General features: G+C 30.9%; 50 protein-coding genes and 1 pseudogene. 27 read left to right on the top strand and 24 right to left on the bottom strand.

The window, feature by feature from the left end; translation table 11 throughout:
- Window positions 1-282 precede the first annotated feature (282 nt).
- Entirely contained in the window at window positions 283-1,929 is a 1,647-nt protein-coding gene (locus B3M86_RS05070) for a dipeptidyl-peptidase 3 family protein (protein ID WP_291075753.1), read from the top strand.
- Between the two features lie 48 nt (window positions 1,930-1,977).
- Here B3M86_RS05070 and B3M86_RS05065 read toward each other — a convergent pair whose 3' ends face one another.
- Entirely contained in the window at window positions 1,978-2,613 is a 636-nt protein-coding gene (locus B3M86_RS05065; RefSeq protein WP_114999737.1) for an NAD(P)H-dependent oxidoreductase, read from the bottom strand.
- Window positions 2,614-2,689: 76 nt separating this feature from the next.
- A complete protein-coding gene (locus B3M86_RS05060) occupies window positions 2,690-3,154 on the bottom strand; it encodes a hypothetical protein (protein WP_147279970.1) in 465 nt (154 codons plus the stop codon).
- Between the two features lie 105 nt (window positions 3,155-3,259).
- Here B3M86_RS05060 and B3M86_RS05055 point away from each other — a divergent pair, with 105 nt between their 5' ends.
- Genes B3M86_RS05055 through B3M86_RS05045 form a run of 3 tightly spaced genes read left to right on the top strand, consistent with a single transcriptional unit; the run spans window position 3,260 to window position 5,406 of the window.
- Window positions 3,260-4,276 (top strand): aminoglycoside phosphotransferase family protein, encoded by a 1,017-nt coding sequence (locus B3M86_RS05055; protein WP_219034690.1) that lies wholly within the window; start codon window positions 3,260-3,262, stop codon window positions 4,274-4,276.
- Complete coding sequence (locus B3M86_RS05050; protein WP_219034689.1) at window positions 4,269-4,691, top strand: RapZ C-terminal domain-containing protein; 423 nt, start codon at window positions 4,269-4,271, stop codon at window positions 4,689-4,691. The genes B3M86_RS05055 and B3M86_RS05050 overlap by 8 nt, the downstream gene beginning before the upstream one ends.
- Before the next feature lies 1 nt (window position 4,692).
- Window positions 4,693-5,406 (top strand): nucleotidyltransferase family protein, encoded by a 714-nt coding sequence (locus tag B3M86_RS05045; protein ID WP_219034688.1) that lies wholly within the window; start codon window positions 4,693-4,695, stop codon window positions 5,404-5,406.
- Between the two features lie 377 nt (window positions 5,407-5,783).
- Here B3M86_RS05045 and B3M86_RS05040 read toward each other — a convergent pair whose 3' ends face one another.
- Together B3M86_RS05040 and B3M86_RS05035 are read right to left on the bottom strand one after the other, a co-directional pair.
- Entirely contained in the window at window positions 5,784-6,155 is a 372-nt protein-coding gene (locus B3M86_RS05040) for a YchJ family protein (RefSeq protein WP_219034687.1), read from the bottom strand.
- 30 nt (window positions 6,156-6,185) lie between these two features.
- Window positions 6,186-6,908: an RDD family protein gene (locus B3M86_RS05035; RefSeq protein ID WP_219034686.1), complete on the bottom strand. Its 723-nt coding sequence runs from the start codon at window positions 6,906-6,908 to the stop codon at window positions 6,186-6,188.
- A gap of 29 nt (window positions 6,909-6,937) precedes the next feature.
- Between B3M86_RS05035 and B3M86_RS05030 the strand changes: the two genes are divergently transcribed.
- From B3M86_RS05030 to B3M86_RS05005, 6 genes are all read left to right on the top strand, one after another.
- Window positions 6,938-7,933: a stage II sporulation protein M gene (locus B3M86_RS05030; protein WP_219034685.1), complete on the top strand. Its 996-nt coding sequence runs from the start codon at window positions 6,938-6,940 to the stop codon at window positions 7,931-7,933.
- A complete protein-coding gene (locus B3M86_RS05025) occupies window positions 7,920-8,582 on the top strand; it encodes a hypothetical protein (RefSeq protein WP_280036848.1) in 663 nt (220 codons plus the stop codon). The genes B3M86_RS05030 and B3M86_RS05025 overlap by 14 nt, the downstream gene beginning before the upstream one ends.
- Window positions 8,579-9,823, top strand: a complete 1,245-nt coding sequence (locus tag B3M86_RS05020) for a hypothetical protein (RefSeq protein ID WP_291075750.1) — start codon at window positions 8,579-8,581, stop codon at window positions 9,821-9,823. Before B3M86_RS05025 ends, B3M86_RS05020 begins: the two co-directional genes overlap by 4 nt.
- Complete coding sequence (locus B3M86_RS05015) at window positions 9,823-10,809, top strand: AAA family ATPase (RefSeq protein WP_286495856.1); 987 nt, start codon at window positions 9,823-9,825, stop codon at window positions 10,807-10,809. The genes B3M86_RS05020 and B3M86_RS05015 overlap by 1 nt, the downstream gene beginning before the upstream one ends.
- On the top strand, window positions 10,809-12,137 hold the full coding sequence (locus B3M86_RS05010; RefSeq protein ID WP_219034682.1) for a DUF58 domain-containing protein: 1,329 nt from the start codon (window positions 10,809-10,811) through the stop codon (window positions 12,135-12,137). Before B3M86_RS05015 ends, B3M86_RS05010 begins: the two co-directional genes overlap by 1 nt.
- Before the next feature lie 78 nt (window positions 12,138-12,215).
- Window positions 12,216-12,833, top strand: coding sequence for an N-acetylmuramoyl-L-alanine amidase (locus B3M86_RS05005; RefSeq protein WP_125349084.1), 618 nt, complete (start codon window positions 12,216-12,218; stop codon window positions 12,831-12,833).
- 49 nt (window positions 12,834-12,882) lie between these two features.
- On the opposite strand, the gene B3M86_RS05000 is transcribed toward B3M86_RS05005, so the two are convergent.
- Both B3M86_RS05000 and B3M86_RS04995 read right to left on the bottom strand, forming a co-directional pair.
- Window positions 12,883-13,236: a TonB-dependent receptor domain-containing protein gene (locus tag B3M86_RS05000; RefSeq protein WP_185144102.1), complete on the bottom strand. Its 354-nt coding sequence runs from the start codon at window positions 13,234-13,236 to the stop codon at window positions 12,883-12,885.
- A gap of 60 nt (window positions 13,237-13,296) precedes the next feature.
- Window positions 13,297-13,986, bottom strand: a complete 690-nt coding sequence (locus tag B3M86_RS04995) for a DsbA family oxidoreductase (RefSeq protein ID WP_286495857.1) — start codon at window positions 13,984-13,986, stop codon at window positions 13,297-13,299.
- Between the two features lie 230 nt (window positions 13,987-14,216).
- Between B3M86_RS04995 and B3M86_RS04990 the strand changes: the two genes are divergently transcribed.
- The 5 genes and pseudogenes from B3M86_RS04990 to B3M86_RS04970 all read left to right on the top strand — a co-directional run bounded on the left by B3M86_RS04990 (window position 14,217) and on the right by B3M86_RS04970 (window position 19,021).
- Window positions 14,217-15,506 (top strand): adenylosuccinate synthase, encoded by a 1,290-nt coding sequence (locus B3M86_RS04990; RefSeq protein ID WP_219034680.1) that lies wholly within the window; start codon window positions 14,217-14,219, stop codon window positions 15,504-15,506.
- A 56-nt stretch (window positions 15,507-15,562) separates the two neighbouring features.
- On the top strand, window positions 15,563-16,417 hold the full coding sequence (locus B3M86_RS04985; protein WP_291075748.1) for a fructosamine kinase family protein: 855 nt from the start codon (window positions 15,563-15,565) through the stop codon (window positions 16,415-16,417).
- 21 nt (window positions 16,418-16,438) lie between these two features.
- Window positions 16,439-17,866, top strand: a complete 1,428-nt coding sequence (gene purB / locus B3M86_RS04980) for an adenylosuccinate lyase (RefSeq protein WP_291075746.1) — start codon at window positions 16,439-16,441, stop codon at window positions 17,864-17,866.
- An 88-nt stretch (window positions 17,867-17,954) separates the two neighbouring features.
- Window positions 17,955-18,382: pseudogene (locus B3M86_RS04975) on the top strand (SGNH/GDSL hydrolase N-terminal domain-containing protein); the annotation flags it as partial.
- Window positions 18,383-19,021 (top strand): SGNH/GDSL hydrolase family protein, encoded by a 639-nt coding sequence (locus B3M86_RS04970; protein WP_286495860.1) that lies wholly within the window; start codon window positions 18,383-18,385, stop codon window positions 19,019-19,021.
- Window positions 19,022-19,121: 100 nt separating this feature from the next.
- Here the strand turns inward: B3M86_RS04970 and B3M86_RS04965 are convergent, their stop codons facing one another.
- Complete coding sequence (locus tag B3M86_RS04965) at window positions 19,122-19,496, bottom strand: DUF962 domain-containing protein (protein ID WP_286495861.1); 375 nt, start codon at window positions 19,494-19,496, stop codon at window positions 19,122-19,124.
- A 114-nt stretch (window positions 19,497-19,610) separates the two neighbouring features.
- Between B3M86_RS04965 and B3M86_RS04960 the strand changes: the two genes are divergently transcribed.
- From B3M86_RS04960 to B3M86_RS04950, 3 genes are all read left to right on the top strand, one after another.
- Complete coding sequence (locus B3M86_RS04960; RefSeq protein ID WP_286495862.1) at window positions 19,611-20,099, top strand: hypothetical protein; 489 nt, start codon at window positions 19,611-19,613, stop codon at window positions 20,097-20,099.
- A gap of 81 nt (window positions 20,100-20,180) precedes the next feature.
- Window positions 20,181-20,432, top strand: coding sequence for a type II toxin-antitoxin system ParD family antitoxin (locus tag B3M86_RS04955; RefSeq protein WP_291075744.1), 252 nt, complete (start codon window positions 20,181-20,183; stop codon window positions 20,430-20,432).
- A complete protein-coding gene (locus B3M86_RS04950; RefSeq protein WP_219034672.1) occupies window positions 20,425-20,724 on the top strand; it encodes a type II toxin-antitoxin system RelE/ParE family toxin in 300 nt (99 codons plus the stop codon). Before B3M86_RS04955 ends, B3M86_RS04950 begins: the two co-directional genes overlap by 8 nt.
- 145 nt (window positions 20,725-20,869) lie before the next feature.
- Here B3M86_RS04950 and B3M86_RS04945 read toward each other — a convergent pair whose 3' ends face one another.
- Genes B3M86_RS04945 through dnaA form a run of 3 tightly spaced genes read right to left on the bottom strand, consistent with a single transcriptional unit; the run spans window position 20,870 to window position 23,479 of the window.
- Window positions 20,870-21,577: an SAM-dependent methyltransferase gene (locus B3M86_RS04945; protein ID WP_286495863.1), complete on the bottom strand. Its 708-nt coding sequence runs from the start codon at window positions 21,575-21,577 to the stop codon at window positions 20,870-20,872.
- 9 nt (window positions 21,578-21,586) lie between these two features.
- Window positions 21,587-22,033, bottom strand: a complete 447-nt coding sequence (locus B3M86_RS04940; protein ID WP_219034670.1) for a low molecular weight protein-tyrosine-phosphatase — start codon at window positions 22,031-22,033, stop codon at window positions 21,587-21,589.
- An 18-nt stretch (window positions 22,034-22,051) separates the two neighbouring features.
- Window positions 22,052-23,479 carry a chromosomal replication initiator protein DnaA gene (dnaA, locus tag B3M86_RS04935; RefSeq protein ID WP_286495871.1) on the bottom strand — a complete coding sequence of 476 codons (1,428 nt, stop codon included), beginning with the start codon at window positions 23,477-23,479 and terminating at the stop codon, window positions 22,052-22,054.
- A gap of 255 nt (window positions 23,480-23,734) precedes the next feature.
- On the opposite strand from dnaA, the gene B3M86_RS04930 reads away from it, so the two are divergent.
- From B3M86_RS04930 to B3M86_RS04920, 3 genes are all read left to right on the top strand, one after another.
- Window positions 23,735-23,995 (top strand): hypothetical protein, encoded by a 261-nt coding sequence (locus tag B3M86_RS04930; RefSeq protein ID WP_038333588.1) that lies wholly within the window; start codon window positions 23,735-23,737, stop codon window positions 23,993-23,995.
- Window positions 23,996-24,079: 84 nt separating this feature from the next.
- Window positions 24,080-24,508, top strand: a complete 429-nt coding sequence (locus B3M86_RS04925; protein ID WP_125349076.1) for an acyl-CoA thioesterase — start codon at window positions 24,080-24,082, stop codon at window positions 24,506-24,508.
- 93 nt (window positions 24,509-24,601) lie between these two features.
- Complete coding sequence (locus tag B3M86_RS04920) at window positions 24,602-25,132, top strand: adenine phosphoribosyltransferase (RefSeq protein WP_219035195.1); 531 nt, start codon at window positions 24,602-24,604, stop codon at window positions 25,130-25,132.
- A gap of 38 nt (window positions 25,133-25,170) precedes the next feature.
- Here B3M86_RS04920 and B3M86_RS04915 read toward each other — a convergent pair whose 3' ends face one another.
- Entirely contained in the window at window positions 25,171-25,818 is a 648-nt protein-coding gene (locus B3M86_RS04915) for a SanA/YdcF family protein (RefSeq protein ID WP_286495865.1), read from the bottom strand.
- Window positions 25,819-25,927: 109 nt separating this feature from the next.
- On the opposite strand from B3M86_RS04915, the gene B3M86_RS04910 reads away from it, so the two are divergent.
- The 3 genes from B3M86_RS04910 (at window position 25,928) to B3M86_RS04900 (ending at window position 27,487) form a co-directional block, all read left to right on the top strand.
- The gene (locus B3M86_RS04910) at window positions 25,928-26,719 is read left to right on the top strand and encodes a HipA family kinase (protein ID WP_219035197.1); all 792 of its coding nucleotides are present in this window, start codon (window positions 25,928-25,930) and stop codon (window positions 26,717-26,719) included.
- Window positions 26,697-27,080, top strand: a complete 384-nt coding sequence (locus tag B3M86_RS04905; protein ID WP_125349073.1) for a DUF3037 domain-containing protein — start codon at window positions 26,697-26,699, stop codon at window positions 27,078-27,080. The genes B3M86_RS04910 and B3M86_RS04905 overlap by 23 nt, the downstream gene beginning before the upstream one ends.
- A gap of 80 nt (window positions 27,081-27,160) precedes the next feature.
- Window positions 27,161-27,487, top strand: a complete 327-nt coding sequence (locus B3M86_RS04900) for a single-stranded DNA-binding protein (protein ID WP_125349072.1) — start codon at window positions 27,161-27,163, stop codon at window positions 27,485-27,487.
- Between the two features lie 77 nt (window positions 27,488-27,564).
- Here the strand turns inward: B3M86_RS04900 and B3M86_RS04895 are convergent, their stop codons facing one another.
- The 9 genes from B3M86_RS04895 to B3M86_RS04855 form a co-directional block, all read right to left on the bottom strand.
- Entirely contained in the window at window positions 27,565-28,788 is a 1,224-nt protein-coding gene (locus B3M86_RS04895; RefSeq protein ID WP_257468255.1) for an aminotransferase class V-fold PLP-dependent enzyme, read from the bottom strand.
- Between the two features lie 136 nt (window positions 28,789-28,924).
- Entirely contained in the window at window positions 28,925-30,244 is a 1,320-nt protein-coding gene (sufD, locus tag B3M86_RS04890; protein ID WP_219035198.1) for a Fe-S cluster assembly protein SufD, read from the bottom strand.
- Between the two features lie 78 nt (window positions 30,245-30,322).
- On the bottom strand, window positions 30,323-31,078 hold the full coding sequence (sufC, locus tag B3M86_RS04885; RefSeq protein WP_219035199.1) for a Fe-S cluster assembly ATPase SufC: 756 nt from the start codon (window positions 31,076-31,078) through the stop codon (window positions 30,323-30,325).
- 39 nt (window positions 31,079-31,117) lie between these two features.
- Window positions 31,118-31,462: a four helix bundle protein gene (locus B3M86_RS04880; RefSeq protein ID WP_219035200.1), complete on the bottom strand. Its 345-nt coding sequence runs from the start codon at window positions 31,460-31,462 to the stop codon at window positions 31,118-31,120.
- A 44-nt stretch (window positions 31,463-31,506) separates the two neighbouring features.
- Window positions 31,507-32,964: a Fe-S cluster assembly protein SufB gene (sufB, locus tag B3M86_RS04875; RefSeq protein WP_114999857.1), complete on the bottom strand. Its 1,458-nt coding sequence runs from the start codon at window positions 32,962-32,964 to the stop codon at window positions 31,507-31,509.
- 4 nt (window positions 32,965-32,968) lie between these two features.
- Entirely contained in the window at window positions 32,969-33,823 is an 855-nt protein-coding gene (locus B3M86_RS04870; protein ID WP_291047515.1) for a hypothetical protein, read from the bottom strand.
- A 1-nt stretch (window position 33,824) separates the two neighbouring features.
- Entirely contained in the window at window positions 33,825-34,154 is a 330-nt protein-coding gene (locus B3M86_RS04865) for a HesB/IscA family protein (protein ID WP_291047513.1), read from the bottom strand.
- 119 nt (window positions 34,155-34,273) lie between these two features.
- Window positions 34,274-35,245: a tryptophan--tRNA ligase gene (trpS, locus tag B3M86_RS04860; RefSeq protein WP_286495867.1), complete on the bottom strand. Its 972-nt coding sequence runs from the start codon at window positions 35,243-35,245 to the stop codon at window positions 34,274-34,276.
- 111 nt (window positions 35,246-35,356) lie between these two features.
- Complete coding sequence (locus tag B3M86_RS04855; RefSeq protein WP_286495869.1) at window positions 35,357-36,013, bottom strand: hypothetical protein; 657 nt, start codon at window positions 36,011-36,013, stop codon at window positions 35,357-35,359.
- A gap of 121 nt (window positions 36,014-36,134) precedes the next feature.
- On the opposite strand from B3M86_RS04855, the gene B3M86_RS04850 reads away from it, so the two are divergent.
- The 3 genes from B3M86_RS04850 (at window position 36,135) to B3M86_RS04840 (ending at window position 38,373) form a co-directional block, all read left to right on the top strand.
- Window positions 36,135-37,076 carry an energy transducer TonB gene (locus tag B3M86_RS04850; RefSeq protein ID WP_219035203.1) on the top strand — a complete coding sequence of 314 codons (942 nt, stop codon included), beginning with the start codon at window positions 36,135-36,137 and terminating at the stop codon, window positions 37,074-37,076.
- 177 nt (window positions 37,077-37,253) lie between these two features.
- On the top strand, window positions 37,254-37,448 hold the full coding sequence (locus tag B3M86_RS04845) for a C4-dicarboxylate ABC transporter (RefSeq protein WP_135834486.1): 195 nt from the start codon (window positions 37,254-37,256) through the stop codon (window positions 37,446-37,448).
- A complete protein-coding gene (locus tag B3M86_RS04840) occupies window positions 37,432-38,373 on the top strand; it encodes a PstS family phosphate ABC transporter substrate-binding protein (protein WP_135834485.1) in 942 nt (313 codons plus the stop codon). Before B3M86_RS04845 ends, B3M86_RS04840 begins: the two co-directional genes overlap by 17 nt.
- A gap of 37 nt (window positions 38,374-38,410) precedes the next feature.
- Here B3M86_RS04840 and B3M86_RS04835 read toward each other — a convergent pair whose 3' ends face one another.
- From B3M86_RS04835 to B3M86_RS04820, 4 genes are all read right to left on the bottom strand, one after another.
- Window positions 38,411-39,055, bottom strand: coding sequence for a hypothetical protein (locus B3M86_RS04835; protein ID WP_219035206.1), 645 nt, complete (start codon window positions 39,053-39,055; stop codon window positions 38,411-38,413).
- 11 nt (window positions 39,056-39,066) lie between these two features.
- On the bottom strand, window positions 39,067-40,026 hold the full coding sequence (locus B3M86_RS04830) for a PorP/SprF family type IX secretion system membrane protein (protein WP_219035207.1): 960 nt from the start codon (window positions 40,024-40,026) through the stop codon (window positions 39,067-39,069).
- Window positions 40,027-40,043: 17 nt separating this feature from the next.
- Window positions 40,044-41,882, bottom strand: coding sequence for a T9SS type B sorting domain-containing protein (locus B3M86_RS04825; RefSeq protein ID WP_291069210.1), 1,839 nt, complete (start codon window positions 41,880-41,882; stop codon window positions 40,044-40,046).
- Window positions 41,875-43,167, bottom strand: a 1,293-nt coding sequence (locus tag B3M86_RS04820; protein WP_291047508.1) for a hypothetical protein, incomplete at its 5' end; no start/stop codon positions are given. The genes B3M86_RS04820 and B3M86_RS04825, both read right to left, overlap by 8 nt.

Here is a 43,167-nt window from a genome sequence, read left to right as displayed (position 1 = left end):
TTCGAGACCCATCATTCACCCATATTAAATCTCAATTTCAATAGAAGTTGAGATTTTTTTATTGAATTAATATCAAAACTTGGGAGCAATGCAAAAATTTGTGATAATCTGAATAAGAAAAAAGCTCTATCTCTAACTTCTTACAATTGCATTCTAAAGCTTTTTAATTTTTGGATTAGGAGTCAGGATTCTTGGTTATTTTAAATTATATTTTTATGGATAAAAAAAATAAGAATGATTTTTAGTTTGATTCTTCGTTGTAAATTTACCAAAACATTCAAAATGAAAAAATCATCAATATTCTTAGGAATGATTGCTTTTGCTGGAGTTTTAAGCTCTTGTTCAACTCAAAAAACAGCAGCAGAATCAACTCAAACCTCAATAGAAATGACAAAAGATTACGCTTTTCAATATTATGCTCAAGTTCCATTAACAACAGATATTTCGCATTTAACAAAAAACGAAAAAGAGATTTTACGTTTGATGTTCAAAACGGCAGATATTATGGACGATTTATTTTGGCAACAAGCTTATGGTGCTAAAATAGATTTGATGGACGAAACGAAAGGTGAAGCCAAAGAATATGCAAAAATAAACTACGGTCCTTGGGATAGATTGAATAACGAAACGCCTTTTATAAACGGTATTGGAGCAAAACCTGCTGGTGCAACTTTCTATCCAATTGATATGACGAAAGAGGAATTTGAACAAGCAAATATCAAAGATGGTAAATCTCTTTACTCAATTATTCGTCGTAATCGTGAAGGAAAATTATATTCGATTCCATACCACGAAAATTTCAAAAATCAATTATCAAAAGCCGCTGAATATTTAACAAAAGCATCAGAATTAGCAGAAGATGCTGGGCTTAAAAAATATTTAAAATTACGTGCTGCAGCTTTGATAAGCGATGATTTTTATGCAAGTGATTTGGCTTGGATGGATATGAAAAATGCAAATATTGATATGGTGGTTGGTCCGATTGAAAATTACGAAGATCAATTGTTTGGATATAAAACTTCATATTCTGCATATATTTTAGTAAAAGATATTGAATGGTCGAAAAAATTGGCAAAATTCGTTCAATATTTACCAGAATTACAGAAGAATTTACCTGTTTCTGCAAATTACAAAAAAGAAATTCCTGGAACTGATTCGGATCTTAATGCGTATGATGTGGTGTATTATGCGGGAGATTGTAACGCTGCTGGAAAAACAATTGCGATTAATTTACCAAATGATGAAAAAGTTCAACTAGAAAAAGGAACGCGCCGTTTGCAATTAAAAAATGCTATGAAAGCGAAATTTGATAAAATTCTTGCCCCAATTGCAACTGCTTTGATTGATGAAAGCCAACAGAAAAACATCAAATTTGATGCATTCTTTTCTAATGTGATGTTTCACGAAGTGGCGCATGGTTTAGGAATCAAAAATACAGTAAATGAAAAAGGTTCTGTCCGCGATGCTTTAAAAGAAGCTAATTCAGCTTTAGAAGAAGGAAAAGCTGATATTCTTGGTTTGTATATGGTGAATCAATTGTTGAAAAAAGGTGAATTGACAGGAACACAAGAAGATTATTTTGTGACTTTCTTGGCTGGAATCTTACGTTCAGTTCGTTTTGGAGCAAGTTCTGCACACGGACAAGCAAACATGATTGCGTTTAACTATTTTGCTGAAAATGGAGCTTTCGAAAAAACTACAAATGGACGTTACAGAGTAAATGTAGCTAAAATGGAAAAAGCAATGAATGGTTTATCAGAATTAATTTTGACACTTCAAGGAAATGGAGATTATGATGGTGTAAAAAAATTATATGCTGATAAAGGAATTATTCACGACGATTTACAAAAAGATTTAGATGTCTTGAAAACAAAAAACATTCCAGTTGATGTTGTTTTTGAACAAGGTCCAAAAATGTTGGGATTGTAAAAATAGATTCAATAAAAAAGCTTTCTCAAAATTGAGAAAGCTTTTTTGTTATTCATATAATTTCGTAGCAAAATCCTTCATCGGATTTCTAACTTTTTTCATTGGCGCTAGCCAATCTTCACTGTCTCTGTATCCCAAAGGAAGCATTAAAACGCTTCGCATTCCTTTTTCTTTCAAATCAAGCAAATCATCCAATTCAGCATTATCAAAACCTTCCATTGGCGTACTATCAATTTTCAATTCTGCTGCTTGAGCAAGAGCAAAACCTAATCCAATGTATGCTTGACGAGCTGTATGTGCAAAATTTTCTTCAGAAGTTTGAGGCAAATAAATTCCTTTCAATTTATCTGTATACGAACCAAAACGACCTCTTGGCAAATCTCTCTCATCCGTTGTATAATCGTAAATTGCATCAATACGATCTTCTGTATAACGATCCCAAGCTACAAAAACCAATAAATGCGAACAATCTACAATCGCTTGCTGATCATAGGCAATTGGAACAATTTTTTGTTGCAATTCTTTATTTTTAATAACTAAAATTCTGAACTGTTGCAAACCTGATGAAGTTGGTGCTAAACGAGCTGCTTCAACAATTTTTTTAACGTCTTCTTCTTCAACAATTAAAGACGGATCATATTTTTTTGTAGCGTAACGCCATTTCAAATCATCTATTAAAGACATAATTACTTATTTAAAATCTTTCTAAAAATACATCAAAAAAGTAATCGATCGACCAAAAAATATGCTAAAATTTATGTTATTTATCTTGTTTCCATTCCAAAAAATAACTTCCAGTTGCATTCGTAGAATTCCAACGAACTTGATAATCACCTTTTGCTAAATCAACTGTAAAATTTTCTTCTTTCGAATTTGTAAGTTGACGATTAAACACTACTTCATTATTTTGATCTACAATTTCAAAAATCATTTCGCCTTCTAATTTAATATTCGAATGAAAATTAGCAGTTAAACTTTTCGAAACATTTAGCTTGATATAACTCGTTCCAGAAGCATCTTCAAACTTCGCTTTTGTCCAATTATCACCATTCGAATTCGACCATTTCGAATCCCCCACTCCTTTGTCAAAAAAAGTTCCTTGCGATTTGATATTTGGATTATCCACTTTTCTATAAAAATTATTCGAATCAACATCTGCATTAACTTTTACTGTAATACATGATTGTAACGAAATCATTGCGATAATAAGTGCTATTTTTTTCATATTAGTTTCTCTTTTACTAAATAGATGCAGCATTTTGAAAAAAGTTACAGCAAACAAATATTTTTAAATCATTTTTGATATGCGTAACTTTCGCAAAATATTCTGATGAACGATACTACAGCTCAATTTTTGCAAGAAAACTTTACTCAAAAAGCAATTGAAAGTTTAACTCAACTTTCAGGAGGAGGTTCAGCTCGAGTATATTCGAGATTTTTTGATCAAAATCAGTCGTATATTTTGGCTGAAAGCTCTAATATTGAAGAAAATAAAGTATTTATTCAGTTCTCTTTAGATTTAAAAAAAGTCATCAATAATATTCCAGAAATTGTTTCAGTTTCAGAAGATTTTGCAACCTATGTTCAAACAGATTTAGGAGACGAAACACTGATGAATATTGTCTTGAATGATTTCGAAAAAGCAAAACCTTATTATTTTAAGACATTAGAAAAATTAGCAATTGCTCAAATTCAAGGTGCAACTAAAATCGATTTTAATCATACTTTTTCGTATCCAAAATTAGATAAAACATTAATTTTAAGAGATTTATTTCAGTTTAATTTTTACTTTTTAGATGTCTTAGGAATTGATTACAATGCAGGAAAATTAATCAAAGATTTTGATCGTTTTGCGTCTCAATTTGATAAACTTTCGCCACAAGGTTTTGTGTTCAGAGATTTCCAAACGCGCAACATTATGATTCATCAAAACGAACCTTATTTTATCGATTATCAAGGCGGTTTATATGGACCTGTTGTCTATGATTTGGTTTCGTTAATTTGGCAAGCAAAAGCCAATTTACCATTTGAATTTAAAAAAGAATTATACGAATTTTATTACCAAGAATTAACCAAACAAATTCCAACTTTAGTTCCAATAGATTTTCGTCAATCGTACGAATATTGTGTAGTTGCTCGACTTTTACAAGTTTTAGGAACCTATGGTTTGAGAGGAATTATTGAACGTAAAAAACACTTTTTAGAAAGTATTTCATTTGGGCTTAAAAACTTAGAATCAATAATCGATTATCCTATATTACAAAATTATCCAGAATTAAAACATATTATAAAAATCCTTGTTCTTCCAGAAACGTTAGAACGCATAAATCATAAAATAAATGGCTAAATTAAACATCAACGTTCGTAGTTTTTCGTATAAAAAAGGAATTCCAACCGATCCAACTGGAAATGGTGGTGGTTTCGTTTTTGATTGTCGTGGAATTCTAAATCCAGGTCGAATTCAGGCATATAAAACACAAACAGGGCGCGACGAAGAGGTTAAAAAATACTTGAAAACAGAAACTAAAATTGCAGTTTTTTTAGAAGGTGTTTTTCAAATTATTGACATTTCGATCGAAGATTATTTGCAACGAGGTTTCGAGAATTTAGAAATTAATTTTGGTTGCACAGGCGGACAACATCGATCAGTTTATTCTGCTGATGCGACTGCAAAACATATTCAAGAGAAATTTCCAGAAGCGCAAGTTACGTTACATCATATTGTGCAAGAAGAAAAAAATTGGATAAACGAGGCGTATTAATATGAAAGCAATGATTTTTGCAGCGGGTCTTGGGACTCGTTTAAAACCATTTACTGACAACCATCCCAAAGCTTTAGCAGTTGTAAATGGAAAACCTCTTTTGCAACGAAATATAGAATATTTGAAATCTTTCGGAATTAATGAAATCGTGATTAACGTGCATCATTTTGCAGATCAAATCATTGAGTTTTTAGAAGATAATAATTATTTCGGAATTGAAATTACTATTTCAGATGAAACAGATCAAGTTCTTGAAACTGGTGGTGGTTTGGTTAAAGCAAAAGCTAATTTCGAGGAAGATTTTTTGGTGATGAATGTGGACATTTTAACAGATCTAAATCTTGCTAAATTTATCAAAGCACATCAAGAAAACAAAGCGTTAGTAACGTTAGCAGTTTCTGATCGAAATTCATCTCGTAAACTATTTTTCAATGAACAAAATGAATTAAAAGGTTGGCGAAATCTGAAAACAGAAGAAGAAATAAAAGCTGTAGATTCTTTAGACAATTGCAAAGATTTAGCTTTTAGTGGAATTCATGTTATTTCTCCTACTCTATTTGATAAAATTACAGAGAAAGGTAAATTTTCTATCATGAAAGTTTATATGGACTTGATGAAAACTGAATCTATCATTGGTTTTGATCATTCTGGCGGAATTTTAATCGACGTAGGTCGACCAGAAAGCGTGTTAGAAGCAGAACAATATTTTAAATAGAAAACAAAAAACTCAATTCAATGGATTGAGTTTTTTTATGCAAAAAGTTTACATATCTTAGATAGAATGAAATACATTAATTATTTTATCTATTTAACTATTGTTGTAGTGATAATTCTCGCTTCAATACTTTACTTTTCTTTCAAAAATAAAGTTGGAAAGATTCTGCAAAAATAAATTACAATAAAAGCTTAGTTTTGATTAAGAAAGGATTCAAAGATACTTATCCTTATGACGAACGTTTTTTAGAAATTTATGATACAGAAATTCAGGATAAATTGAAGGAATTGTAAAAGTAATTGCTCAAAAAAAATATCCATTTTTTTTAATTTCTAGACTTCGCTTGAAATAATATTTTCTGAATTTATTTTTAAAAATCAATAAAACTCGCCATCTACATAAAACCATTTGCCATTCTCTTGCACAAACCTAGAAAGTTCATCATGTTCGTAGATTTCACCTTGTTTGTCTTGGTAATAAGCTCTAAATCGAACTTTATTATCTTTAGCAAAAACAATTTCTAACTTTAACCATTTATTCGATTTTGCCCAATCTTCGATATCACTAAAATCATTATCTTTTTGCGTAGAAGAATGTGTTGTATCAACTAAATATTCAGGCAAAACCATTGCAAAAGCAGCGTAACGAGAACGCATCAACTCTTCGGGAGTTTTTGGCAATTCAATATTCAAATGAAAAGGTTCGCAACAAGTTGCATATACTTTTCCAGAACAACAAGGACAATTCATTTTATTCTTTATTTTTTGCAAAGATACTGTTTACTTGTCTTTGTGGTAATGATAATGATCCTGAATCACCACTTGAATAAAATCAATATTTCCTAAACCATCACTTTTCACCTCCATTATTTCCTCCAGTTTTCGCGTTAATTTTAATAAAATATCATAATTATTATTGTTTAATGCAGACGTAAAATTTTCTTTTACAATATTAATATCACGATCAGACAGGCGATAAACTTCGGGAAAACGAATTTTATAGGTTTCAGAAACTTCAGCGAAAATAGTTTGTGATAAAGCTAATTTCGGATTCAAATCAATCAAACATGTATTCGCAACAATATCACCTAAACGTTGACCATTTTTATTTATAATCATCGTTATCAACGCGATAAGTCCAGTAAATAAAAACAATTCGACACTTCCAATTACCCAACGCAAGAAATAATCAAAATTATTGGCACGATTTCCGTCCATTCGTATTACACGAATTTTCATAATCCATTTTCCAATTGTTTGCCCTTTCATTAAAATCTCGAGAACCAACGGATAAAGTAAAAATATAAAACCTATTATACTATAAATTCCCATACGAAACCATTCGTCTCTATTCGGAATAAACTCAGAGAAATAATACATACCGTAGACTAATATGATTCGGATAATCATATCGATGATATACGCAAGCAAACGTTTTCCAAGTGGTGCAATATTATAAGCAATTTGCACGTTTTGAGGTGTATTGACTAAAAGTTTATTCATATATTTGGTTCACTAACAACTACTCTACAATGAGAGAAGCGCATTTTATTGATAAAAATAAGTCTAAATGGTCTGATATTGAACATAATTTGAAAAATAAAATTGATGTTCATCCAGATATTTTAGCAAAAAACTACATCGAAATTACAAATGATTTGGCGTTTGCTCAAACTTATTACCCAAAAAGTAAGACAAAAGATTATTTGAACGAGTTAGCTTTATTTGCGCATCAGTCAATTTACAAAGATCAACGAACTTCTGGGAATCAATTTGTGCAATTTTTCAAAGAAGATGTGCCAAATGTAGTCTACAAAAATCACAAAATGTTGTTGTATTCATTCTTAATTTTTGCCTTAGCGGTTTTAATTGGCGTTTTATCATCGCATTTCGATCCAGATTTTACACGATTAATTTTAGGAAATCAATATGTAGACGAAACGTTAATGAACATCAAAAAAGGTGATCCTGCAGCAATTTACAAATCAGGAAGTCAGACTGGCTCTACATTAGCTATAACCATCAACAATATTCGTGTTGCTTTTTTTGCTTTTACATTAGGATTATTTTTCAGTATTGGATCAGGATATATTCTATTTTCGAACGGAATTATGTTAGGTGCATTTCATTATATGTTTTTCAAAGAAGGCGTTTTGGGAAAGGCAATGTCAGCAATTTGGATGCATGGAACAATCGAAATTTCGGTGATTATTATTGCTGGAGCTTGCGGATTAATGCTTGGAAATGGCTTTATGTTTCCAAAAACTTTATCGCGAAAAAAATCACTCACAATCAAAGCAAAAGAAGCGGTAATGATTTTATTAAGCACTGTTCCAATGTTTATTATAGCTGGATTTATCGAAGGTTTTATTACGCGTTTATATGATGTTAATATTGTATTGAGTTTATTGGTAATAATCCTTTCATTAATCTTAATTATTTGGTATTACATCATTTATCCGATTCAAAAAAATAGACAAAAAACTTTTTCGTTCAATCAAACTTTAGAATCGAATGAAACAATTTAGACTATTTTTTACATTTACATTATTATTAATTCAATTCGTTGTTTTTGCACAAGAAAAAACAGCAGAATTTAAAGCATTCAAAGAAAAATATGCTGGAAAAGAATTTGATTATAATGATGTTCCAAAACCTAAAAAAGAATTCGAACCTGGCTTTTTCTCAAAAATAATCGAAGGTATTTTTAGATTTCTCTCTTATTTACCTTGGGAAATCATTTTCTATTTTGTAATTGGATTATTCTTAATTTTTCTTGCCACACGTATTTACAAAAATGGTGGAATTCTTAAACGAAATTCGAAAAAATTATATGACGAATCTGATTTTGATTTTATCGAAGAAAATTTAGCCGAAGTTAATTTGAATTCATTAATCAATAAAGCAGAAACAGAACAAAATTTTGCTTTAGCAATTCGTTATTTGCATTATCAAAATCTACAAAATTTAGATAAAAAAGGTTGGATTGAATGGGATCCGAAGAAAACAAATCAACAATTTATCAATCAAATAAAAGACGAAAAATCAAAGATTTTATTCAATCAAAATACTAAAATTTTCAATCAAGTTTGGTTTGGAGAATTTAAAATTGATGAAAATAAATACCACGAATTCAAGACAAATTTCAATCAGTTTAACCAATATTTAGCCTCATGAAAAAGAAATTAGGTATTCTATTAGGCGCTATTTTATTGATCGGAATTTTTATATTTTCTTTCTCAAAACTTCGTTATAAGCTTCCTAAATCATGGAATGTAAGCCTTTATCAAAATAGTAAAGATCCGTACGGATTATTTATTATGCACGAAGAACTTGGGAAGTTATCTAATGGGAAAATGAAAGATTTGGAAAAACTTTCTGAATTAAAAATTGATCCTAAAAAAGCAAAAGATTATGCAGTTGTTGTGCTCGGTTCTGAAATTTATTTTGATACAGTTTCTAAAAATTTATTGAGCAAAATTGCCGAAAATGGTGGAATTGTGATGATTGCAGATTATTATGACAATTTTGGTGATGACACAAATGGAAAAGAAGATATTAACGAAGAAACGTATTCTACAGATACGCCAACAACTGATTCTACGGAATCTGAAGAGAATATCTTGTACAATCAGACAATAAATATTAATGATAATTTTGAACTTAGAACAAATAAATTGTTCAAAATAAAGAAGAAAAAAGAAATCGAACATCACTATTTTAGCGATATCACAAATGATTCTGAAATTTTTGGAACAATTACTTATAAAGATAAGGCTTACCCAAATTATTTAAAAATCAAACCAAAAAATTATAAAGGTTATTATTTATATCACGCAGAACCGCTTTATTTTACCAATTATTATTTGTTAAATGAGGACAGTTATTTCTATGCTAAATCAGTTTTAGAACCACTGAAAGGGAAAACTATTTTTTGGTACAATACCTCGAAAACTTATGCAGGAAGTTCATCAATGATGCGTTTCATAATGAGCGAACCAGCTCTAAAAGTTGCTTGGATTACGTTATTGGTTTTACTTTTCTTCTTTTTAATTTTTAGAAGCAAACGCGAACAACGCATCATTCCAATTTATACCAAAGAAGAAAATCATACCGTCGAATTTGCTAAGACAATTTCCTCTTTATACCAAGAAAATGGCGAAGTAAAAGACATTGTTTCAAAGAAAATCGATTATTTTTTATACAAATTGAGAAAAACATTTTTAATCGAAACAGACGATATTACAAACAAACAATTCATTGAAATTGTTGCACAAAAAGCAAATTTGAGCCAAGAAGAATGTCTTGAAAAATTCACGATTCTGAAAAATATTTATCAAAAAAATCAACCAAATGAACACGATTTGGAAATTGTGTATCAAATCATCGAAAACTATAAACAAAAAGCAAATATCTAATGAGCGAAAATACATATCAACCATTCGAAAATAGAGTCGATTTTTCGGATGTACAACATAAAATGCAAACTGTAAAAAATGAATTGAAAAAGGTAATTGTCGGACAAGATGATATTATCGATCAATTAATTTTGGCTTTGCTTTCTAACGGACATTCTCTGATAGAAGGTTTGCCTGGAGTTGCCAAAACAATGATGGCAAAATTGTTGGCAAAAACGATAGATTCTGGTTTTAGTAGAATTCAGTTTACGCCAGATTTAATGCCTTCTGATGTGATTGGAACGTCTATTTTAAATTCTAAAATCAATGAATTTGAGTTCAAAAAAGGACCAATTTTTTCGAATATTATTTTAATTGATGAGATTAACCGTTCGCCTGCAAAAACTCAAGCGGCTTTATTCGAATCGATGTCAGAAAAACAAGTGACGGTTGATGGAACAACTTATCCTTTACAAGCTCCTTTTCTAGTTTTTGCAACTCAAAATCCAATCGAGCAAGAAGGAACGTATCGCTTACCAGAAGCACAATTGGATCGTTTTATGTTTAAGATTTATGTCAAATATCCTTCGTTAGAAAGTGAAATTGAATTATTGAAAGAACAACAAGAACGCAAAAATATTGACAAAGAAACGTTGGTAGAAAAAGTAATTTCAGGAAATGAAATTATTGAGTTCCAAGATCGCATAAAATCAGTTTTCGTACACGAAGCGTTGATTACGTATATTGCGACAATTGTTCATCAAACCAGAATCGATCAAACCTTGTATATGGGTGCATCGCCACGTGCTTCTATCGCGATTTTAGATGCTGCAAAATCAAATGCAGCGGTGAATGGACGCGATTTTGTGATTCCAGAAGATATCAAGCAAATTGCGCATACAATTTTGGGACACCGCGTTGTGATGGTTCCTGAAAAAGAGATGGAAGGTTTTACAACACAACATATTATTCAGCAAATTATTGATCGCGTAGAAATTCCTCGTTAATGAAATTTTTCAGAAGCTTATTTCTTACCAATCGCTTTTTTTATGCGGGATTATTCATTGCATTTTGTTATGTGATTGCATTTTTTCTATCTCCTATTTACATTATTGCAAAGATTTTGACACTTGTCTTTATCGTCAGTGTTATTGTCGAAATATTTTTGGTTTATATTCCTAAAACTTCCATTGAAGTTCTTCGAAATTATCCAGAACGACTTTCAAATGGTGATGAAAATGAATTGGAACTTTTCGTAACAAATCATTATCAATTCCCTCTAAATGTAAGGATTATAGAAGAGTTTCCTGTTCAATTACAATTAAGAGATTTTCAGTTTAGAAAACGATTTAAAAGTAGTCAAAATACTAAATTTGATTTCAAAATTCGACCAACAGAACGAGGTTCATATAAATTTGGATTAACAAATGTATTTATTTCTGTTTTTGGATTGATTGAGAAAAAGATCAAAATAAACGAACCAATTTCGATTGCTTGTTATCCTTCTTATTTGCAATTAAAACAGTTTCAATTATATTCTACCGCTCAGTTACAGAATCAATTTGGAATGAAAAGGATTCGAAAAATTGGAACAAATACAGAATTTGAAAATATAAAAAATTATACGATTGGTGACGAATATCGTTTAATCAATTGGAAAGCAACGGCAAAAGCAAATCGACTGATGGTCAATCAATTTCAGGAAGAAAAATCGCAGCCTGTTTATTCGTTAATTGACTTAGGGAGAACGATGCGAATGCCTTTTGATGGTTTAAAATTGTTGGATTATTCAATCAATTCTAGCTTAGTTGTCGCAAATATTTCACTTCAAAAAAATGAAAAAGCAGGTTTAATAACATTTAATAAAAGAATTCAAGATCACGTTGTTGCGGATAGAAAAAATCATCAAATGCAATTGATTTTGGAGAAATTATACAATGTACAAACTGATTTTTTGGAAAGTGATTTTGGACAATTGTATGCCTATATCAAACGAAAATTAACGCAACGATCGCTTTTATTTATTTATACCAATTTTGAAACAATTGATGGTTTGGAACGTCAATTACCATATCTGAAATTGATTAAAAAATCGCATGTTGTCGTTTTGATTCTATTTAAAAATTCGGAATTGAAAAAACTTAATCATCAGAAAGCAAAGACTACTACTGATATTTACGATCAAACAATTGCCGAAAAGTTTAATTACGACAAAGAATTAATCATAAATCGTTTGCATCAATTCGGGATTTTAACGATTTACTGCGAACCACAAGAATTGTCTATTAACTTAATCAATAAATATTTAGAGATAAAAGCGCGAGGTTTGTTTTAAAAAAAGTTTTTTTAACCATTTTTTTAGAAAAATAAGCACAATTATTGCTTAAAGTTGGTCAATTTAATCTGAACAACCATGAAAAAACTATTACAGATCTTTTGTTTAATTTTAACAACAAGTCTTTTTGCACAAACAAATTTTATCGAAAATAAAACACTTTCTACAAAGCGCGTAATCCTTTTGGACGCTGGACATGGAGGAACAGATACTGGCGTAAAAAAAGATGAATTTCAGGAAAAAGATATTGCGCTGAAAATTGCAGAAATTATTCAAGAAAAAAATCCTTTTACAGATATTGATTTTGTATTATTGAGAAAAGGTGACGAACAAATTATCAATACAAGTCGTGCGAAAATGATTAATGAAATAAAACCTGATTTGGTTTTATCAATTCACGCAAATTATAATGTAAAAGATTCGAAAAAAGGAACAGAAATTCACCTTTCTCCATTGAATCCTACTTTCGAAGAATGTAAAATACTTGGCGAAAAAATTGGAACAAGTATAAGTTCTTTAGGTTTTGAAAACTTAGGAATTGTTGAAACAAATTCGAAAATATTACGAGATTCACAAGTTCCAATTATTATGATTGAAATCGGTTATTTGACAAATGACGATGACCGAAAAATATTAACAAACGAAAGTAATTACCCTAAAATAGCAGATAAAATTTTTGAAGCATTGAAGAATTAGACATAAAAAAATCTCAGAGTATTTTGCTCTGAGATTTTTTGTTTTTTCTCTATTTTCCATCCAATTCTTGTTCTTGATGAAAGGCAATTTGACCAAAATCATCTTGTATATTTTGATAATAAACTTTTGCTTGTAAATAATCTTTGAATCCATAACTTAACTCGAAATTATACACAAAAGCTGGTTGCATAAAAGGATTTCCTTCTGTGTAAGAAATAGGATTACTATACCATTTATTTGGATTTAATTCCCAAAAAGCTGGTCGTTGAATTCTTCGCCCAAAATTAAAATTGAACGAATGATCTTCTGTTGACTGATATTGAATATAAAACTTTGAAAAGCTCTTTTCATAAAAATCAATTAGCAGAAAAAATTGTACAATTTTTAGAAAATTATCAATCAATATAAAACGAAAAAAAGGACTTCAATTGAAGTCCTTTTCTATATTTATTTGCAAATTGTATTAATCACAATTTCCGTCTACATCACAAGAAGCACCATTTTGTGGTTGGTCCAAATGATCTTTTTCGTAAGCTTGTGTCAAAGCAGAAACGAAATACTCGACTGGTTGAGCACCAGAAAGTGCATATTTACGGTCAATTACGAAAAACGGAACGCCAGAAACACCAATATTACGCGCATCTAAAATATCCGAAGCAACTTCAAAAACATTTGCATCAGAATTTAGCATTTCAAGAACTTCGGTTTTGTTCAAACCAATTTCTTCTCCCAATTCAGCCAAAACTTCATAATCAGCTACATTTTTACCTTCTGTAAAATACGCTTTAAAAAGTCTTTCTTCTGCTTCCGAACCTTTTCCATTCGCTTGCGCAAAATGAATCAATCGGTGAGCATCACCCGTATTGACAACTTTAGAATTTTGTTGTTGAAAATCAATTCCAACAACTTTTCCCATTTCAGCCAATTGATTATTCATTGCCGAAACTTGTTCTTCCGAAATTCCTTTTGTTTTGATTAAATAATCATTGACAGAAGTAATTTCAGTTTTTGATAAATCAGGATTTAACTGAAAACTTTTCCATTCAACCTGTATTTTATCTTGATAAGGAATTTGCGTTAAAGCTTGTTCAAAATGTTTTTTTCCGATATAACAGAACGGACACATTACATCCGACCAGATTTCAATTTTCATTATAGAAATTTTTGGTGTAAAAGTTTGTAAAAATACGCTTTTTATTTGAATGGATTCGGTTATTTTTCGGTTAATTTTATCTTGAAAAATTATTAACAAAATCTTGAAAAATAATCGTGCTAAATTGAGTTTTAAATTTGTTTAAGACAAGGTTTAAATTACCTTTGCAGTGAACCAAGAAAAGATGATTAGTTTCATTTTTATTCCAAATCAAATAACGAACAAACAATATGTCAACACACGTAGTAGTCGGTCTTCAATGGGGTGACGAGGGAAAAGGAAAAATTACAGATGTATTAGCCGAAAAATCGGATTATGTTGTACGCTACCAAGGTGGTAACAACGCTGGTCATACGGTATATGTAGGCGATGATAAATTTGTCTTACACTTATTACCTTCTGGAGTTTTACAATGCAAAGGAAAATGTATTATTGCGAATGGTGTCGTAGTAAATCCTGAAGCTTTTTTTGCAGAAACTGAACAATTAGAAGCAAAAGGTTTATCTACAGATCACGTTTTTATCTCGAGAAGAGCGCATATCATCATGCCTTATCACATTTTGTTAGACGAATATCGTGAAGAATTTGCAGGAAAAGATAGTCAAATTGGTACAACAAAACGCGGAATTGGTCCTTGTTATGAGGATAAAGTAGCGCGCGTTGGTATTCGTGCAATTGATTTATTAAATCCTGAAGTTTTAGCAGAAAAAATCAAAGAAAATTTAGTGGTTAAAAATGCTTTATTCGAAAAATTATTCAATAAAGAACCATTAAAATTCGAAGACATTTACGAAAAATATTTAGCTTATGGTGAGCGTTTGAAAGAACGTATCTTAGATTCTGAGTTAGAAATTAACCACGCAATTGACGAAGGTAAAAATGTATTATTCGAAGGTGCTCAAGCATTAATGTTAGACATCGATTTTGGTACATATCCATTCGTTACATCATCTTCTCCAACAACAGGTGGAGTTTGTGTTGGTGCTGGAGTTCCTCCTACAAAATTGAAAAATTTGATTGGAGTTTCGAAAGCATATTGTACACGCGTTGGTAACGGTCCTTTCCCAACAGAATTGGACAACGAATTAGGAGAACAAATTCGTCAAGTTGGTCACGAATTCGGAGCGTCGACAGGTCGTCCACGCCGCACAGGTTGGTTAGATTTAGTTGCATTGAAACACGCTTGTATGATTAATGGAATTACACATTTAGTAATTACTAAATTAGATGTAATGTCGAATATTGATACAGTAAAAGTTTGTACAGGTTACAAAACAGAAGACGGAAAAATCATTGATTATTTCACTTCTTCTACAACTAAATTAGCTGATTACGAAGCGCAATACGACGAATTACCAGGATGGAAAGAAGATATTACAAACGTAAAATCTTTTGATGAGTTACCGCAAACAGCGCAAGATTACATTCACTACATTGAGAAATACTTAGGAATCGAAGTTTATTTAGTTTCGGTTGGACCAGAGCGTTCTCAAAACATTATTAGAACAACTTTATTTTAATAAATTAAATAGTATAGCCTGACTTTTGTTGGGCTATAACTTTATGAGATATTTTTATGAACGAAATTTTAGAACGATTAAAACAATTGAATTTAGGTATAGATTCTATCGTCCCGATGAAAGGTGGTGATATTAACGATGCTTTTCGATTAGAATCGTTTGATAAAAAATATTTTTTAAAGGTAAATTCCGCAAACAACTTTCCTCATCTTTTCAAGAAAGAAGCACGTGCTTTAGAAGCCATCAAAAAGACCAAAACATTTTCGGTTCCGAAAGTGGTAAATGTTGGCGAAGCTGGAAAAGATTTTCAATATTTATTATTAGAATGGATGGAAACCTCTACTCCAACTGTTGTAAATTGGGAAAACTTAGGAAAAAATTTAGCAAAACTTCATCAAAATACAAGTAAACAATTTGGTTGGTCAGAAGATAATTACATTGCAATTGTCGTTCAGCCGAATAGTTTAACAGATTCTTGGAGCGAATTTTATGCAAAAAATCGCATCATGCCAATGATGAAACTATTGCAAAACAAACAATTAATCAATTCAAAACAAATAAAATCTGCAGAGAGTTTATGTAAACAATTGAATTCGATATTTCCAGAAGAAAAACCTGCTTTATTGCATGGAGATTTTTGGAATGGAAATATTTTAGCCAACAAAAAAGGCGAATTCTCGGTTATAGATCCTGCAATTTATTATGGTCATCGCGAAATGGATTTGGCTATTGCAAAGCTTTTTGGAGGATTTGATGATGTATTTTTTGATGCCTATCACGAAAATAATCCTTTAGGACCAAATTTCGAAGAGCGTTTACCAATTGCACAATTATTTCCATTGCTGATACACGCTTACCTTTTCGAAGGTTATTATGTGAAAGATGTGCAAACCATTTTGAAAAAATTTTAAAAAACAAAACAAACAAATACAATGAACAAGTATCAAAATCCTTTAGAATCGAGATATTGTAGCGACGAAATGCTATATATCTTTTCTCCTGAGAAAAAATTTACATCATGGAGACAGCTTTGGATTGCTTTGGCAGAAATTGAAAAGGAACTTGGATTAGATATTACAGACGAACAAATTCAAGAATTAAAAAATAATGCAACTAATATTGATTATGATGTTGCTGCGGCTTACGAAAAGAAATTTCGTCACGATGTAATGGCTCACGTGCATACGTACGGAGATGTTGCACCAAGCGCAAAAGCAATTATTCATTTAGGCGCTACTTCGGCTTTTGTTGGCGATAACACAGATTTGATTCAGATTCGTGATGGATTTCAACATGTAAAAGGACAATTAATCAATGTGATTGATGGTTTAGCAAAATTTGCGCGTCAATACAAAGATTTACCAACTTTAGGATTTACGCATTTCCAACCAGCACAATTAACAACCGTTGGAAAACGTGCAACACTTTGGTTACAATCTGTTTTATTAGATTTAGAAGAATTAGAATTCAGAATAGATACGTTACGTTTTCGCGGTGTAAAAGGAACAACTGGAACAGCGGCTTCTTTCAAAGAATTATTTGATGGAGATTACCAAAAAGTAAAAACATTAGACAAAAAATTATCTGAACGTTTCGGATTCAAAAATGTTTTTGCAGTTTCAGGACAAACTTACGATCGTAAAATTGATGCTCAAGCATTAGAATTATTATCAAACATTGCACAATCTGCACATAAATTTACAAACGACTTGCGTTTATTACAAAATTTAAAAGAGATTGAAGAACCTTTCGAAAAAAATCAAATTGGATCTTCTGCAATGGCATACAAACGCAATCCTATGCGTTCAGAGCGTATCGCCTCTTTAGCGAAATACGTGATGTCCTTAGCAACTTCTCCTGCAATGGTTGCTTCAACTCAATGGTTCGAAAGAACGTTGGACGATTCGGCTAACAAACGCTTAGCAGTACCTCAAGCATTTTTAGCGATTGATGCAATTTTAATCATTTGGAACAATATTTTAGATGGTTTAGTCGTTTATCCTAAAATCATCGAGAAGCATATCGCGGAAGAATTACCATTTATGGCAACCGAATATATCATTATGGAAGGTGTTAAAAATGGTGGAGATCGTCAAGAATTACACGAAATTATCCGTACACATTCTATGGAAGCTGCAAAACAAGTGAAAATGGAAGGAAAATCTAACGATTTAATTGAACGTATCATTGCCGATGAAAATGTAAAAATTGACAAAGAGAAATTAGTCGAATTATTAGATCCGAAAAACTTTACAGGATTTGCTTCTGAACAAACAGAAGAATTCTTAAAAGATTTGGTTGATCCAATTATCGAAGAAAATAAAACACTTTTAGGCGCTCATACAGACCTTAAAGTGTAAACACGCTTAAGACAAACACATGAAACAAAAAAAAGACTTCCAAATTGGAAGTCTTTTTTTAATTTTAACCTTTAATCAATTATAACCAATGAGAAAATTCTTTCTGTTTTTTGCACTTATTTGTTCTTTTCACGTAGTTGGACAAATCAAATATATCACGAACAAAGAATTTACTGTACAAGGAAAAGCCTTTGATAATACACCTTTTTACCATAGAATCGATACCAACAAATACGCAAATCTTCCTGAAAAAGTAAAAGGTTTATTTACTGCTCCCGCTGGATTATATGTTACATTCAAATCGAATACTTCACAAATAAAACTGGATTGGACAACTCGTTCTACTTATTTGGGCGCGAATACAACTGGAATTATGGCGCGTGGGTTGGATTTGTATATCAAAGAAAACGGAAAGTGGATTTTTGCAGGTGCGGCTTTACCAAATCAGCAAAATATCAAAAGTGAATTGATATCGTCAAGAATTTATCAAAGACAGAAAAGGAATTCATACTTTATTTGCCACTTTGGAACGAAATTACAGATTTAAAAATAGGAATTGATGCTTCCGCTAATTTTATCAATCAACCGATTGCGTATAAAAAGAAAATCGTGGTTTATGGTTCAAGCATTGTGCAAGGTGCTTCGGCAAGTCGTCCTGGAATGAATTATCCTTCTATTTTAACACGAAAAACAGGCTATGAATTCATTAATCTTGATTTGAGTGGAAGTGCAAAAATTGAAATTGAATTGGCTGAAATGATCAAAGATATTCAAGGGGTTGATTTGTTTATCTTGGATTGTGTTCCAAATAGTTCACCCGAAGAGATCAAAAGTAGAACAATTCCGTTCGTCAAATTACTCCGAAAATATCATCCAAAAACACCAATCTTGATGGTAGAAAGCTTGATTCGACCAATGAGTAAATTTGATTTAATCGCTCACGAAGATATGACAAGACAAAATCAAACCTATCGAGCCCAATACGATGCGTTGATAAAAGAAGGCATAAAAGATTTGTATTTATTGAAAGGTGATAATTTAATTGGTTCGGATAACGAAGGTTCTACAGACGGAATTCATCCAAATGATTTAGGTTTTAGCAGATTATCAGAGGCCATTGAGAAAAAAGTAAATGAAATTTTGAGTAAGAAATAGATTAATACTTTATACCAACTTTTCTCAAAATAAAACCTAACAACCAAATAGGACCAACCAACAAAAATTGTAAATCTTTGAGAAAACTTGGCTTCTTCCCTTATATTTTGTGTCCAACGAATTGTAAAATCCACGTGATAATAAATACTACCAAATAAACTAACCAAGATTTTGTACCGAATTGCACATTGCACAACGAAATAAAATATTCCATAATCAACATTAGAAAAATCATAATGAAACCAACGACAACCGATAATCTAAAATAAAATATTGAAACAATAACCAATGCAATGATTGAAGCTATACTGATATAACCAAAGTTCTGAACATACAAATGCGGCGCTGGAATGTAGGATATAAAACCAAGAATCGTCCAAAAGATTAAAGGAACACAAATCCAATGAATAGTTTTGTTTGTTCCATTTTGATGACTTTCTCCATATTCACTAAAAAGTTGTTCTATTTTTCTCATATTGGATGATTTTAACTTAAATATAGGTTGAATTTGTTTGATTATTAAACTTTAAAACCAAAATTATAGTTGTAAATTTGAATATAACTTGAAATATCTTACAAAATCCAATTAATGTTTACAAAAATTATAAATGTATTTGCAATACTATTTGGTATCACACTCTTTACCCTACTAACTTATATTTTTTATAATCAAGCTTCTAAAGATTTATCTAAATATTCGCAAGTTGAAGGTATAATAACAAATAAAGGTATTATAAATTCAAACAAAAATTCTAAAATATTCTTTTTAAAACTTTCTAATTATCCTCAAAATCTCGCAGTATACAAAATGACTAAAAATTATTCAGAGCTTGATAATAATATTAGTCACGGTGACAAAGTAAAAGTATATTTTTCACCTTCAAATTCTAATAAAAATAACTTGGATATAGTTCAAATAGAGAAAGAAAATAAAATTTTATTAAGTTATAATACGCACAAAACCACCTACTATTTTTTAACCGGAATAACTACAATCGCTACATTATGTATCATTTTAATGACAGTTTATTATATAAAAAGAAATAAAATTGAGAATCCTATACCACCTATTTTCTAAATAAAACAAATTCAATATTAAAACATTAGCAATAGTTACCAAAATTTGGTAACTTTATTTTATTAAACTAAATAAGACGTTATGGGACGAAATACATCTGTTTCTTTGGGAAATTATTTTGAAGAATTTGTTGATACAAAAGTCTCTCAAGGAAGATACAAAAATGCAAGTGAGGTTATTAGAGCTGGTTTGAGACTTTTGGAAGAAGAAGAAGATAAAATTCAGTTATTGAAAAATTCGATACAAGAAGGTATAGATAGTGGAATTGCAGAGGATTTTGAAGCAAAAAAACACCTCGAAACTTTGAAAGCCAAAATAAAAAATAATGGCTAAGTATTTCTTGACAAATAAAGCTGTTGAAGATCTTTCGAAAATATATGAATATACGTTTGAATTGTGGTCACAGAATCAAGCGGATAAATATTATGAAGAACTAATCAATTTTTGTCAGTTATTAGCCGAAAACCCCATGATTGGAAGAAATTATAGTGAGATTAATTCTGAACTTTACGGATTTTTAGCCAATCAACACATTATCTTTTATAGAATTCTAACTAAAGATGAAATTGAAATAACAAGAATTCTCGGTGCGGAAATGGATTTGAAGAATCGTATAAAAGAATAAACTTTTTAATTTTCTCACTTCAACTATTTTCACCGCAAAAAACGATTATACGAGAAAGCCAACTTTTTCAAGTTGGCTATTTTATTTACTTTGGATAAACGACTCGTGAAAAGCAACACGAAGTGTTGATCTATATTATAAAATTTTAAGCTTGCATCACAAAAATAGCAGGACGTTTATGAAAATCATACTTTTCATTTTTCCACTCTTTGATCGATAACGTGCGGATATCTTCGTCCTCTAATGTAATGTGGCACGCGACACAAATCTTGGTTTCGGCACGAAGAATCTTCGTTAAATCGTCTACCATTTGATTGTTACGATAAGGCGTTTCCATAAAAATTTGAGCAATTCCCGTTTTCGCGCTTTCAGCTTCCAAATGCGCTAATTTCTTTTTACGTTCTGTTTTATCGATTGGTAAATAACCGTGAAAAGCAAAGTTTTGACCATTCATTCCAGAAGCCATTAACGCCAACAAAATCGACGATGGACCAACCAAAGGAACTACCTGGATGCGTTTCTGTTGCGCAACTTTTACCAACTGCGCACCCGGATCTGCAACCGCAGGCAAACCAGCTTCGGAAATAATTCCGATCGTTTTGTTTTGATCAAATAATTTGATCAAATCTAACATTTCTTCTGGCTCTGTATCTTTGTTTAGAATGTAAATATCTAAATCGGCTTGAACTTTTTCGGGGCAAACTTGTTTGATAAATTTACGTGCAGATTTTTCGTTTTCTACCACAAACGTATCAATTGCTCGAATAATGTCAAGATTGTATAAAGGCAATACTCTACTGTGTTCGCTTTCACCTAAAAGTGAAGGAATCAAATAAACTTTAGCCGTTTTCATTGTATAATTTTAAAGATTATATTTTTTGATGATTCCGTCTGTGGCTTCATCTAATAATTGATAAACATGCTCGAAAGCATCTTCTCCATCGTAGTAAGGATCAGGAACATTTTGCGTTTGCCCTATTCCATCTTTCAAGATCAATTTGATTTTACTTTGCTCCTCTTCGCTTCGAGCTAATTGTTGCAAATTAATTAAATTTTGTTTATCCATTGCAAAGATTAAATCAAACTCATCGAAAAAAATTGGATTGAAATGCATTGCACGTTGATCAGAAATATCAACACCATATTTTTTAGCAACCGCAACCGAGCGTCTATCTGGTTGTTCACCAACATGCCAATCACCCGTACCAGCAGAATCTACCAAATGATTGTCGCCAACCTTTGATTGTAAAATTCCTTCTGCCAACGGAGAACGACAAATATTACCTAAACAAACCATCAAAATTTTCATTGAAAAAATATTTATAGATTAATCTGAAATTTTACGTGAAATATCTTCAATATAACCACGAAATTGCTTGTCCGTTTCTTGTAAATTTTTCACTGTTTTACAAGCGTGTAAAACTGTTGCGTGATCACGTTTACCGATTTGTGTTCCAATACTTGCCAAAGACGCTTTTGTATATTGTTTTGCAAAATACATTGCTAATTGACGCGCTTGTACGACATCACGTTTACGTGTTTTTGACTGAATATCTTCAATCTTCACTTTAAAGTATTCACAAACTGTTTTCTGAATGTAATCAATCGAGATTTCTTTGCGAGCTGTTTGTACTAATTTAGATAACGTACGTGATGTTAAATCTAAGGTAATTTCACGTTTATTCAACGTTGCTTGCGCAATGATTGAGTTTAATGAACCTTCTAATTCACGCACATTTGTATCAATATTTTGTGCGATATAATCCATTACTTCATCAGGAAATTCGATACCATCGTTTTCTAATTTTTGTTTCAAAATTGAAAGACGTGTATTGTAATCAGGGTTTTGCAAATCGGCTGATAATCCCCATTTGAAACGAGAAATTAATCGATCTTCCATATCTTGAATATCTGCTGGAGATTTATCCGAAGTCAAAATAATCTGATTTCCTCTTTGATGTAAATGGTTAAATATATGGAAAAAAACTTCTTGCGTTTTTGCTTTTCCAGATAAAAACTGAATATCATCCATAATCAAAACATCAATCATTTGATAAAAGTGAATGAAATCATTTTGATTATTATTTTTTACAGCTTCAATAAATTGTTGTGTAAATTTCTCAGTTGAAACATACAAAACAGTTTTCTCTGGGTGTAAATCTTTTACTTCTAAACCTATCGCATGCACCAAATGAGTTTTTCCTAACCCTACTCCACCATAGATGAATAGTGGATTGAACGAAGTTCCTCCTGGGCGTTTGGCAATCGCACGACCAGCCGCACGTGCTAATCGGTTTGATTCTCCTTCGATAAAATTATTGAATGTATAATTATGATTTAATTGCGAATCAATTTTTAATTTTTGCAATCCTGGAATAACGAAAGGATTCATCATTTTACCAGCTTGCAAATTAATTGGCGCTTCTACCTCTTGTGGGCGAGGTTTTTCTTTGTTCGAACTTGGAATACGTACCGTGAATGGCTCACGTCCTTGCGACTTTTGATCCATCAAAATACTGTATACCAATTTTGCATCAGAACCTAATTCTTTTTGTAAGGCACTTTTTAAAATTTTGATATAATGCTCCTCTAACCATTCGTAAAAAAATTTACTTGGTACTTGTATTGTTAAAACATTATTATTTAGTTTGCCCGGACGTATCGGTACAAACCAAGTATTGAAGGCATCTTCTGCAATGTTGTCTTTTATAAAAGACAAGCATTTTTCCCACACAGAATTTGCAGTTATCGTCATAATATTGTCCAAAAGTGCTTAAGTTTTAATGTAAAATACTGAAAGTCAATGTTAAATTTTCATCAACCCTTCTCTACAAAATTGTGAACAAATTTTGAATAAAAAAAATGATTTAGGTATTGATATATTAAAAAATACTTTGTATAATTAAAAATAATCAATAAGTAGTTTTAGATAAAATAAAAATACTGCAAAGATAATCTTTTCGGACATATTTTGGCTTATAAAACTATTAATTCTTATTTTTGTATCACTATGGAAATTACACAAGAAAAAATTGACTTCGCAATTATCAAAGTAGAAAATCATTTAAATGATTTGGGCATCAAAAATAATTTTTCTCTTTTACGAATTGAACAAGGTGAAGAAAAAAATGTAAGGACTTTTTATTATGAAATAGCAAATCCTACTTTCAAAACAATTATTCAAATTCAATATGATTTCTTAAAAGAAGAGCAAAAAGATTCTTCGCAAACTTCTTTTAGTTGGATGGATTACAAAAAAATTACTGAATAGACTTTTTCATTTTTTATATAATTAATGATAAAGTCTTTTTTTTGTTCTCTACTTTTGAAGATTAAAATGATGTTTTAGAAAATTATGGAGAAGATAGAAGAAACCGAACAATTAAATGTTTTTCGCACCAAAACTCGTATTCTATATAAACACACCGATCAAATGAAAGTGGTTTATTATGGAAATTATCCTGAGTTTTATGAAATTGGTCGTGTAGAATTGATGCGCAAACGTGGTTTTCCTTATGCTGAATTGGAAGCAATGGGAATTCAGATGCCAATTATTGAAATGCATACAAAATATATTGGTAGCGCTTTGTACGATGAATTAATCGAAATTGAAACAACAGTTCATGAGCGTGACAAAGGTGTTCGCATTCGATTTGATTACAATATATATAATGAAGTGGGAAAAATAATTAATCAAGGATACACTATTTTATGTTGTATTGATGCCGAAACTCGTCGTCCTGTTCGTATTCCAGAACGTATTTGGACAAGTTTAGGTTTATAATATTATTTAGAATCATTAATTATTCGTTAAAACAAATTCTTGCAAATGATTTCTCATTAAATTTGTTCCTTAACAAAACATGATTAAAAACGAATGTCAACACTTCAAGAAAAAATCAATCAAACGATTGTAGACGTTATCGATTTTCCAAAAGAAGGAATTGTCTACAAAGACATTACTCCATTGTTCTTAAATTCTGAACTTTCGAATGAAATTGTAGACGCTTTTGTAGAAAAAGCAAAAGGTAAAGTGGATATTGTTTGTGGAATTGAAAGCCGTGGATTTTTGTACGGAATTCAGATTGCACAAAAATTAAAAGTTCCTTTTGTATTAATTCGTAAAGCTGGTAAATTACCTCCTCCAACAATTAGTCAATCTTATGATTTGGAATATGGACAAGCAACTATCGAAGTAAATTCGAATTACATCAAAGATGGTGCGCGAGTTCTAATTCACGACGATGTTTTAGCAACTGGTGGAACTGCCGAAGCTTGTGCTAAATTGGTAGAAAAATGTGGTGGAAAAACAACACAGTTTTCTTTTATTGTTGATTTAACTTTCCTACATGGTAAAGATAAATTAACATCTTTTACAACTGATATTGTTACTTTAACAGAATATTAAACTAAAAACTCCGCTCAAAATTTTGAGCGGAGTTTTTTTTATTTTTTAGGCGCTATAATCACTTCTGGCGCTCTTTCATTACCAATATCCAACAAAGCTTTTATATTCGCTAAAATTTCTCTAAAACTCTGTTTACCTTCCGTTTTATAAGGTCCGCTATCCGCATTATATCCAATACAATCCAATCCGAAAACTTTTCCTAAGAAAAGCGCTCTTTTGAGATGATAAGATTGAGAAATTAAAATCACTTTATCAAATTGATAAATATTTTTGGTTCTGTAGATTGTGCTATATGTATCCAAACCTGCTCCATCTAGATAAGTATCTTCAATTTTGACACCTCTATCCAACAAGTATTTTTCCATCACATCAATTTCATTAAAATTCTCGTGAAGTTTTTCTCCAGAAAGTAAAATTACATCCACTTGATCCTCTTTGTAAAGTCGAATTGCAGCATCCAAACGATCTTTCAAAAAACGAGTTGGTTGTCCATTAGCTTGCACTTTTGCACCAAAAACAACTGCCACACGATAATCTGACGGAATATTTCCTTGATAATTGTAAATGTAATACGAAGTAAAAACTTGAATAATCAATGCAACGATCAAAGTAAAAACCGCTATTAATCCAGCGATAAACATACTTTTACGCATTACAAATCTTCCTATTTTTACAAGTTTACTCAACTATCTTTTGTTTTAAAAAATTTTAACATTCAACAGTCTATAAGTTTAGTGATATTTAAAAATTATAAATGTGAAAATTATTTTAAATTTTTCATCGTAATTTTAGAGAATGAATGAGATTGAGTTAAGAACAGTTACCGTTGAACGCTATTTGCAACCTTTGCGCGAAGGTGGTTCTTTGCCTGCACTAGCTGATGCAGATGACGGTTTTAAATATGTTTTAAAATTTAAAGGTGCTGGTCATGGTCCTCGCATGCTGATTTCTGAATTATTAGGAGGAGAAATTGCACGTGTTTTAGGATTTAAAGTTCCTGAATTAGTTTTTGCAAATTTGGACGAATATTTTGGTCAATCCGAAGCTGATGAAGAAATTCAGGATTTGTTAAAATTTAGCGAAGGAACTAATTTGGCTTTGCATTATTTATCTGGTGCAATCAATTATGATCCTGCTGTAATGAAAATTGATGATAAATTATCTTCTCAAATTGTTTGGTTAGATGCTTTTTTGACGAATGTTGATCGTACTTTTCGCAATACAAATATGTTAATGTGGCACAAAGAATTGTGGTTGATTGATCATGGTGCTTCCTATTATTTTCATCATTCGTGGGACAATTGGGAAAAAGCAGCTCTTGCACCCTTTACGCCAATTAAAGACCATGTTCTATTGAAAAATGCTACAAAACTTGAAGAAGTTGATACAGAATTTAAAGCGATTTTGAATGATGAAATCATTGATAAAATTGTCGATTTGATTCCTGATGAATGGTTAGAAACAGAAGTTACACATGCTACTCACGAAGAAATGAGAACGGTTTACAAAACATTTATCAAAACACGATTACAACATTCCGAACTTTTTATAAACGAAGCGAATAATGCCAGAAAAAATCTTATATGAGTATGCAATTCTTCGTTTGGTTCCTAAAGTTGAACGCGAAGAGTTTATCAATGTTGGAGTAATTTTATTTTCGAAAAAAGAAGATTATTTGAAAGTAAAATATTTTATTAATGATAGTAGAATCAATGCTTTTTGCCACGAATTAGATCTTGATTTTATTGACAGTAATTTGAATGCTTTGTCTAAAATTGCCGAAGGAATTCATCCCGAATCTGCTGTATCTAATTTCGAAACCCCTGAACGTTTTCGTTGGTTAACAGCTGTCAGAAGTTCGTCTATCCAAAGTTCTCGTCCGCATCCTGGTAAAACAACAAACCTTGATAAAACCTTGGATCAATTATATAAAGAACATGTTTTATAAAAGTTAAACGCTTAAAAACGAATGTTTTAAAAATATTTTCTTAAATTTGGTCATACATTAATTTTAAATTATTTATCGCCATGAGTACATTAAGAAACAAAGTTCAGCTAATTGGGAATGTTGGTAGCAATCCTGATGTTAAAACATTAGAAAACGAAAAGAAGTTTACAAAATTTAGTCTAGCAACGAACGAAAGCTACACAAATAGCAAAGGTGAGAAAGTTCAGCAAACGACGTGGCACAATTTAGTTGCTTACGGACCAATTGTAAATGTGATCGAAAAACATGTAGAAAAAGGGAAGCAACTTGCTATAGAAGGCAAATTGACTTACCGAGATTATCAAGATAAAGATGGTCAACAAAAAACGATTACAGAAATTATAATTGATGAAATTGTACTTCTTTAGCGTTTAAAATAAAAGGGAAACAGTGATGTTTCCCTTTTATTATTTTATAAGATTCCAAAATAAATTTGGAATATGAATTATCCTAACATTCGAATCGCGGTTTTTAGACCTTCAATAAATGTATCTATTTCTTCTTTTGTATTATAAACAGCGAATGAAGCTCGTACCGTTCCCGGAATATTGAAATGCTGCATAATTGGTTGTGCACAATGATGACCAGTACGAACAGCAATTCCTTTTTTATCCAAAATCATTCCGACATCAGATGAATGAACGCCGTCAAATTTTAAGTTGAAAGAAACTGCGCCAGAATGTTCTGCATCTTTTGCATAAATCTCCACTTCATCAAATTCTGATAGACGTTGAATTGTATAATCTACCAATTCTTTTTCGTAATCGTGAATCGTTTGCATTCCAATAGAATTGATAAAATCTACCGCAGCTCCAAGTCCGATAATTCCTGCAATATCTGGTGTACCAGCTTCGAATTTGAAAGGTAAACAAGCGTATGTTGAAACCTCCATTGTTACATCTTTTATCATCTCTCCTCCTCCGTGGAAAGGTGGTAATTCATTCAAAATATCTTCTTTTCCATACAAAATACCGATTCCAGTTGGACCGTACATTTTATGACCAGAAAAAACCAAGAAATCACAATCCATTGCTTGAACATCAATTGCAGTATGTGGAGCAGATTGTGCCGCATCAATCAAAACCCAAGCACCTTTTGCATGCGCTTTTTCGATAATTGTTTTGATCGGATTTACAACACCTAATGCATTTGAAACTTGATTAACACAAACTAATTTGGTTTTATCTGTCAATAAATCATCCAACTTCTCAATATCCAAAATACCTTCTGCAGTTAACGGAATATATTTTAGTTTAGCACCAGTTCGCTGACACAACAATTGCCAAGGAACGATATTAGAATGATGCTCGATTTCGGTAATAATAATTTCATCATCGGCTGATAAAACATTACGAAGTGAATTAGAAACTAAATTAATTCCTTCCGTCGTTCCACGCGTAAAAATAATTTCGTAATCGTGTTTCGCATTGATAAATTTCTGAATCTTACGACGCGATTCTTCCATCAAATCTGTTGCTTCTTGACTTAATGTATGAATTCCACGATGTACATTTGCATTGTACTTTTCGTAATATTCGTCCAAAACATCTAAAACAACTTTCGGTTTTTGAGAAGTTGCACCATTATCTAAATAAACCAATGGTTTTCCGTTGACTTCTCTATTTAAAATTGGAAATTGACTTCTTATTTGTTGAATATCTATTGACATTTTTTTAAGTTTTGAGTAATGAGTTATGAGTGATGTGTAATAAAAAAGTAAGTATTCAAAATAGTTTCAAATACTTACTTTATATTTCAAAATAAGTTCAACTTAAAACTTATTACTTATAACTCAGAACTATATTTTATAATTCGAAATCTAAACTAACTCCTAATTTTTTTGCAATTATAGAGTTAACTCGATTTGAGATTTGTGGAATTTGTACATGTCGCAAAGCGTCTGCAGCAAAGGCATACAATAACATTGCTTTCGCTTCTTTCTTTGGAATACCACGTTGTTGCATATAGAACAAAGATTCTTCTTCTAATTGTCCAACTGTACATCCGTGCGAACATTTTACATCATCAGCAAAAATCTCTAATTGAGGTTTTGTATTAATTGAAGCTCCATCAGATAATAAAACATTATTATTTTGTTGGAATGCATTCAATTTTTGCGCTTCTTTGTGAACATAGATTTTACCATTGAAAACTCCTTGCGCTTTCTCATCATAAATTCCTTTGTACAATTCGTGCGACTCACAATTCGGGAAATTATGCTCCACAAATGTATGATGATCGATATGTTGTTTTCCATCAATCACCGTAATTCCGTCCATTACAGAGTTACAATTTTCTCCATTTTGGAAGAAATTCAAATTGTTACGTACAATTTTTCCTCCAAAAGCAAACGTAAATACATTGGCACGAGAATCTCTTTCTTGATTGATGTATGTATTATCAACTAAAGAAGCATCGTTAGAATCATTTTGGAATTTGTACCAATGAATCTCAGAATTACGTCCAACATTCACCTCCGAAACAACATTTGTTAAGTTTGCTTTTTCGTCTAATGTTTGATGTCTTTCGATAATTTGAACTTGCGCATTATCTCCAACTACAACCAAATTACGTGGTTGATACATCGCTTCTTGAGAAGCTCCTGTTGAGAAATAAACAATCTGAATTGGCTTAGATAAAATTACATTATTTGGAACATAAATGTAAGCTCCATCTTTTGCAAAAGCTGTATTTAAAGCAACTAAACTTTCACCTTTTTTCGCAATTTTTCCGTAATAATTCTCAATTACAGCTTGATGAGTTGTTTTATGCATTGCGCTTGACAAGACACAAATATCAGCTTCATCATGTGTTGTATTTGACAAAAACGAAGAATATTTTCCATTAATGAATACGATTGTGTACGTATCGATATCATTAATCAAATATTTCTTGATGTCTTTGTACTCAATTGCAACTTCGTCTTCTGGGAACAATTTGTAATCCACCTTCAACAAAGGAGCAAGATTTGTATATTTCCATTCTTCGTCTTTACGTGTCGGAAAACCTTTTTGATTAAAGATTTCGATGGCTTCTTGACGTAAACCTTCGATTTCTTTATTCACTTTGTTTTTTTCGTTGAACACTAAATGACGAGAAACTAAATTTTCTTTTAAATCAATCATTTTAGATATTGTATTAATGTATTATGTAAGAAGTAAAAAGTACTTTGGACTTAATACATTTTACATTTTACAAAATGTTTAGATTCCTGCTTCTTCTTTTACCCAGTCGTAACCTTTTGCTTCTAATTCTAAAGCTAATTCTTTACCACCAGATTTAATGATTTTTCCGTCTGCTAAAACGTGTACAAAATCAGGAACGATATAGTCTAATAAACGTTGGTAGTGTGTAATTACTAACACTCCATTGTTTTCATTTTTGAATTCGTTTACACCATCCGCAACAATACGTAAAGCATCAATATCTAAACCAGAATCAGTTTCATCTAAGATGGCTAATTTTGGGTTTAACATTAACATTTGGAAAATTTCGTTACGTTTTTTCTCACCTCCAGAGAAACCTTCGTTAAGCGAACGAGATAAGAAATCTTTTTTGATTCCTAATAATTCAGCTTTTGCACGAATTTCTTTCAACATTTCAGAAGCTCCCATTTCTTCTAAACCTTGCGCTTTACGCGTTTCGTTGATAGAAGTTTTGATGAAGTTTGTTACAGAAACTCCAGGAATTTCGATTGGATATTGGAAAGACATAAAAATTCCTTTTTGTGCTCTTTCTTCTGGTGCTAATTCTAAGATTGATTCATTATCAAACTCGATATCACCATCGGTTACTTCGTAATCTTCTTTACCTGTAATAACGTTAGATAAAGTTGATTTTCCTGCACCATTAGGTCCCATAATCGCGTGAACTTCACCTGGATTAATTTGAAGGTTTAAACCTTTTAAAATTTCGCGCTCTTCGATACGAGCATGTAAGTCTTTTATATTTAATAACATAATCTAATTTGTAAATTAGTTAATGTGATAATTCTTTAATTATCTTGATTTTGATGTACTTATAATTTTATTCACAATTTTAGAAATGTTTACCAATTTATCAGATAAACTTTCTGTATTTGGATAATTTTTAGATAATTGACATAATTCTAACCAATACTTGGTTTCATCAATTTCTTTTGCTGCAATCTTAAACTTGTGAATAAAATCATTCAAGCTTTCAGCGTTTTGAGCTTCTCTAATATTTGCTCCTATTGAAGTTCCTGATTTTAATAATTGATTTGAAATAACAAATTTCTTATCCAATTCAAGTTCTTCACAATATTCTATAATTAATAGTGAAAATTCTAAAGTTAATTTTAAAATGATATTATCTTTTTCCATCATTAACTCATTAACAAATTATCACATCAACTCATTATTAATAACTATCCTACAGAACCTTCTAATGAGATTTCTAATAATTTTTTCGCTTCAACGGCAAACTCCATTGGTAATTTGTCTAATACTTCGCGGCTAAATCCGTTTACGATTAATGCAATCGCTTTTTCAGTATCGATACCACGTTGATTACAATAGAACAATTGATCTTCACCAATTTTAGAAGTTGTTGCTTCGTGTTCTAATTGAGCCGATTTATTTTCGATTTCGATGTAAGGGAAAGTATGCGCACCACACTCGTTACCCATCAACAATGAATCACATTGAGAGAAGTTACGTGCTCCTTCAGCGTTTTTCATCACTTTCACCAAACCACGGTAAGAGTTTTGAGATTTACCAGCAGAAATACCTTTCGAAATAATTGTCGATTTCGTATTCTTACCGATGTGAATCATTTTTGTTCCTGTATCCGCTTGTTGATAATTATTTGTTACCGCAATTGAGTAAAACTCACCTACCGAATTATCTCCTTTTAAGATACAAGATGGATATTTCCATGTTACCGCAGAACCTGTTTCAACTTGCGTCCACGATACTTTTGCATTTTTCTCGCAAACTGCACGTTTTGTTACAAAGTTGAAAACTCCACCTTTTCCTTTATCATCACCAGGATACCAGTTTTGTACAGTAGAATATTTGATCTCAGCATCATCCATAATGATTAACTCAACCACAGCAGCGTGTAATTGGTTTTCATCACGCATTGGCGCTGTACAACCTTCTAAATACGAAACATAAGCACCTTCGTCCGCAATTAATAAAGTACGCTCAAACTGTCCTGTTCCTGCAGAGTTGATACGGAAATACGTTGATAATTCCATTGGACAACGAACACCTTTTGGAATATAACAGAATGATCCGTCCGAGAAAACTGCCGAGTTTAAAGCTGCATAAAAGTTATCTGTTGGCGGAACTACTTTACCAATGTATTTTTTCACCAATTCTGGATGTTCTTTAATTGCTTCCGAAATTGACATAAAAATAATTCCTTTTTCTGCTAATGTTTCGCGGAAAGTTGTTTTTACTGAAACTGAATCAAAAACCACATCAATCGCAACTCCAGACAAACGTTTTTGTTCATCTAAAGAAATTCCTAATTTCTCGAAAGTTTTTAATAATTCAGGATCAACTTCGTCTAAACTTGCTAATTCTTTCTTTGGTTTTGGAGCTGCATAATACTGAATAGCCTGAAAATCTGGCTTTTCGTAAGTTACGTTTGCCCATTCTGGTTCTTCCATTTTAACCCAAGCGCGGTAAGCTTCCAAACGCCATTCCGTCATCCACTCAGGCTCCTCTTTTTTGGCTGAAATAGCACGCACGATATCTTCATTCAATCCAACTGGGAATTCTTCATATTCCATTTCAGTCGTCCAACCAAACTCATATTGCTTTTGGCTAGCAAGATCTTCACGTAGATCGTCTTCTGTATATTTTGTGTTACTCATCTTATTATTTATAAAATGTATAGGTAAAATTAAACTGTAAAGGTTGCTGTTTATTAGCTTTATTTCCTAAAAATTTGAATTCTTTTAATCGTTGATTTTGATCTAAAATCACCTCAAATTGTGGTTGATTATTTTTCGAAATCTGATATTTATTTTGAGCAATTAATTTAATTTCTGACAAAGGTCCTTCTACCAAATTAATTCTTTCTGTTTTTGGTGCAACATCTGGCGTATATTCTTTTATTTTGAATGGCACCTTAAATGTCGAATTGCTATAACAAATCTTATTTATGTCTTGACCTAATGATTTTGTAATTCTACAATCGTGCATTAATCGGTCTTCAAAACCAATTTTCTGCTCCATATAGGTTTTCTTCAACATCACATCTCCTTCTAACCAAATGATATCAAAAAGTTTATTTCCGTTTTTGACATACATATTTTCTTGGTTGTAAAAGAATTGATTTGTTTTTACTTCACTTCCTTTTCTTGCAATCGTTTCGGCAGAAATTACACCATCTTTATACGTATAATTTACTTTAGTTGGCGTTGCAACCTCATCTGTCAATTCAAAATCAAGAAGATTTCCTGTCGCATCATAATTTGCTTTGTACGCAACTTTTTTGTTTGATGCATTGGTAATGGTAATTGTTTTGATTTTTGATTCGTCTAAGTCTAACGCTTTTATAAAAGGTTTTACATTAAACAAACCGAAAAACATATGTTCTGAATAAGCTTTATTCAACTTTTTTGAAGATTCTGTTGGTTGAAAAACCATCAAATCTTTTTCTACAATTGTATTTTGTCCAAAAGCGACAAAACCAATCAAAAACGTAACGAATAAAGCTATTTTTTTCATCTTAAACTGCAAAACTTTCTCCACAACCACACGTGCGAGATGCATTTGGATTATTGAACACGAAACCTTTTCCATTCAACCCTCCTGAATATTCTAATGTCATTCCAACAAGGTATAAGAATGATTTTTTGTCAACCAAAATTCTTACACCATTGTCGTCAAACAATTTGTCTTCTGCACTTTGTTCTTTCGTAAACTCTAAATTATAGTTTAAACCTGAACATCCTCCACTCGTAACTCCTACGCGAACAAAAGATTCTTCTATAGAAGTTCCTTCTTCTTGTAAAAGTGATATTATTTTATTTTTTGCTGATTCTGAAACCTTAATCATTTGATTCTAATTTTATATTGCAAAGATACTTATTTAAAATGACTTCAAATAATGAACGATATAAATATTAACAATCGCTTAAGTTATATTATTTATCGCCAACTTACAATTTGATCAAATTACTTCAATCCCAATTTGTTTCGCGTACGTTTCAATACTTTTTGTGCAACATCTCTTGCTTTCAATGCACCATTTTCTAAAAATGCATCCAAAGTCACTTTATCATTCATCAACTCATCAAATTTAGTACGCGCATCAGCATATTTCTCTAAAATTAATTCGTATAAAGTCTGTTTTGCATGACCATATCCGTAACCTCCATTCAAATAATTTTGACGCATTTCCTCTACTTGTTCTGGCGTTGCCAATAATTTGTATAAAGCAAAAACATTGTCTGTATCTGGATTTTTAGGATCTTCTAATGGAGTTGAATCCGTTTCAATCGACATTACTTGCTTGCGCAATTGTTTCTCTGGTAAGAAAATATTGATAAAATTATTTCTTGATTTAGACATTTTGTTTCCATCAGTTCCTGGAATCAACATAATATTTTCATCAATTGCAGCTTGTGGTAAAACAAAAGTTTCTCCCATTTGGTGATTGAATTTTTCGGCAACACTACGTGTAATTTCTAAATGTTGCAATTGATCTTTCCCAACAGGTACAACTTCAGCATCATACAATAAAATATCCGCAGCCATCAAAATTGGATACGTAAATAATCCTGCATTTACATCTGCTAAATAATCTGCTTTATCTTTGAAAGAATGCGCTAAAGTAAGACGTTGAAATGGAAAGAAGTTCAATAAATACCATGTTAATTCTGTTGTTTCAGTCACATCAGATTGACGGTAAAAAACTACTTTCGAAGGATCTAAACCTAATGCCAGCCAAGTTGCAGCCACTTCGTACGTATTTTGTTTTAACACTTCCGCATCTTTAATTTGCGTTAAAGCGTGTAAATCAGCAATAAAAATGAAAGAGTCATTTCCTTCTTTCTCCGTTAATTCGATTGCTGGAGAAATTGCTCCTAAAATATTTCCTAAGTGCGGAGTTCCAGTAGCTTGAACTCCTGTAAGTATTCTTGGCATTTGTTTTAAAATTTAAGAAGCAAAGATAAACTTAATCAACGAAATGCACCAATTGTAACGAGAAGTTTATTTGAATTAATTGACAAGAATGACGAAAAACATATGGATGCACTAAAAAAGCTTTCCAATTTGTCGAAATGGCCAAGAAATTGTGCGACTTAATTTTCTTAAAATAGTTGGAGATTTATAATAACTTACAACTGCAGCACCTAAAACAATATCTCCTGTTTCAGTTTTTATATTCTGACATATAGAAGAATTTGTAAAAGTGAATTCTTTAATTCCATAGCTATCATATTCTAAAGTATAAAAATCTTGATTAATCGGAACCTTTATTTTAAACTCACCATTTTCATTTGTATATACAATATTTTTCGAATTTTTAAGATTTACTGGAATATCATATTCTGGAAAACCATTACCATCATTAATAATTCCTTGCACTACAATCGAATCATTTTCTGTTTGTGCTTTTGTGATAGTTGAAAAGCTTAAAAATCCAACTAAAGAAGAAAGTTGTAACCATCTTTTGGATTGATTAGAAATAGATTTTGAAGCTTCGTATGAATTAAATTGTTCTAAATTTCTGGTTTTAATTTTTACACAAGCGGTAGGATTATCATTCAGAAAAGTTTTTAATTCTTTGAACGAATAATGGTCCAAATTGTGAACACATTTAGAACAAACATCACAAAACTTTTGTTGTGACTCCGCATCCTTCATTTCGTTCCAATTCTGATTGCATTTTTTATCAATTTGTAGCTGCATAAAAATCTACTTTTCAATAAAATTAAACTTTTTTCGAAAATTTTTCAAACCTCAACCAACCTTTTTGCAAAAAGATGAATCTATAAAGAAAAAAGATTCATTAACCTTAAATTATATTGATATGAGTAACAAAGCTTTTTTAGACATTCTTTTCGAAAACCGAAACAAAGAATATGGTGCGTACCAACTAAGACAAGTTGCAAACCACGATTTGATGAAATCTCTTTTTGTTGGGATTGGTATTGTTGCATTAATTACTGGTGGAACTATTTATGCAAATAATAAAACAATGAATAATGAAATAACAAAAAAAGATGATGGTGTAATTGTTATTTTAGATAATGTGACTCCTCCTGATAAAAAAATAGAAGAAGTAACTCCTCCAAAAGAAGATCCACCGATGGAAGAAAAAACAATTCAATTAAAAACAGATCAGGCGAAACATATTATTCCAACTCCAACAGAAAGTCCAAAAGTTGAAGAAACTATAAAATCTGTTGACGAACTAAAAGGAAAAGATTTAGGCGTTTTTAATAGAAATGGTGATAAATCTAATGGACAAGTTGGTGGTGGAGAAGTAAGTGACGAAGGAAATAAAGTAGGTAAACAAAATACGGACATTCCAGAAGGTCCAAAAACTCCAGAACCTAAAAAACCTGATGTTGCAATTTCAGCGAAAAATGCTGCAGTAATGGCAATTTATCCTGGTTGTGAAAGTGAGAGCAAAAAAGGAAATGCAGCTTTAACAAAATGTATGAGTGATAAAATCTCGAAAGAGTTAGGTGGAGAATTAAGTGATTTTGCCGAAACTGCTTCTCGAAATAATATTGGTTCAGCGGTTGCAAAAATGCAATTTATTGTAAACAAAAATGGAGAAATTTCACAAGTAAAACCGTTAAGTGGAAGTAATCAAGATTTAGGCAAAGAAGCTAAATCTGCGTTGGAGCGTATCAATAAACAAATTCTAAGAAAAGGTAAAAAAATAACGCCTGCAAAATTAGAAGATGGTTCGGATGCAAATTTAATCTTTTCAATTCCTGTTAGATTTCAAACAAACGAATAATTAATAATACTTTTCTTTCTGAAACCATTGCATTCATTTTTTTGAGTGTGATGGTTTCTATTGTTTAAGAAATTGAATATCTATTCAGAAAAAGTTCTTTTAAATGTATATTTGTCGCATAAAATTTAAGTTTTAAGTCAATCTTAACACAATAAAATTGTAACTTCGTTGCGAATTATGAATAAGAATATTGTTTACGGATTGATTGGTTTCGGTTATTTTTTGATCGGAATTTTTACTTGGAAATATCAGTTTTTCATCATCAAATTAGATGAAATAAAAGCGATGTTATTGGGTATTTTATTTATTGTTTATGGCGCTTTTCGTGTTTATCGCGGTATAAAATCTTATAAAAATGATCAAAAAAATTAGTTTACTTTCACTTTCGGCCTTTCTTATTTTTTCCACTTTTAGTTGTAAAGACAAAGAAAAACAGACAAAAGCTGAACAAAAAACTGCTGTAAAACGCGCTTTACACGAATACGGAGATTTGGCAATGACGGTAGATCCAAGCTTTAAGAATTTGGCGCAATCGTTAGCAAATATGTATATGGTTGATTATCCAGATGTAAAAATTACGATTAACGAAGAGATTGAAGAAAAAGCTATCAAAGATTTTTATGAAGGGAAGATTCCTATTTTGATGGTAAGTAAGCCTTTAACAAAAGCTCAACAACAACATTTATTCAATAAAACAACAACAAAATATATTTCTTCTGTAATTGCATTAGACGCAACAGTTTTTATTACCTCTGTTGATAATTCAATCAACTCTATCTCGATGAATGATATTAAGGATAATTTGTATAAAAATGATCCGAAAATAACATTTGTTTACGATCATCCAAACTCTGCCAATTACAATACAATAAATGATAAATTAAAATTATCTGTAGAAAATGGCGCAAAAGTAACAGCTATGGGCGATGCAGAAAAAGTGATTGATTTTGTACAAAAAGATAAAACTGCAATCGGAATTATTGGATTGAATATTTTAAGTGATAAAGGAAATCCGAAAGTTGAAGAATATCTTAAAAAGGTAAAAATATTATCAATTGCAGATGATAAAGGAAATTTAGCATTGCCAACTATTCCGAATTTGAAATATGGTGTTTATCCTTTTTATCGTCAAATTTATATTTTGAAAAATGAAGTTGGTTTCGGAATTGGAGCTGGTTTCACAAGGTTTGCAGGTTCGCAACGTGGACAAAAAATTGTAACACGCGAAAGTCTTCAACCTTATTATATTTATAAACGTGAAGTTCAAATTAATAATCTAGAACAACCCTTACAATAAAAACAGAAAACCTTCCGAAATGGAAGGTTTTTTTTGGTTATTTTCTATTATCTATCTCTTTTCTTAATTCTATTATATGTTTGAAATTAGACAGATCTTCTTCATTCAAACTATACCATTCAATCCAATCTATACGCATTGTTGTGTCATATTCTCCTAACAAAGCATCAAGTAAAATATAAATTGTATTTTGCATTTGTCCACTACCATCAAAATTCTTGATGTATAAATCTATTCCATATAAACCTTCATTTATAGACGATTTATAATACAAATCATCATAAGATATTTCATAATCATTGTAACGAATCCCTAAATTATCATTACCAATTCTTTGGCGAAAAGCAATAATATTCCAATTTTTGAATTTCGGAGATTGTTTAACTAGTTTTTCAACTGATACAAAACTCTCTTTTAAACCATCAGCCGAAATCGTAAATTCTCTTTTCCCATTTTCTAATATTGGACTTGAATTAAAAGCTAAATTTGAATCAACCTTTACTAATTCATTTCTAATCTTATCATACAATTCTAATTGTAATTCTTTGCTATCTATATTATCATAAATGTATTTTTCATTTTTTTTAAACCAATTCCAAAAATTAGTTTCTGGACTTGACTTACAAAAACTAAAAGATGAACAACCAACAATAAATAGGACTAAAAGTAAAATTTTATTCATTATTCATAATATTAATCAAATCTTGCTCCCCAAGGGTTTTGCAAATCGAAACCTAAACTAAATAACATTCCGTTCTTGCGACCATCAACTTGATAATCTGATAAACCAATATCGTAGGAAATTCCAGCTTTTAAAGAACCAACTTTAAACTTTAGGATTGGTGAAACAAACAACGGATTGCTATTTTTAGAATCCATTCCTTGCTTGTACCCTACTCCAATATCAACGCCTTGATTATTGTCTCCAAAACCAATATGCGACATCAAGTTTATATCCAAATGACGCTCCGAATTCGAGTTCAAATTATACACCAAAGAAGGTTCTAACGCAATTCCTTCGGAAACGTTCCATTTATATCCAACATTGAAATAATACCACGTTGGCAAAGGCTCTACATTGTTCACATAATACACATTTTGGCTTAACGGAATATCCAAAACCGACACTCCAGCGGAGAAACCAGCATATTTGAAAGATAATCCCAAATTCGCAAAATATGTAGAATATTTATCTTCTTGTAAAGCAGGGTCATTCGGATCTTCTGCGATAATTTTTGAATAATCAAAACGTTGCGAAACATTAGAAGCACCAACACCGAAAGAGAAAACATTGATTTCATCTCCATCATAACTTCTATCATCAATAGGAATGTGATATGCTGCATTAATTCCGAAACCAGTCATTTTAACTGCCCCATTTCTATCGTTGAAAAATTGCATTCCCAACGCCAAACGATCTACAATAATTCCGTGAGCACTTACCGTTTGTGTACTTGGACTTTCAGGTAAATCGTCCCACTGATTGCGATGCGTTCCTGTTATAGAAATCACATTCGGGTCTTGTCCTGCGTACGAAGGATTAATTAACATTTTATCACTCACCAAATAGTGATTATAAAACGGTAACCCTTGTTGTGCTTCTACTTTATAAAGTGAGAATAGAGTTAATATGAATAGTGTTATTTTTTTCATAAATATGTTTCAATCAATTAATTGATTTTTCGTTTAACTAATATACTACCAGAATATAAAACTTGCAAATCATCTGATTGCTTCGAGAATTCTAACAAATACCAATATGTCCCATCTGCAACAGGTTTACCATTTAGCGTTCCGTCCCATTTTATAATATCTGTTCCTTCTTGTGTCAATATCTGTTTTCCGTAACGGTCAAAAATAATCAATTTGTACGAATTTGATGTATTGGTAACTTTACCATCTTTTGTCATTGGTTGCCAAATATCATTAAAACCATCATTATTTGGTGTTACAACATTTGGTAAAGCAAGGTAAATAACATTTTTAAGCTCCGAAACTCCACAATTATTCAATCTTACTCTTACTGTAAAATTATTATTTTTGATATTATCTGGAATAATTAATTCATTCTTTGTTTGCCAATCTACAATTACTTTTCCATCAGAATCAAACAACGCATATTCTAACTTTCCATTTCCTTTTGCAGAAACAATTATACTTTTTTCGTTGATTGTAATTTTATCAATTGTAGGCAATACTGAAAGAGAAACAACTAACGTTTTAACAATAGAACAACCCGATAATTTATCTTCAATTGTAATTTTATAATTACCTGCATCAAGCTCAAAAATATATGTTCCTAAAATTCTAGTTCCATCTTCTTTTTCTACCTCATAATAATACTTATCGTAATCTGTTTGAGTTGTAAAATCTAACTTATATTTTTCTCCTGTACACAATGGATCTGGATTTTCAACCTCGATATTAGGTAAAGAATTTTTCTTGTAGTTTAATTTTAAGGTAATCACACCACAATAGTCCAAATTATAAAAATCAACATCTACTGAACCTTGATTAGAATTAAATTGATCAAAAATTTGATCTTTTGTTTTAGAACTTGTTAAAGAATAATTAGTTTGAATGTAATCTAAAATTGCTTGAATTTGAGTTTTCGCATCATCGTTTTCACCTTCACAAAAAACAATTGGATTCGCTTTTGTATAACTTTCTAATGAAGGAACATCAACAATTAAATCTTGTTTTTTATTGACCGTTAATTCTACAGCTGTTAAACAAATCTCTCTTAATGTATTTTTAAATTCAATTGGAATATTCAAAGAAGTATTTCCTCCAAAATTCAATATTCTTTGGATAGAATTTCCTTGAATATATTCTGTTCCATCAATAAATATTTTGTAATCAAAAACATTTAGTCCGAAATTATTTTTTAATAAATCATCATCAATTGTTAATGTTTCTCCTTCGCAAAACACACCTGAAAATGTTGCAGATACAACATTTGGTTGATTAACTGTTTTTACAATTAAATACATATCTTCTGAAAAACAGCTTTCACCAACTTTTTTTATTTTAAAACTTAATGTTTGATTAGAATTTGCATTAACATTAACTGGTAAAAATGGTGTTCCATCTAAATTAAAAATATCAAAATCTGTAATGTTTGAAATTCCAAATTTATCTTTAATATGTTCTTTTATTTCATCTATATCAAAAGTATAATTTTGTGTCACACCTAAACAAACAGGATTGAATAAAACTTCAAAAGGTTTTGTAGGAATAGAAGAATCATTTAACGTAATTTTCAACGGAGCTGTAGATTCACAAAAACCAGCTTTATTTCCTGTAATTGATAAATTAAAACTTGTTTGTGTTCTATTGTTGTAAATCTCATTATACAAATTTTGAAGTTGTGATTCAATATAACTTGTACCATTATAAACCAAATTTATAGTAACTAAATTATCATTCTTTTTTACATTATTGATGATTAATTCAAATTCAGAAAAAGAAAAATCACTTCGGCAAAAAGTTAAAGTCAAATTATCCAAATCTACATTTGTTTTTTTTCTTAACTGTAAACTCTACAATATTACTTGTACAAGATGCATCAGAACGATCTTCAATCTGAACATTAAACTTAGCTTCATTCCCAATAAAATTATAAGGTGTTGTTGGCATATTCACTAAACGATAAATAGTTGAGTCAACTCCTAAAGCAGTTAAAATTTCAGCTTCTGATAAAATTTCAGTATTACAAACTTCTGCAAATTTTCCAGAAGGTAAAATAGGATTTGAGTTAATTAGCTTAAATTCAACTTCTCTTGAAAATAAATCTATAGAACAGAACTCAGCACCAATATATTTTAATTTGATTCTATAATTATTAGAATTATTTAAAGGAATATTTCCATTAACAATTGCGTCATCAACATATACTTCATAATCTGCATATTTAGAGGAATTAATAGATGGAGATATTCTACTAATTAAATCCTCTTTTAAAAAAGTTATTGACGTAGCACAATATTGTTCTGTTTTGTTTTGAACTGTATAAATCAACTCTGGAATAAATTTGAATTTTATAGATTTATAGATATAAACTAATTTATTAGAATTATCATAAACTCTGGCATACAAAATTTGTTCTATTCCGTTAATATAGCTGATATTATCATTTGTAGATGTATTATCTGGTTTATAAAATTCTATATTCCCAACATTTATACTTGGGTCTGAAACTCTAATATCATTTATAATTTTGGTCTTCACATCTGATAATAAATAATCATCTGTATAACAATGGTTATCAAAAACAAGATTATCTACTGTTTTAGCTCCACTAATTGTTAACTCTAAAATTGGATTATCTGTACCATAAATTGCTATTACAATAATTTCTCCTTCTTTTAACTTACTTCCATTTTCAAAAGCACTTACAAAACCATCTGTAGAATTTGATATACAATCATTTAATTTACCACCCTTTAAACCCTTCTCTTTTGTTATGTTACTATAAACAGCTCTAATTGGATTTATAGTTGTATATTCATTAGAACTTGAACCTGTTCTTACAAAAATATCATTAGGATTCGAATTTTTCGAAAGTCTCCATAACATAAAATGGAATTTATCAATATTTCCTTTCAATGTAAATTCAAAATCCATATCATTCGGTGCTACGTAATAATAAAAATTATAATAGCCAGTTGTATGGAACTCACAATTCATTAAACGTGGAACAAAAGAATTTACACTTTCGTTAGGTAATGTTATTCCAGAAGTTACTATATCATTAATTTTATTTATTAAAGGATGTGTAATCTTCCCTAAAAA

Source organism: Empedobacter sp. UBA6305, assembly GCF_002440405.1.
In the GTDB taxonomy this organism is placed as follows: domain Bacteria; phylum Bacteroidota; class Bacteroidia; order Flavobacteriales; family Weeksellaceae; genus Empedobacter; species Empedobacter falsenii_B.
The sequence above is the reverse complement of the archived record's forward strand: the minus strand, read 5'-3'. Positions and strand labels throughout refer to the sequence as shown.

What these genes read in the sequence shown, in the direction of transcription:
- B3M86_RS04925 (WP_125349076.1), top strand. Translation starts at nt 24,080, where the DNA reads ATGGAGAAGATAGAAGAAACCGAACAATTAAATGTTTTTCGCACCAAA.
- B3M86_RS05065 (WP_114999737.1), bottom strand. Translation starts at nt 2,613, where the DNA reads ATGTCTTTAATAGATGATTTGAAATGGCGTTACGCTACAAAAAAATAT.
- B3M86_RS04840 (WP_135834485.1), top strand. Translation starts at nt 37,432, where the DNA reads ATGATCAAAAAAATTAGTTTACTTTCACTTTCGGCCTTTCTTATTTTT.
- B3M86_RS04990 (WP_219034680.1), top strand. Translation starts at nt 14,217, where the DNA reads ATGTCAACACACGTAGTAGTCGGTCTTCAATGGGGTGACGAGGGAAAA.
- B3M86_RS04965 (WP_286495861.1), bottom strand. Translation starts at nt 19,496, where the DNA reads ATGAGAAAAATAGAACAACTTTTTAGTGAATATGGAGAAAGTCATCAA.
- B3M86_RS04880 (WP_219035200.1), bottom strand. Translation starts at nt 31,462, where the DNA reads ATGGAAAAAGATAATATCATTTTAAAATTAACTTTAGAATTTTCACTA.
- trpS (WP_286495867.1), bottom strand. Translation starts at nt 35,245, where the DNA reads ATGCCAAGAATACTTACAGGAGTTCAAGCTACTGGAACTCCGCACTTA.
- B3M86_RS05040 (WP_219034687.1), bottom strand. Translation starts at nt 6,155, where the DNA reads ATGAATTGTCCTTGTTGTTCTGGAAAAGTATATGCAACTTGTTGCGAA.
- B3M86_RS05015 (WP_286495856.1), top strand. Translation starts at nt 9,823, where the DNA reads ATGAGCGAAAATACATATCAACCATTCGAAAATAGAGTCGATTTTTCG.
- sufD (WP_219035198.1), bottom strand. Translation starts at nt 30,244, where the DNA reads ATGATTGATTTAAAAGAAAATTTAGTTTCTCGTCATTTAGTGTTCAAC.
- B3M86_RS05055 (WP_219034690.1), top strand. Translation starts at nt 3,260, where the DNA reads ATGAACGATACTACAGCTCAATTTTTGCAAGAAAACTTTACTCAAAAA.
- B3M86_RS04945 (WP_286495863.1), bottom strand. Translation starts at nt 21,577, where the DNA reads ATGAAAACGGCTAAAGTTTATTTGATTCCTTCACTTTTAGGTGAAAGC.
- B3M86_RS04920 (WP_219035195.1), top strand. Translation starts at nt 24,602, where the DNA reads ATGTCAACACTTCAAGAAAAAATCAATCAAACGATTGTAGACGTTATC.
- B3M86_RS04985 (WP_291075748.1), top strand. Translation starts at nt 15,563, where the DNA reads ATGAACGAAATTTTAGAACGATTAAAACAATTGAATTTAGGTATAGAT.
- B3M86_RS04995 (WP_286495857.1), bottom strand. Translation starts at nt 13,986, where the DNA reads ATGAAAATTGAAATCTGGTCGGATGTAATGTGTCCGTTCTGTTATATC.
- B3M86_RS05005 (WP_125349084.1), top strand. Translation starts at nt 12,216, where the DNA reads ATGAAAAAACTATTACAGATCTTTTGTTTAATTTTAACAACAAGTCTT.
- B3M86_RS04895 (WP_257468255.1), bottom strand. Translation starts at nt 28,788, where the DNA reads ATGTCAATAGATATTCAACAAATAAGAAGTCAATTTCCAATTTTAAAT.
- B3M86_RS04900 (WP_125349072.1), top strand. Translation starts at nt 27,161, where the DNA reads ATGAGTACATTAAGAAACAAAGTTCAGCTAATTGGGAATGTTGGTAGC.
- B3M86_RS05060 (WP_147279970.1), bottom strand. Translation starts at nt 3,154, where the DNA reads ATGAAAAAAATAGCACTTATTATCGCAATGATTTCGTTACAATCATGT.
- B3M86_RS05035 (WP_219034686.1), bottom strand. Translation starts at nt 6,908, where the DNA reads ATGAATAAACTTTTAGTCAATACACCTCAAAACGTGCAAATTGCTTAT.
- B3M86_RS04950 (WP_219034672.1), top strand. Translation starts at nt 20,425, where the DNA reads ATGGCTAAGTATTTCTTGACAAATAAAGCTGTTGAAGATCTTTCGAAA.
- purB (WP_291075746.1), top strand. Translation starts at nt 16,439, where the DNA reads ATGAACAAGTATCAAAATCCTTTAGAATCGAGATATTGTAGCGACGAA.
- B3M86_RS04930 (WP_038333588.1), top strand. Translation starts at nt 23,735, where the DNA reads ATGGAAATTACACAAGAAAAAATTGACTTCGCAATTATCAAAGTAGAA.
- B3M86_RS04865 (WP_291047513.1), bottom strand. Translation starts at nt 34,154, where the DNA reads ATGATTAAGGTTTCAGAATCAGCAAAAAATAAAATAATATCACTTTTA.
- dnaA (WP_286495871.1), bottom strand. Translation starts at nt 23,479, where the DNA reads ATGACGATAACTGCAAATTCTGTGTGGGAAAAATGCTTGTCTTTTATA.
- B3M86_RS04905 (WP_125349073.1), top strand. Translation starts at nt 26,697, where the DNA reads ATGCCAGAAAAAATCTTATATGAGTATGCAATTCTTCGTTTGGTTCCT.
- B3M86_RS04855 (WP_286495869.1), bottom strand. Translation starts at nt 36,013, where the DNA reads ATGCAGCTACAAATTGATAAAAAATGCAATCAGAATTGGAACGAAATG.
- B3M86_RS05050 (WP_219034689.1), top strand. Translation starts at nt 4,269, where the DNA reads ATGGCTAAATTAAACATCAACGTTCGTAGTTTTTCGTATAAAAAAGGA.
- B3M86_RS04845 (WP_135834486.1), top strand. Translation starts at nt 37,254, where the DNA reads ATGAATAAGAATATTGTTTACGGATTGATTGGTTTCGGTTATTTTTTG.
- sufC (WP_219035199.1), bottom strand. Translation starts at nt 31,078, where the DNA reads ATGTTATTAAATATAAAAGACTTACATGCTCGTATCGAAGAGCGCGAA.
- B3M86_RS05045 (WP_219034688.1), top strand. Translation starts at nt 4,693, where the DNA reads ATGAAAGCAATGATTTTTGCAGCGGGTCTTGGGACTCGTTTAAAACCA.
- B3M86_RS04835 (WP_219035206.1), bottom strand. Translation starts at nt 39,055, where the DNA reads ATGAATAAAATTTTACTTTTAGTCCTATTTATTGTTGGTTGTTCATCT.
- B3M86_RS05070 (WP_291075753.1), top strand. Translation starts at nt 283, where the DNA reads ATGAAAAAATCATCAATATTCTTAGGAATGATTGCTTTTGCTGGAGTT.
- B3M86_RS04870 (WP_291047515.1), bottom strand. Translation starts at nt 33,823, where the DNA reads ATGAAAAAAATAGCTTTATTCGTTACGTTTTTGATTGGTTTTGTCGCT.
- B3M86_RS04955 (WP_291075744.1), top strand. Translation starts at nt 20,181, where the DNA reads ATGGGACGAAATACATCTGTTTCTTTGGGAAATTATTTTGAAGAATTT.
- B3M86_RS04830 (WP_219035207.1), bottom strand. Translation starts at nt 40,026, where the DNA reads ATGAAAAAAATAACACTATTCATATTAACTCTATTCTCACTTTATAAA.
- B3M86_RS04940 (WP_219034670.1), bottom strand. Translation starts at nt 22,033, where the DNA reads ATGAAAATTTTGATGGTTTGTTTAGGTAATATTTGTCGTTCTCCGTTG.
- B3M86_RS04960 (WP_286495862.1), top strand. Translation starts at nt 19,611, where the DNA reads ATGTTTACAAAAATTATAAATGTATTTGCAATACTATTTGGTATCACA.
- B3M86_RS05010 (WP_219034682.1), top strand. Translation starts at nt 10,809, where the DNA reads ATGAAATTTTTCAGAAGCTTATTTCTTACCAATCGCTTTTTTTATGCG.
- B3M86_RS04850 (WP_219035203.1), top strand. Translation starts at nt 36,135, where the DNA reads ATGAGTAACAAAGCTTTTTTAGACATTCTTTTCGAAAACCGAAACAAA.
- B3M86_RS04910 (WP_219035197.1), top strand. Translation starts at nt 25,928, where the DNA reads ATGAATGAGATTGAGTTAAGAACAGTTACCGTTGAACGCTATTTGCAA.
- sufB (WP_114999857.1), bottom strand. Translation starts at nt 32,964, where the DNA reads ATGAGTAACACAAAATATACAGAAGACGATCTACGTGAAGATCTTGCT.
- B3M86_RS05030 (WP_219034685.1), top strand. Translation starts at nt 6,938, where the DNA reads ATGAGAGAAGCGCATTTTATTGATAAAAATAAGTCTAAATGGTCTGAT.
- B3M86_RS05025 (WP_280036848.1), top strand. Translation starts at nt 7,920, where the DNA reads ATGAAACAATTTAGACTATTTTTTACATTTACATTATTATTAATTCAA.
- B3M86_RS05020 (WP_291075750.1), top strand. Translation starts at nt 8,579, where the DNA reads ATGAAAAAGAAATTAGGTATTCTATTAGGCGCTATTTTATTGATCGGA.